The organism is Stenotrophomonas sp. K-6 (genome assembly GCF_056861555.1).
The window spans coordinates 516,935-574,605 of sequence record NZ_JBSPUC010000001.1; the positions used below are offsets into that span (position 1 = coordinate 516,935).

Sequence of the window (57,671 nt, forward strand, 5' to 3'; positions counted from 1 at the left end):
ACCAACCGCGGCCTGGTCGCGGGCCTGAATTACGTGCAGTGCAACGCCGAGGCGCTGCCGTTCCCCGATGCGAGCTTCGACCTGGTCACGATCGCCTTCGGCCTGCGCAACGTCACCGACAAGGAAGCCGGCCTGCGCGAGATGCACCGCGTCCTCAAGGTGGGCGGGCAGGCGCGTGTGCTGGAGTTCTCCGAAGTCACCGCCGACTGGTTCAAGCCGATCTACGATTTCCACTCGTTCAAGATCCTGCCCAAGCTGGGTCAGCTGTTCGCACGCGATGGCGACAGCTACCAGTACCTGGCCGAGAGCATCCGCAAGCATCCGCCGCAGGAGCAGCTCAAGACCATGATGGCCGAGGCCGGTTTCGAGCGTTGCCACTACAAGAACCTGACCGGCGGCATCGTCTCGATCCACTCCGGCTACAAGCTCTGAGTGAGCGGCCCGGGGTCTGCGGGGACGCGGGCCCCCGACCGGTCGGCGCGCCGCGCGGGCCAGCCTCGCGCGACCGACTGAATGCGCAAACCGCCACACACCGCCTGCGCGGGGTCCGGGACAGGGGTAAACTGGTCGTTTCACCCTGATCGGTCCCGTTCATGCGATCCCCGTTCCTGTTGATTCCCCTGGCCGTCGCCCTGGCGTCCGGCTGCTCCAAAGAACCGGCGGCTCCGACCGTCGATCCCACTGCCAACGCGCCGGCGAGCACTGCCATGAAAGCCGACAGCCGCAGCCACGATGAAAGCTCGTACGCCGAGCCGGACAAGGTGGTCGTCAAGGACCTCGCGCTGGATCTGAAGCTGGATTTCGACAGCAAGCAGATCGGTGGCACCGCGACCTACACCCTGGAGTGGAAGGACAAGGCCGCCAAGCAGCTGGTGCTGGACACCCGCGAGCTGACCGTGGAGAAGGTCGAGGCGATCGCTGCCGACGGCAAGACCGCGCCGCTGCCCTTCGTGCTGGCGCCGGCCGACAAGGTGTTCGGCAGCAAGCTGAGCATCGAGACCCCGGACCAGCCGGCCAAGGTCGTGATCACGTATCACACTGCACCGACCGCCTCGGGCCTGCAGTGGCTGGAGCCGTCGATGACGGAGGGCAAGAAGCTGCCCTTCATGTTCAGCCAGTCGCAGGCGATCCATGCCCGTTCCTGGGTGCCGCTGCAGGACACCCCGAGCGTGCGTTTCACCTACAGCGCGCACGTGGTCTCGCGCCCGGACGTGATGGTGCTGATGAGCGCCGACAACGACCCCAAGGCCGCGCGTGATGGTGACTACACCTTCAAGATGCCGCAGCCGATCCCGTCCTACCTGCTGGCCATCGCCGCTGGCGACCTGGTGTTCGAGCCGATCTCCGGCCGCTCCGGCGTGTGGGCCGAACCGACCATGGTTGGCAAGGCCGCCAAGGAATTCGAAGACACCGAGAAGATGATCGGCACCGCCGAGAAGCTCTTCGGCGAATACCGCTGGGGCCGCTACGACATGCTGGTGCTGCCGCCGTCGTTCCCGTTCGGTGGCATGGAAAACCCGCGTCTGACCTTCGCCACCCCGACCGTGATCGTTGGCGACAAGTCGCTGGTCTCGCTGGTCGCCCACGAACTGGCGCACAGCTGGTCGGGCAACCTGGTGACCAACGCCAGCTGGAAGGACATCTGGCTCAACGAAGGCTTCACCACCTACGTGCAGGGCCGCATCACCGAGGCGCTGTACGGCCAGGAGATGGCCGAGATGGAGCGTGAGATCGACCAGAACGATCTGCTCGCCGAAGTGAAGGACATGAGCCCGGCCGACCAGGCCCTCGCCCTGCCACCACTGAGCGAGCGTGATCCGGACGAGGCGTTGAGCCAGGTCGCCTACGTCAAGGGCGCGTGGTTCCTGCAGTTCCTGGAACAGCGCTTCGGCCGCGAGACCTTCGATCCGTTCCTGCGTGGCTGGTTCGATGACCACGCCTTCCAGAGCGCGAACACCGACCAGTTCGTCGAGTACCTGAAGAAGAATCTGCTGTCCAAGAAGCCCGGTGCCGTCAGCGACGCCGAGCTGAAGGCGTGGCTGGATGAGCCGGGCATTCCGTCGTTCGCGACCAAGGCCCGCTCGCGCAACTTCTCCATCGTCGATACCGCCCGCATCGCCTGGCAGGGCAGCAACACGCTGCCGACGGCGCAGATCACCGGCGAGTGGGGCACCCAGGAGTGGGTGCACTTCATCGACGGTCTGGGCAAGACCCTGCCGGTTGAGAAGCTGGCTGCGCTGGACAAGGCTTACCACTTCACCGGTACGGCCAACGGCGAGATCGCGATGCGCTGGTACCCGCTGACGATCCGCAGTGGCTACAGCGAAGCGAACGACGCCGCCGGTGCGTTCATCGAGCGTGTCGGCCGCCGAAAGCTGATCATGCCGATCTACGCCGAACTGGTGAAGACGCCTGAAGGCCTGGCCTTCGCCAAGGCGGCCTTCGCCAAGGCCAAGCCGGGGTATCACCCGATCACCACGGGCTCCGTCCAGGACATGCTGGACAAGGCCGAGGCGGGCGCGGCCAAGCCGTAATCGCCAGACGTATCGGTTGAACGAAAAACGGCGGGGAAACCCGCCGTTTTTTTATGCGCGCCTGCGTACCGCGAGCCGAGCCCCCTAGGGGCCGGCAGGCCCCTCGGCAAATGTCCCCCGGCCGCCGCTTGGCGGCGACGGCCTGCTCCTTGATTTTGCCCAGGAGCCTACCAGCCCCTAGGGGGCTCGGCTCGCGGTACACGTGCAGACAACCGCGCCTTTCTGTGAGAGCCGCGGTTCTCGATCCGTGGGTCGCGATGCCCTTGTGGGCGAAATAAAGGAGGAGGGGGCGGCCGCAGGCCGACGCCGGGGGACATTCGCCGGCAAGGGCATCGCGGCCCAGCGCCCGACCAACTAGGCGCCGCGACTGGATAAGGCATGTTTCTTTGCGTGGAAGCCTATGTCACACCGCGCGCACCGCCAGGAACATGTCCACGCAGTCGTGCATCACCTGCTGCTGCTGTGCCGGCGTGAGCGGAGGCTGGCCGAAGGTGATCTGCGGCCAGAACGCAAAGGCCTTGAGCATCGCCTGCAACTGATGCGCCGCCTCGGCCGGCGGCATGTCCAGCCGCAGCCGCCCATCGGCCTGGGCGGCGCGGATCCAGCCGGTCAGGCCTTCTTCCTTCTCGGCCAGCTTGTCCATCATCGCCCGTGCCCGTTCGGGCGTGTGCACCAGCTCGGCCATCGCCACCCGCGAAAGATCGATGAAGCCGGGGTCGTCGAGCAGGCGCATCTTGCGCGCCGCGAATACCAGCAACTGATCGCGCAGCGGCTGCGCCGGGTCGTAGGGCACGACAGCCAGCGCCTGGCTGGCCTCGAACAACTGCCACAGGATGGCGGTGAACAGTTCGTCCTTGCTGGCGAAGTGGTTGTAGACCGTGCGCTTGGATACCTCGGCCGTCGCCGCGATCCGGTCCATGCTGGTGCCGGCAAAGCCGAACGCGCGGAACTCGGCCACCGCCGCGTCCAGGATGGCCGCGCGCTTGCGGTCGGTCAGACGGGTGGGGCGGTCGGAAGTGCTCATGGGCTTATTTTACACCGTTCAGTTTACTTTTCGAAAAAGGCAAGTACACTCGCCGGTGTACTTTCCAGGGCAAGCCCCGATGATGCGTCGCCTGCCTCGATTCCTCCTCCTTCTGACGGTGTTGATCGCCATGTCCATTGGCCTGTTGACCTGCGGTGCCCGCCCGGCTGCCGCCTATGACCAGTCGCCGCAGTTCGGCGACGGGCGCTTCCACAATCCCGCAGGCAAGAGCTCGCTGGGCTTCGTTGGCACGCTGGGCGTAATGTGGAAGATGCTGTTCGAAAAGCCCGCCGACGCCACTCCGCTGGCCCCGATTCCGGTGCAGCCGCTGAGCCGGCAGGCCCTGCTCGACGCACCCGACGACAGCCTGTGGCGTCTGGGGCATTCGACGATGCTGATGAAGCTGGACGGCCATTTCTGGCTGACCGACCCGGTCTTCGCCGAGCGCGCCTCGCCGATGTCGTTCATGGGGCCCAAGCGGTTCCACGCACCGCCGCTGAGCATCGACGAACTGCCGCCGATCACCGGCGTGATCATCTCCCATGACCACTACGATCACCTCGACCACGATGCCGTCCTCGCGCTCGCGCCCAAGGTGCAGCACTTCGTCACCGCGCTCGGCGTAGGCGACCGCTTGATCGGGTGGGGCGTGCCCGCCGCGAAGGTCGTGCAGCTGGACTGGTGGCAGGACACCCGCGTGGAGGGCCTGAAGATCGTCGCGACCCCGGCCCAGCATTTCTCCGGCCGGACCCTCGCCGACGGCAACCGCACGCTGTGGGCTTCGTGGGTGATCGACACCGGGCGTACCCGGATCTTCTTCAGCGGCGACACCGGCTACTTCGACGGCTTTGCCCGCATCGGCGAGCGCTACGGCCCGTTCGATCTGACCATGATCGAGACCGGTGCCTACGATGCGCAGTGGCCGGACGTGCACATGCAGCCCGAACAAAGCCTGCAGGCGCACCTGGACGTGCGCGGCAAGGTGCTGATGCCGATCCACAACGGCACCTTCGACCTCGCGTTGCATCCGTGGACCGAACCGTTCGATCGCATCACCGCGCTGGCGCAGGAACACGGCGTGGCACTGACTGCCCCGCACATGGGCGAACGCCTGGATATCCGCGCGCCGGCGCCGTCCACGCAGTGGTGGCGTGAGGTGCGCTGAGCCAAGGCGCAGCGATGGCGCAGTCGATCACGCCCGGCCCTGGCCGGGCGTTTTCGTTGCAGGGCAGGCTGTCTGCCTGGGGGCTGAATCAACTGCCGTGGAAAGGCCGTTTTCGTATTAGTTGCATGGCAATCGCGTGGGCGGTCATGACAATGGCGAGGACGCAGGACACCGCCTGCTGGCGCTCCGTCCACAAAGGCGGGCACCGTGGTTCCTGCCGTGCCGCGTGAACGATCCAGCGGCCTCCCTGCCATGTCGCGGCGTTGGCGACACCTACAAAGGACTCCCATGGATTCTCTCCGTGTACGTCGTCACGTGCTTGGCGCGGCGATCCACCTTGCTCTCGGTGCCAGCGTGCTGTCTGTGCCTGTTTCGGCCAAGACCATCGTCATCCGCAATGAAGTGCTTGAAACCGTCCCGACCTACACCGGCGACAGTCTGGAGGTGTACAGCTCGCGCATCGTCAGTACGAGCGATACGCTGTTCAACGACACCGTCATCGCGGTGGACGGCGGGGCGTTGCACATCGAACGCTCCACACTGGGGTCGTATGCCGAGGGCATCTCGGCACTGAAGTTTCGAGGCGGTGCGAACAGCGGGCTCATCGTCGGCTCGGAGATCTTCACCCACGGCGCTGCGGCCGTGGGGGTGGATGTGGCCGGAACCCGCTTCCTGCCTTCCGGCGATGTGGCACCGACCGGCGCGCTGCGCCTGGTCGACACGCGGATCCGCACCGCAGGCATTGACGCGCACGGCGCGGCGATTGGACCGAAGATGCAGCTGGGGCTCGATGCGTCCTCCATCATGACCGGCGGCGCAGGTGCGGCGGGGGTCTGGATGTTCGGCGGCACGCTGCTGCTGGAGCGCGGCAGCACCATTGTCACCACCGGCGACAATGCCACCGGCATCCATGCGCAGGCGCAGAAATGGCGCGTCCCCCCGGGCGGGTTCTTTCCGCACGTGGCGCGTGTTGCGTTGTCCGGATCGGACGTGCGGGTCACCGGCGAAGGCAGTGTCGGCATCCGCGCCGGGTACACGGGCCTGTACCCGGATGGCATCGGCAGCACGATCACCTTGACCGACAGCCGCATCCTGGCCGAGCGCGGGCATGGCGTGCAGTTTCTGGGCGGCGACAGCAACCTGCTGGACGTAACCGCGGGCAGCCAGGTGCAGGGCAGGGAGAGTGCCGTGCATGCGGCGACGGCGGGCAGCATCAACCGCGTGGTCGTTGATGACGGCACGCTGGTCGGTGAGCAGTCCGCCGTGTGGGTGCAGAACGGTGCCACGATGGCGGTGGAGGCGCATGATGCGGTGATCGAGGGGCGCGCGTTCGCCGATGATCGTTCCCGGCTGGACATGCGCCTGAGCGGCACCGACTGGAACGCGCGCGGCGCATCGCAGGTGGATGATCTCACGCTGCACCGGGGCAGCCGTCTGTGGCTGGGCCGCGGCGCGGTCGGCGATCAGCTGGTGGTGCGGGGCGATCTGGACATCGATGCCAGCACGCTCTTCTTCGACGCCGTGCTCGGTGATGACGGCACCCGTGCGGATCATCTGCGGGTAGAGGGCGACACGCGCGGCAGCGGTGGCATCGTGGTCAACAATCTCGGGGGCCGCGGCGCTGCTACGGTTGAAGGCATCGAGCTGATCCACGTAGGCGGTCGGTCGGACGCCACGTTCCAGCTCCAGGGGCGTGCCGTGGCGGGCGCGTACGACTACTTCCTGTTCAAGGGCAGTGTGAGCGATCCCGGCGATGGCCACTGGTACCTGCGGTCGGAGCTTGCGCCGGTGGTCGTCGATCCCTGTGAGGCGACCCCCGACCTGCCCGGCTGCGTCGAACTGGAGCTGCCCGGGGTGCCTGAACGCCCGGAGTTGCCTGAACTTCCCCGGCCGGTACCGGAGGGCGGAACAGGGGAGGTACTGGTACCGCCTCCGCCTCCGCTTCCGCCTCCACCCCCCGTGCTGCGCCCGGAGCCCGGCGCCTACCTTGGCAACCAGCGGGCGGCGATCGACATGTTCGCGCTGCGCCGGGATGACCGCGCTACTGCGCGGGCCGAGGGCGGTGCATGGATCCGCGTCTCCGGCCGCCGCGCTGCGTTCGGCACCGCGGGCCTGCGCATCGATACAGCAGGGCACTCGCTGCTGCAGCTGCAGGCTCACGGCAACAGTTCCGTACTGCAGCTGGGTACGCAGGTATTGGCGTGGGACGGCGTAGGCCATGCATCGCTGGGAGTGATGCTCGGCCAAGGGCGTGCCGACACCACGGTGGTGTCCACGAGGACCGGCTACAGCGCGCGCGGCGAGGTGACAGGCACGTCGATCGGGGTGTACGGCGGCTGGCAGCAGCAGGCCGACGACGCCGCCGGCGCCTATCTGGCCGGCGCCGTGCAGGCCGGGCGCTACCGCAACACCGTGCAGGGCGCGGGCCTTGAGAAGGAGCGCCATGACGCGGCCACGCGCACGGCGGCGCTGGAGGTCGGCTACGCCTGGCGGCTGCGGATCGGCTCGACTGCGCTGTACGTTCAGCCGCAGGCGGAGGTGGTCTGGACTGGCTACCGCAGTGATGCGCTGGTCGAGCACAACGGGACCGTGATCGAGAAGGTCGACCAGGGGCAGGTGGAGCACCGGGTCGGGCTGCGTGTGTTCGGGCACGCGATCGGCACCGCGCAGATCGTGCAGCCGTTCATCGAGGCCAACTGGCGGCGTGGCGGTACCCGTACGGCGCGGGTCTTCGACGGCCAGGTGCTGCGCAGCGATCTGCCACGCGACCGGCATGAGCTGCGCGCGGGCGCCCAGGTCGGTTTTTCTGGAGGCTGGTCGGGCAGTGCGGCGTTGGGGGTTGAGCAGGGGCAGGGCGCGTATCGTACGGTCCAGGGGCAGCTCACCCTTCGTCGCGGCTGGTGAACGGTGGCGGACAGGCGCTGGGACCTTCCCGGCGCTATCGGCAGGGCGAGTGTGGGGCGTCGTCGCGTGCTTGGCGATACAGTATCAGGCGCGCCTTCGGGCGCACCTGATCCCACTGGAGCACGCAATGAAACGACTGATCCTGGTAGCGGCCTGCGCCTTCGCGCTGTCCGCCTGCAGCAACCCCGAAGCCGAGCGCCAGGCGCAGGAAGCCGCCGCGGCCGCCGCCAAGGCGCAGCAGGAAGAGAAGGCCGAAGGCGTGGCAAAGCAGTACGACATGGCTGTCGCCTCGCAGGATTGGGAGCGCGCGCGCATCCACGGTGGCTCGCTGCTGGATCAATACAAGGACACCGATGTGGCCGCCCGGATCGAACCGGGCTATGCCGAGGTCAAGGCCAAGGCCGAGGCCGCGCGCGAGAAGCGCCGTCTGCAGGCGCTGTGGCAGTACAACAAGATCCCGATCGGCACCAAAGGCATCCAGGCCTCCGCCCAGATCTACAGCAAGGAGCGTGTGGATGTGGACGGCAGTGGCGCCAAGCCGGTACAGCTGGTGTTCCGCGATCATCCCGAGTGGAAGCGCCACGCCTATCTGGTGTTGCAGGCCGGTGATTTCCGCTGCCCGAAGTGCCAGGTCAAGGTGACCGTCGACGATGGCAAGCCGGTCTCGATGGCTGCCTGGCGTCCGGATACCGATGAAGCGATCGCGATGTTCATCACCGATCAGAAAGCGCTGTGGAACCTGGCGCGCAAGGCGAAGGTGATCAGCATCGAATTCCCGGTCAAGGCCGGTGGTACGCGTACCGCCGTGTTCGAAACCGGCGGCGTGGACGCCAGCCAGATGCCGCAGTGGTGGCAGTGACCGGCTTGCCGGCGATCCGTCACTGGGTGTTCGACATGGACGGCACGCTGACCATCGCGGTGCACGATTTCCAGCGCATCAAACGCGAACTTGCGATACCGCCGGATGAGGACATCCTCAGCCACCTCGCCGCGCTCCCGGCCGAGGTGGCGGCGGCCAAGCACGACTGGCTGCTCGCGCACGAACGCGCGCTCGCCGAGCAGGCGCAGGCCGCCCCTGGCGCAGTGGCCCTCGTACGCGCGCTGCACGGCGCGGGCTGCCGGCTGGGCATCCTCACCCGCAATGCGCGCGAACTCGCCCAGGTGACGCTGCAGGCGATCGGTGTGGGGGACATCTTCGCCCCCGATGACATCATCGGCCGCGATGAAGCCAAGCCCAAGCCCTCACCGGCCGGGCTGCAGTACTTCGTTGAGCGCTGGCAGGCTGCGCCTGCCCAGCTGGTGATGGTCGGCGACCATCGCTTCGACCTGGAATGCGGCCGCGCCGCCGGCACCCGCACCGTGCTGGTCAATACCCCCGACAACCCGTGGCCGGGCATGGCCTGCTGGCACCTGGCCGATTGCGGCGAGGTGCTGGCAGCGTGGAAAGGGAAGCGGATGTCGGCCTGACCGCGCCGAAAGGGCCCGCGCGATCCACCGCCAGGACCCTGAAAAGCAGCCAGGCATGGCCTGGCTCTACCCTCATCCCCCGATCCCTCTCTGGTGGAGAGCCCCCTTGATGTTCAAGGGGGCGCGCCAACGGCGCGGGGATTAGGTGGAATGCGCGGGACGGTTGCGCCGCAGGCGCAGTCGTCTCAAGGGGGCGCGCCGATAGGCGGGGGGATGAGGTGGCATGCAATTGGGACCCGCGATTCGCTACGGCGAATCGTGGGCCGCGTTTGATCGCACTGCGATCAAACGGTCAGCGCGTAGCCGAATTGCTGCTTGAACTGCTCATTGAACTCATCGAACGTGAAGCGCTGGTTCTGGGTGCCCGGGTGCTCGACCTTCAGCGCGCCCATCAGGTTGCCCATGCGGCCGATGGTCAGCCAGTCGTAGCCCTTCTCGATGCCGTAGATCAGGCCGGCGCGGAACGCATCGCCACAGCCGGTCGGGTCCACCACGCGGCGCTCGTGCGCCGGCGGGATGTCATAGGTCTTTTCCGGGGTGTGGATGACCGCGCCCTTCGGGCCGCGCGTGGTGATGTAGGCCTTGACCCGGCTCACGATCGCCTTTTCATCCCAGCCGGTGCGCTCCTGCAGCAGGTTGGACTCGTAGTCGTTGACCACGACGTAGTCGGCCTGCTCGATGAAGGTGCGCAGCTCCGGGCCGTTGAACAGCGGCATGGCCTGGCCCGGGTCGAAGATGAACGGCACACCGGCGTCGAAGAATTCCTGCGAATTCTGGATCATGCCTTCGCGCCCGTCCGGGCCGACCAGACCCAGGGTCACGCCCGGCACGTCCTTCACGTGGTTCTCGTAGGACCGCATCATCGCGCCCGGGTGGAAGGCGGTGATCTGGTTGTTGTCGTGGTCGGTGGTGATGAACGCCTGCGGGGTGAACAGCTCATCGATCACCTTGACCCGGCTCAGGTCGATGCCCAGGCCCTGGAAGTACTCGCGGTACGGGCCGAAATCCGAACCCACCGTGCCCATCGGGATCGGCTCGCCACCCAGCAGGTACAGGTTGTAGGCGATGTTGCCGGCGCAACCGCCGAATTCACGACGCATCCGCGGCACCAGGAACGACACATTCAGGATGTGCACCTTGTCCGGCAGGATGTGATTCTTGAACTGGTCCGGGAACACCATGATGGTGTCGAAGGCAAGAGAACCACAGATCAAAGCGGACATCGAGTAAGGCCTATGCGGTAGGGGGTTTGAGGCCCGTCGGGCGGGCAACGAAACGGCGCCCTGCGGCGCCCTGCGGCGCAAAGGTTAACGGGTAGGGCGGCTTTGGGCCAGAACCCGGGCTGCCCGGATTGGCCTGAATGGCCGTGAAGGCTGGCGTTCGGCCAGATTTGTCCTTGCTCGCGCACAGGGGGATTGCTAGGCTTGTCGACCTCGAATTCTGCCCATTTTTTCGCCATCCCGCGTTGGGCGCGACACCCCTCAGGATCAACTCCCAGATGTTCAAGAAACTGCGTGGCATGTTCTCCAATGACCTGTCCATCGACCTGGGCACGGCCAACACCCTCATCTACGTGCGTGGGCAGGGGATCGTGCTGAACGAGCCGTCGGTCGTGGCCGTTCGCCAGGACCGTGCCATCGGTGGTACCCGTTCCGTGGCTGCCGTGGGCGCCGAGGCCAAGCAGATGCTCGGCCGTACCCCGGGCCACATCACCACCATCCGCCCGATGAAGGACGGCGTCATCGCCGACTTCACCTACACCGAGGCGATGCTCAAGCACTTCATCAAGAAGGTCCACAAGTCGCGCTTCCTGCGCCCGAGCCCGCGCGTGCTGGTCTGCGTGCCGGCCGGTTCGACCCAGGTCGAGCGCCGCGCGATCAAGGAGTCGGCCGAGGAGGCCGGTGCGCGGGATGTGTTCCTGATCGAAGAGCCCATGGCCGCTGCGATCGGTGCCGGCATGCCGGTGACCGAGGCGCGCGGCTCGATGGTCATCGACATTGGCGGCGGCACCACCGAAGTGGCGGTGATCTCGCTCAACGGCATCGTCTACTCGGCCTCCGTGCGTATCGGCGGCGACCGTTTCGACGAATCAATCACCAACTACGTGCGCCGCAACCACGGCATGCTGATCGGTGAAGCGACCGCCGAGCGGATCAAGGTCGAGCTGGGCTGCGCCTACCCGCAGGCGGAAGTGATCGAGATGGAAATCTCCGGCCGCAACCTCGCCGAGGGCGTGCCGAAGATGATCAAGATCAACTCCAATGAAGTGCTGGAAGCCCTGCACGAGCCGCTGTCGGGCATCGTCAGCGCGGTCAAGCTGGCGCTGGAGCAGACCCCGCCGGAACTGTGTGCCGACGTCGCCGAGCGCGGCATCGTGCTCACCGGTGGTGGTGCCCTGCTGCGCGACATGGACCGCCTGATCTCCGAGGAAACCGGCCTGCACGTGCAGGTGGCCGATGACCCGCTGACCTGCGTGGCCCGCGGTGGTGGTCGTGCGCTGGAGCTGGTGGACATGCACGGCAACGAGTTCTTTGCGCCGGAGTGAGCCGTACCGGCCGTGTATCGTAGACGCGCCTCTGCGGCGTGATGCTTCGGGTAAGCCTCGCTTGCCGGGCGTCACTTCGCCGGGGCGTTGTCGCATGCTGTTTCCGCTGCGCTCTTGTTCGGCGCGCTCCACCCACACTCTTCCCAGTCGACGCCTGTGCCGCCTTACGCCGGTCCTCCCGTAGCCTCCCGTCAGGGCGATGCCGCCAGTCCGCTGCGCCTGCTCGCTTACCTGGCGTTGGCCATCACCCTGATCGTGCTGGATGACCAGGCTGGCTGGCTGTCGCGCCTGCGCGCGCAGGCCAACGTGCTGGTGCAGCCGGTATGGGCGCTCGCCGGCCTGCCCGGGCGCCTGGGCACCCAGGTCAAGGACAACGCGGCCAGCCATGGCCAGCTGGTCACCGAGAACCGCGAACTGCGCAACCAGCTGCTGATCGCCAATGCGCGCCTGACCCGCCTGCAGACCGCCGCGCTGGACAACGCTCAGCTGCGCGAGCTGCTCAATGTGGCCGAGCGTAGTGGCCTGGATGTGCAGCTTGCCCCGATCCTGGATATCGATCTGGACCCGGTGCGCCAGCGCCTGGTGCTGGCCGCCGGCACCCGCGACGGCGTGCATGTCGGCCAGGCCGTGATCGACGCCGGTGGCCTGATGGGCCAGGTGATCGCCACCACCGGCAACAGCGCTACCGTGCTGCTGCTGACCGACCCTGATCATGCGGTGCCCGTCACCGTAGCGCGCAACGGCGTGCGCCTGATCGTCTATGGCCGCGGCGACACGCTGGAGCTGCGCGACATTCCACTCAGCGCCGGGGTGGAAGTAGGCGATGAGATCGTCACCTCCGGCTTGGGCGGGCGCTTCCCGGCCGGGTTTCCGGTGGGCAGCATCACCGCGCTGCGCCCGGATGACACCCATGCCTTCCTGGTCGGCGAGCTGAAGCCGGCCGCCCAGCTCGATCGCGGCCGCGACGTATTGCTGCTGCGCCCGGGCGAGGCCATCCGCATTCCGCCGAATCTGCGCCGGGATCCGAGCGAGGCCGGTGGACCGGCCGCAGCGCCGCTGCAGGAGGGCGCGCCGGGAGGCACCGCAACGCCGACCAGTGCCCCCCCGGCGAGCCCATCCCCGGCCACGACGGCAGCTGCGACGGCGCCCGCCAATGCACCGCAGGCCAACCGGCCCGGGCCGTCCGCGCCGGTACCGGTGACTCCGCGTCGTGCCGCACCTGCGCCTGCTCCTGAAACCGGCGCCACGCCGCCGGAGGAACAACGATGAGCCGCCTGCGCGACAAGCCCTGGGTGCTGCCGGTGAGCCTGGTGGTCGCCCTGCTGCTCGGCCTGCTGCCACTGCCGGCCCTGCTGCAGCCACTGCGCCCCTATTGGCTGGCGCTGGTGCTGGCCTACTGGGTGATCGAAACACCGGACCGGGTCGGGCTGGGCATCGCCTTCGCCAGCGGCATGATCGCCGATCTGCTCTATGGCGGCGTGCTCGGTGAGCAGGCGCTGCGGCTGGTGATCCTCACCTTCATCCTGCAGCGCTTCCGCGCGCGGATCCGCTTCTTCCCGATGTCCCAGCAGATCCTGGCGATCGGCGGGCTGCTGTTCAACGACCGCATCGTCAGCGCGGTGGTGCACATCGTGGTCGGCGAGCCGACCCTGCCGTGGTCGTACTGGTGGGCGCCGCTGCTGGGCATGGCGCTGTGGCCGCTGGTTTTCGTGCTGCTGGACGCCCTGCGCTTCGGGCGACGCGGGCGCTGACATGTACATGCGCCGCCAGGCCAAGAATCCGCATGCCGAGGCAGAACAGTTCCGGCGCCGTGCCGCGCTGGGCTTCGTCGGCGTGCTGGTGTGCCTGCTGGGCCTGGGCGGCTGGTACTTCAAGCTGCAGGTGATGGACCACGACATCTACGCCACGCGCTCGGAGGCCAACCGGATCAAGCCGCGGCCGGTGGTACCGGGGCGCGGAATGATCTACGACCGCAACGGCCGGCTGCTGGCCGAAAACGTGCCCGCGTTCCGCCTGGACATCACCCCGGACAAGGTCAAGGACATGGACGCCACCCTGGCGGGCCTGTCGAAGATCCTCGCGCTCAGCCCGGAAGACATCGAGACCTTCAACAAGTCGCGCAAGGCACGCCGCAGCTTCCTGCCGGTCACGCTCAAGCTGCGCGTCACCGATGAGGAAATGGCGCGTTTCGCGGTGGACCGCTGGCGCTTCCCCGGCGTGGAGCTGGAGCCCTACCTGACCCGGCGCTATCCCTATGGCGATCTGTTCGCGCACATCATCGGCTACGTCGGCCGGGTCGATGACAAGGATCTGGAGATGCTGGGCGAGGGCAATGCCGCGCTGACCCACATCGGCAAGTCCGGGCTGGAGCGGTATTACGAGCAGCAGTTGCGCGGCAAGGTCGGCTACGAGCAGGTCGAGACCAATGTGCAGGGCCGCGCGATCCGTACCATCGGCCGGGTCGCGGCGCAGTCGGGCAGCGATCTGCGGCTGTCGATCGACGCCGATCTGCAGCGCGCGATGGTCGCCGCCTTCGGTGAGTTCGAAGGTGCGGCCGTGGCGATGGACCCGCGCACCGGTGAAGTACTGGCGATGGTCAGCCTGCCGTCCTACGACCCGAACCTGTTCGTGAACGGCATTTCGCATGCCGATTTCAAGGCGCTCAACGACAATCCCTCGCGCCCGCAGTTCAACCGCCTGGTGCTGGGCGGCGTCGCGCCGGGTTCGACGATCAAGCCGCTGATCGGCCTGGCCGGTCTGGACAGCGGCGTGCGCAAGCCCGAAGACAAGATCCTGTCCACCGGCATGTTCTATCTGCCGGGCACCTCGCGCGGCTGGGGCGATGCCAACCGGGGTGGCCATGGCTGGACCGATCTGCGCAAGTCGATCACCCAGTCGGTGAACACGTATTACTACAAGCTCGCACTGGATCTGGGCATCGATCGCTTCGACCACTACATGGGCTATTACGGGTTCGGTGTGCCGACCGGGATCGACCTGACCGGCGAGATCGGCGGCATCCTGCCCTCGCCGGCCGCCAAGTACAAATCGCGCAAGGAACGCTGGTACCCCGGCGATACGGTCAACGTCAGCATCGGCCAGGGCGACTGGAAGGTCACCCCACTGCAGCTGGTGCATGGGGTGGCCGGCATCGCCGATGGTCAGTTGCGCCAGCCGCACCTGGTGATGCAGCAGCGCGCCGGGTTCGATGCGGACTGGACCGCGATGCCCGCGGGCGAAAGCAAGCCGATCAGCCCGACGCCGAGCAATCTGCAGGCGGTGCGCGAGGGCATGATGGGCACCATGCAGCCCGGTGGCAGTGGTGCCCGCGCGGCCGCAGGCGCGCCCTATGTGATGGCCGGCAAAACTGGTACCGCGCAGGTGATCAGCCGCCGCGGTACCGCCGCGGTGAACCCGCGCAGCCTGCCGATGCACCTGCGCCACCGCGCGTTGTTCGTCGGCTTCGCGCCGGCCGACAATCCGGTCATCGCCGTGGCGATCGCGGTGGAAGGCGGCGGTTACGGTGGCTCGGCCGCCGCGCCGATCGCACGCAAGATTTTTGATGCCTGGCTGCTGGGCAAGATGCCCGACGGCCTGGAACCGCTGGACAGCGAGCGCGGCACCACCGCGATCGGCATCACCGCGTTCGACGGCGGCGGTGCGACCGCGCGCGACGCGGGCGATGCGGCCTTGGCTGCGCTGGAGCTCATGCCGGTAGTGGTGGGCGTGCCTGCCGCGCCCGCGCCCGCCCCTGCGCCGACACCCGGTGCACCCGTGCCCCGTGCCACCACGCCCCCGACTGCACCGGAGCGACCACGATGAAGGTCTTTCTGCGTTGGGCGGTCGACATGGCCGTCCGCTTCAGCAGCTCGCTGGACTGGATGCTGTGCCTGGCGCTGGGCGCGCTGATGCTGATCGGGCTGGCGGTGCTCAAGAGTGCCGGCGGTGATGGCCTGGTGTTCGCTCAGGGCGCGCGTTTCGCGGTCGGTCTGGCCGCGATGTGGGCGATCTCGCGGGTGTCGATCCTGCGCATCCGCTCGGCCACGCCGCTGATCTACGCGGTCTCGATGATTCCGCTGCTGGCCGTGTTCGTGCTGGGTACCGGCAAGTACGGCCGGCAGTGGCTGGATCTGAAGCTGTTCTACCTGCAGCCGGCCGAGCTGCTCAAGGTCAGCCTGCCGATGATGGTGGCCTGGTATCTGCATCGCATGCCGTTGCCGCCACGCTTCTCCACGGTGCTGACCAGTGCGGTGATCATCGGTGTGCCGACCGGGCTGGTGATGCTGCAGCCGGACTTCGGCACCGGCGTGCTGATCGCCGCCAGTGGCGCGTTCGTGCTGCTGCTGGCCGGGTTGCCGTGGTGGTGGGTCGGCGTGGCGGTCGGTGGTGTCGCCGCGGCCGCGCCGGTGGCCTGGTTCTGGCTGCTGCGGCCGTACCAGAAGGACCGCATCATGATGTTCATGGACCCGGAGAGCGACGCGCTCGGCGCGGGCTGGAACATCATCCAGTCCAAGATCGCGATCGGCTCGGGTGGCCTGGATGGCAAGGGCTGGGGGCAGGGCTCGCAGTCGCACCTGAATTTCATTCCCGAGCAGACCACCGATTTCGCGTTCTCCGTGCTCAGCGAAGAGTTCGGCTGGATGGGCGTGGCGCTCGTGCTGGCCCTGTACCTGGTGGTGATCGGGCGCTGCCTGTGGATCGCCTCGCAGTCGCGCGACTCTTATTCGCGCCTGCTCGCTGGCGCGACCGGGCTGGCGTTTTTCGTCTATGTGCTGGTCAACGGCGGCATGATCTCCGGCCTGCTGCCGGTGGTCGGCGTGCCGATGCCGCTGATCAGTTACGGCGGCACGTCTGCGGTATCGCTGTTGGCCGGTTTCGGTCTGGTGATGGCAGTGCGTCGCCACAATCCGGTGCACGGCGGCTACGGCTGAGCCCACGCGACGCGTAAGGCGTGAGGGGGCGGTACGTCTCGGCTAAGGATTGCCACGCCCCTGCGTGTTACGGTCCTGCGCTCGCGCCGGCTCGTTGTTCGGGCCCGCTTTCTGTTCGCCGTGTCGCCTCCTGCTGTGCGTCGCGTCATCCACAGGAGTCGCCCGCATGGTCGAACTACTGCAGCGCGCACGCGCCGTATTCCATTTCTTTTTCCGCACCCTCGATCTGCCCTTGCTGGGCGCGCTGTGCCTGCTGATGGTGGCCGGGCTGGCCGTGCTGCACAGCGTGGACGGGCCGGTGCATGCGCAGGCGATGCGCTATGGCGCCGGCCTTGCCGCGTTGTGGGCGCTGTCGCGCGTGCCGGTGGTGACGCTGCGCGCGTGGTCACCGTGGATCTACACGTTGTCCTTGTTGCCGCTGCTGGCGGTCTATGTGGTCGGCACCGGCAAATACGGCCAGCGGTGGTTGAACCTGGGCGTGTTCTATCTGCAGCCCTCCGAGCTGCTCAAGCTCAGCCTGCCGATGATGATGGCCTGGTACCTGCACAAGCAGCCGTTGCCGCCGCGGCCGCGCGCGGTGCTGACCGCCGCCGTGCTGATTGGTGGGCCGGCAGTGCTGATCCTGCTGCAGCCCAACCTGGGTACGGCAACGCTGGTCACCGCCAGCGGGGTGTTTGCGCTGCTGCTGGCCGGCCTGCGCTGGTGGTGGATGGCCATCGCGCTGGGTGGGGTGTCGGTGGCCGCGCCGCTGGCCTGGTTCGGGCTGCTGAGGCAGTACCAGAAGGATCGCGTGCTGACCTTCCTGTATCCGGAAAACGATCCACTGGGCACCGGCTGGAACATCATCCAGTCCAAGATTGCGATCGGCTCGGGCGGCATGCACGGCAAAGGCTGGGGGCAGGGCACCCAGGCTGCGCTGGACTTCCTGCCCGAATACACCACGGACTTCGCGTTCTCCGTGTTGGCCGAAGAGTTCGGCTGGGTCGGCGTGGCGGTGGTGCTCAGCCTGTTCCTGTTCGTCACCGCGCGCTGCCTGTGGATCGCCAGCCATTCGCGCTGCGGCTACTCGCGTCTGCTGGTGGGCACCACCGGCCTGGTGTTCTTCGTCTACGTGCTGGTCAATGGCGGCATGATTTCCGGCGTGCTGCCGGTGGTGGGTGTCCCGATGCCGCTGATTAGTTATGGCGGTACCTCGGCGGTATCCCTGCTGGCCAGTTTCGGGCTGGTAATGGCAGCGCGGCAGCATCAGCCGGTGCATCCCACGTAGGCCACGGCAAGGGCGGTTTGCGCGGACCCGCGATGCGAAAACGCTTCCAGGTGCAGGGGCGGTCAAGGCGTTGCGCTAAAAGTGAGAAGTGGCGCACAGATATGAAGTGACTTGATCTCGATCAATGGACATGTCGCAAACGGCCTGCACAATGGCGGCCCGCCAACAACGACGCGCTGAGCCAAGCATCGCGACGGGGACGTCTGGCGGGGAGTAGTTGACCTCACAGGTAGAAAGGGCGAGGCGCGCGCTGGGGAGATGCGCGCCGCGCTGCTGCCGATCGGGTCCGGTTTGGCCGGTTGCGTCCACGGGGATGGGGGCGCAGCCGGCGGACCTCTTCGCACGTCGGCGGCGCCCGAAAAAGTGAGACCTGCGTCGTCCCCTGGGCATCGCGCAGGGATTGCGGCGGGACGCGCATTCGCGCAGGGATCAGGCGCTGCGATCATCCGGCCCGCCCTGTCCGTTGAGCAAACATGAATGGGGAACGGTGCGGCGCCTGTCTACACCTCGCCTTAACGACCCCTCGAAAACTCGGGCAATCCGTTGAGATTCATGGCCTTAGGGGTTTTAATTCATCCATGACCTGCTAACCTGCCGCGATGATCCGACGCTCCCTGGCCTGCATGCTCACGCTCGGTTTGGTCGCTTGTGCGACCCAGCCGCAGACTCCTTCACCGTCGCCGCAGGCCTCGGGTGTTCCCGTTTCCCCGCCTCCCGGCAGCAAGGGCCCGGCTGAAGCTGCCCCCGAGGCAGCGGGTGCCAACGCAGCCCCGGTGGACCTGACCCCGGTCCCGTTCGAGGTGGCCCGCGCCAACTTCGTACGCGATACCGCCGCCCGTTACGGTATTCCCGCTGCCCAGATCGAAGCGACCCTGGCCCAGGCGCAGATCCGCGACCCGATCATCGCGGCGATGTCGCGCCCGGCCGAGCGGGTCAAGCCGTGGAACGAGTACCGGCCGATGTTCATCAGCCAGGCACGGATCGAGGGTGGCAGGAAGTTCCTCGCCCAGCATCGCGATGAGCTGATGCGGGTGCAGCAGCGCACCGGGGTACCGGCCGAAGTGATCGTGGCCATCATCGGCGTGGAAACCAGCTACGGCGGCAATACCGGCAGCTACCGCGTGCTCGATGCGCTGTACACGCTGGCGTTCAAATACCCGCGCAGTGGCGATCCGGCCAAGCTCGAACGCGAGGTGCGCCGCGAGCTGTTCTTCCGCGATGAACTGGCGCGCCTGTTCGCGCTGACCCGCGACGAGAAGCTGGACATCACCGCGATCAAGGGCAGCTACGCCGGCGCGATGGGCATGGGCCAGTTCATGCCCTCCAGCTATCTGGACTATGCGGTGGATGGCAACGGCGATGGCCGTCGCGACCTGTTCAACAGCTATGACGATGTCTTCTCCTCGATCGCCAATTACTTCGTCAAGAAGGGCGGTTGGGTCCGCGGCGGCCCGGTCGCCGTGCCGGCCACGCTGCAGGCCGGTCGTGAGGAATTCAATCCGACCGAATGGGCGCCGACCTGGAGCCTGTCCGAGCTGGCCCAGCGCGGCTACCAGCCCAGCGTGCCAGTCGCGGCCGGCCTGACCGCCACGCCGATCACGCTGGAAGGCAGCACCGGCAAGCAGTACTGGCTGGGCTTCCAGAACTACTACGCCATTACCCGCTACAACCTCTCGAAAATGTACGCGATGGCCGTGTACCAGTTGTCCCAGGCCATCGCCGGACAGGAGTTGCCGCCGGCATGAATGCACTCGCACGCTCCAGATGGCTGATTCCGGGGTCGCTGATACTGGCACTGGCCGCCTGCAGCAGTGCGCCGAAGAAGCCCGCCGGCAGCACCGCCGGCAGCAGCAAGCCGTCCGGTGCAGTAGTGCAGGGCAAGGGCGGGCGTCCGGCGCATTGTCCTGAGGGCTCGCCTTACAAGGCCGCGTCTGAGGACCCGAGCACGCGCGGCGACTATCGCGCTGGCGGGCTGTACAAGCCGGGCGTGAATGACAGTACCCCGACCTACATTCCCAACGTGGCCTGCATCCCGGAGCCGGAGGTCGTGGACCTGCCGCGCTCGCCGATCGGCAACAAATCGCCGTACGTGGTATTGGGCAAGCAGTACCAGGTGATGGACAAGACCCGCGGCTATGCCGAGAAGGGCACCGCCTCGTACTACGGCGCCAAGTTCCATGGCCGCCTGACCTCCAACCGCGAGGTGTACGACATGTACGCCTTTACTGCCGCGCACAAGACTCTGCCGTTGCCGAGCTTCGCCCGGGTGACCAACCTGGACAACGGCGAATCGGTGATCGTGCGGGTCAATGATCGTGGCCCCTTCCACGATGGCCGCGTGGTCGATCTCAGCTACGCTGCCGCCGTGCGCCTGGGGATCACCCAGCGCGGCACCGGCAACGTGGAAGTCCGCGCGCTGGCCCCGGGCGATGACAACCTGCTGGCCGACAAGCCCAGCCGCCGCGAGCGCCGCGAGGTCGCTGCCGCTGCGGTGGCGGCGAGCACCACGGCCGCGGGCGCACGCCGCGCCAGCGAAATGGACGCCCTGGTCGGCAAGCTGCCGGCTGCCACGGCGACCGCTGCCGCCAAGCCGGCCGGCGAGCAGTACCGTTACCGCGTCGCCGACTCGGCCAAGCCGGGCAACGCCGACAACTTCGATCACTGGATGCGCGACAACGGCGTGCGCGTGGCCACCGGCAAGCCGGCCACCACCCAGGCCGCCAGCGTCAACACCGCCCCGGTGGCGGTGGCCGCCTTGCCCGCCGCCGCACCGGCCGCGCGGCCCGCACCGGCCCCCGCCGCGACGCTCTCCCAGCAGGTGCTCGGCAGCGTGTTGCTGCAGGTGGCCAGCTTCGCCAGCCGCGACAATGCCACGCGCGCGCTGGGGCAGTTGTCCTCGGCCGGCATCGCCGGGGCCAGCATCAGCGATATCGTCAGTGGCGGGCGTACCCTGTGGCGCCTGCGCGTCCCGGCGCCCGACCATGCCAGTGCCTCGGAACTTGCCGGCCGGATCGCCGGTCTGGGCTTCGGGGCGCCGCAGATCGTGAAGGACTGAGCCTTCCGCTGCACGCGGCACGCCAACACGTGCCGCCGCTCCTTGGGCCTACAATGCCCGTTATCCCTCATTTCCCCTTGGCGCCCTCCAGGAGCTTGCTGTCCGATGAAATTCCGCTTTGCCGCCGCTGCCATGGCCACGACCCTGTTCGTGGGCATGGTCTCCGCCCAGGCCCCCCTGCCGACCCCGGCACCGGCGCCTGCTCCCGCCGCCGCCGCCCCAGCCACCGTCGCGACCCCGCCGGCGCCCAAGCCCAGCATCTCCAAGGCCTGGATCCTGATGGATTACGCCACCGGGCAGGTCCTGGCCGGTGAGAACGTGCACGAGCAACTGGCCCCGGCCAGCATCACCAAGGTGATGACCTCGTATGTCGTGGCCGCCGAGGTCAAGAACGGCAAGGTCCGTACCGACGACCAGGTGATGATGAGCGAGCGCGCCTGGCGTGAGGGCGGCGCCGGCACCGACGGCAGCTACAGCGGCTTCCCGGTCAACCAGACCGCGCGTCTGGAAGACATGGAAAAGGGCATGGCGATCCAGTCCGGCAACGATGCCGCGATCGCCCTGGCCGAGCACGTCGCCGGCAGCGAAGAAGCCTTCGCCTCGCTGATGAACAGCTACGCCGCCAAGATCGGCATGAAGGACTCCCACTTCGTCAACGCCCATGGCCTGAGCGCGCCGGGCCACCACACCACCGCCTACGACCTGGCCCTGCTGGGCCGCGCGATGGTGCGTGACTATCCGGAAACCTACGCCTACAACAAGGTGAAGGAATTCACCGTCGGCAACATCACCCAGCCCAACCGCAACCTGCTGCTGTGGCGCGACCAGAGCGTGGACGGCATCAAGACCGGCCACACCTCTGAAGCCGGCTACTGCCTGATGAGCTCGGCCCAGCGTGGTGACCAGCGCCTGGTCGCGGTGATTCTCGGTGGCGGTTCGGAAAAGCAGCGCGCCGATGACAGCCTGGCCCTGCTCAACTGGGGCTTCCGCTTCTTCGAAACCCACCGCATGTACGAGCCGGGCAAGGTCGTGGCCGAGCACAAGGTGTGGAAGGGCAAGACCGCCACGCTGCAGCTTGGCGTGGCCCAGCCGATGCTGGTCAGCGTGCCGCGCGGCCGTTACAACGATCTCAAGCCGAGCATCGACGTGCCCAAGACCCTGGAAGCCCCGTTCACCGCCGGCCAGCAGGTCGGCACCCTGAAGGTGATGCTGGACAACCAGGTCGTCGCCCAGGCGCCGCTGGTGGCCGTGGCCGCCGTGGAAGAAGCCGGCTTCTTCAAGCGTCTGTGGGACAGCTTCTGGATGTGGTGGGAATCGGAGTAATCCGGTCCGACTGAAGTAAAAAAGACCGGCGAAAGCCGGTCTTTTTTTGCGCGTCCCTTCTGGCTACCCGGTAGTGCCGGCCGCTGGCCGGATTCTGGTACGGGCGCCGTTACAGCGACCGGCTGATCGTAAAGCTGCCGAACACCGGCGCCTCACGCTGCCCATCGAACTCGCGCGTGCTGTGGTAACGGGCCAACGCGAACTTCCAGCGCCCGCGCATCACCGCCAGCCCGTAACCGGCCTGGGCCACCACATGGCGCTTGTCCACACTGTGGCTGTTGCGGAATGTATTGCCGTCCAGCGTGATATCCCGGATCACCCATGCCGCGTCCGTGGTGCCGAACAGATGCCACGACCACCCGCTCGGCTTGCCGCCGCGCGTCGGCGCGGTGTTCTCACCGGCCGGCCGCAGCGGCGTACTGCCGAAATCGTCCGGCAGCTTCCAACCAAAGCGCACCTCGCCGCCGGCGTTGACATGGGTGGCCAGATTGCCCACCGCACCGCCGTAATGACTGATCGCATCCCAGCCCCAGCCGCCCAGGTTCTCGCTGGCATCGGCTGGCCAACGGCGCATCCGCTCATGCGTCAGCATGAACACCGGTTCGTTGTGCAGCTGGTTGTCCCAGCCCTGGAACTTCTCATCGCCCAGCAGCTCGTGCACCGCGTTCTGCACCTCCTCGCCGAGCGCCCACGGCCCCACCACGCCCACCGCCAGCTGGGTCGTCTGCAGGCGGTCGCCGCGGCGCGCGTTGTAGCCGAAGCTGGCAATCAGCACGCCCGCATACGGCCGGTCGTCCTCGATCAGGTCCTTCCGGGTGAAATCGGTCGGGGTGAAAATGCCCTGGGCCACGCTGAAGATCATGTTCTGCTGCTCGAACTCGCCTGGGTGCAGCCGCTCCAGATGGCTGTTGACCCAGCGCGCCAGGCGCGGCAGACAGGGATCGTCGGTGTAATCGACCAGGTTCGGTGAGACCAGCGTGATCTGGGCGCCATTGGTATAGCCCTGATCCTGGTCCTTGCCGCCGAACAGATCGTTGTCGACGCGGAAGTTGACCTGGGGCGGATGCTCGCGCATCGCATCGGGCCCGCATTGGGAGGCGGCCTGGGCAGCGGGTGCCGCCAGGGCCAGGACGCCGGCGAGTGCGGCCGGCAACGCGAAGGGCTTCAGAGACATGGGATACCAGACGGGGATTTATGCTTTCTTAAGCCGATACAGCGTAGTCAGAGCGTGATGCCGTGAACAGCGCTGCGCACGCATTGCTGCGTATCAGTGGCGATACAGGCGTTTTCACGTGCCGTTCGGCGCTGCTGTGCGCACGATCGAGCAGCGCTTGGGTTCGGGCGCGGGCATCCCCATAATCCCGGTCATGGAGATCAAGTCAGACAACCCCGACCACGGCTTCCAGTTCCCCGGCCAGTTCGAACTCAGCGCCATGGGCGCGGCCGGCAAGGACCTGGAACGCGAACTGCCGCGCCTGCTTGAGCTGGCCGGCGTCGACGTGCTGAGCGAACGCATCAGCTGGAAACACTCGTCCAACGGCAAGTATGTGTCGGTGCGGCTGGTGTTCAAGGCCGACAACCGCGACCAGTACGACGCCGCGCACACCGCGCTGCGTGACCACCCGGAAGTGAAGTGGACGCTGTAGCCAACTGCGCCACCGCTGCGGCCCCGGGTGACCGGGCGCCGCAACCGGCCCTCGTGCGTGACCTCGGGCGCCAGCCGTATGCCCCGGTCTGGCACGCCATGCAGCGCTTCACCGATGCCCGCACCGACGCCACCCCGGACGAACTGTGGGTGGTCGAGCACGATCCGGTGTTCACCCTGGGCCAGGCCGGCAAGGAAGAGCATGTGCTCGCGCCCGGCGATATTCCCGTTCTGCATGTGGACCGCGGCGGTCAGGTGACCTACCACGGGCCCGGCCAGATCGTGATCTACCCACTGCTGCAGCTGCGGCGGCTGGGGATCGGCGTACGCGACTACGTGTGCCGGATCGAGCAGGCCATCATCGACACCCTGGGCGACTGGAACATCGGTGCCGAGCGGCTGGAGGGCGCGCCCGGCGTCTACGTCGGTGGTGCCAAGGTCGCCGCGCTCGGCATCCGCGTCCGCCGCGGCTGCACCTTCCACGGCCTGGCCTTCAATGTCGCCATGGACCTGGAACCGTTCCGCCGGATCAACCCCTGTGGCTATCAAGGGCTGCAGGTGACCTCGGTGGTAGACTTGGGGGGACCGTCCGGCATGGCGGCCGTCACGCCGGTGCTGCTGGGCCATCTGGCCCGCCAGTTCGGCCTGGCCCTCGAGCCGGCCGCTGAATTACCCGATTTGACTGACGCGGCGTGAACGCCGCCGACCAAGGCCATGACTGAAACCACCGCTCGCCTCATTCCCCTGCAGGTTGTGCAGGGCGACACGCCGTCCGCCGCCCCGTTGCAGACGGGTGTCAAACAGATCGGCGGTGACAAGATCGGCCGCTCGCCGGTGCAGTTCGCCGATGCGCCGGTGCTGCGCAAGCCGTCGTGGATCCGCGTGCGGATTCCCTCCGGCAACGCCGTGCAGAACCTCAAGGCCAAGCTGCGCGAGAACCGCCTGGTCACGGTCTGCGAGGAAGCCAGCTGCCCCAACATCCACGAGTGCTTCAGCCACGGCACCGCGACCTTCATGATCCTCGGCGAGGTCTGCACCCGCCGCTGCTCGTTCTGCGACGTGGCCCACGGCCGGCCCAAGCCGCCGGACGCCAATGAACCGGCCAGCCTGTCCCAGACCGTGGCCGACATGGGCCTGAAGTATGTGGTGGTGACCAGCGTGGACCGCGACGACCTGCGCGACGGCGGTGCCCAGCACTTCGCCGACTGCATCGGCGCCATCCGTGCCAAGTCGCCCAACACCAAGATCGAAGTGCTGACCCCGGATTTCCGTGGCAAGGGCCGCATGGAGCGCGCGCTGGAGATCCTGGCGACCAACCCGCCGGATGTGTTCAACCACAACATCGAAACCGTGCCGGATCTGTACCGCAACGTGCGCCCCGGCGCGGATTACCAGTGGTCGTTGACCCTGCTCAAGAAGTTCAAGGCCCAGCACCCGGAGATCGCCACCAAGTCCGGCATCATGCTCGGCCTGGGCGAGACCCTGGAGCAGGTCCAGGCCACGCTGCGCGACCTGCGCGAGCATGACGTGGACATGATCACGATCGGCCAGTACCTTCAGCCGACCGCGCATCACCACCCGGTGCTGCGTTACTGGACGCCCGAGGAATACAAGGCGCTGGAGGAATACGGCAACGCGCTGGGCTTCAGCCACGTCGCCTCCGGTCCGATGGTGCGCTCGTCCTACCATGCCGACCGCCAGGCGGCCGACGCCGGCGTCGCCGGTTGATCCAGCGGGCCCTTCGGGGCCCGTTCTGTCATTCCCACCTGTCTCGCCCCGGCCGCGGCCCTGAACCGCGGATGGCCGCAGGCCTGTGCCTGCCTGCTGATCCCGCCGGTATTCACAAATTTCTCCAGCGGCCTCGGTAGGCTGAAAGCCCCGGTGACAAACGCGGCAACTTTCGGCACTGTCGTGGTGTCTGTAATGCACGCAGTCTCTCCCTTGGCAAGGTGCCACGAGCTAGTCCATGAAATTCAAAGCCCCCGCATTCCTGATGGCCCTGGCGCTCACCGCGCCGATGGCACTGGCCGCCTACGCCGATTCGCCCGCGCTGCCTTCGGCTGCCACGGCCGACCAGGTGACCACCTCCAAGCTGGTCTACGGACTGCTCTCGGACAGCCGATACGCCTACCGGCCGCGCGCACTGGATGCGGCGACCTCCAAGGACGTCTTCAAGCGCTACCTGGAGTCGCTCGACAGCAGCAAGCAGTTCTTCACCCAGGCCGACATCACCCGTTTCGCCCCGTTCGAAGCCAACATCGCCACGGCCATCCGAGGCGGTGAGCTGGAGCCGGCGTTCCAGGTGTTCGCGGTCTACAAGCAGCGCGTGGGTGAGCGTGTCGGCTATGCGCGCAAGCTGCTCAAGACCGATTTCGATTTCACCACCGATGAAAAGTTCGAGTACGACCGCAAGGACGTGCCGTGGGCCGCGAGCAGCGCCGAACTGGACGATCTGTGGCGCAAGTCGGTCAAGAACGATTGGCTGCGCCTGAAGCTGGCCGGCAAGCAGCCGGCCGAGATCCGCAAGACGCTGGACAAGCGTTACGCCACGCTGGAAAAGTCGGTCAATGAGCTCAAGGGCGAGGACGTGTTCCAGTTCTTCCTCAACGCCTACACCAGCGCCGTGGATCCGCACACCGATTATTTCACCCCGCGCACCGCCGAGAACTTCAACCAGGCGATGTCGCTCTCGCTGGAAGGCATCGGCGCGCAGCTGCAGCGCCAGGACGACATGGTGGTGATCCGCGAGGTCATCGCCGGTGGCCCGGCCGCAGTCAATGGCACGCTGAAGCCGGGCGACCGCATCGTCGGCGTGGGCCAGGGCAAGTCCGGTCCGCTGGAAGACGTGATCGGCTGGCGCATCGATGATGTGGTGGCCAAGATCCGCGGCAAGAGCGATACCCAGGTCCGCCTGGAGTTCATTCCGGCCGAGGAGGGCGTCGACGGCAAGCATCACACGCTGGTGCTGACCCGCCAGAAGGTGCGCCTGGCCGAACAGGCCGCCAAGGGCGAGACCCTGACCATCCCGGCCAAGGACGGGGAGCCGGAGCGCAAGGTAGGCGTGATCAAGCTGCCAACCTTCTATCAGGATTTCGAAGGCCGCCGTCGCAACGCCGCCGACTATGCCTCGGCGACCCGCGACGTGGCCAAGCTGCTGGCCGGCTTCAAGGCCGACAAGCTCGATGGCGTGGTGCTGGATCTGCGCAACAACGGCGGTGGTTCGCTGGATGAAGCCATTGAGCTGACCGGTCTGTTCATCGAACAGGGTCCGGTGGTCCAGGTGCGCGAATCCGGTGGCCGTGTCACCGTCAACAGCGACCGCAGCGACGTAGTGGCGTGGGACGGCCCGCTGGCTGTTCTGATCAACCGTGGCTCGGCCTCGGCGTCGGAGATTTTCGCCGGTGCCATCCAGGATTACGGCCGTGGCCTGGTGATCGGTGAAACCACCTTCGGCAAGGGCACCGTGCAGAACATCGTCGATCTGGACCGTTGGCCGAGTGGTGAGACCCAGCGCTTCGGCCAGGTCAAGCTGACCATCGCCCAGTTCTTCCGCGTCAGCGGCAGCAGCACCCAGCACAAGGGCGTGGTGCCCGATCTGGCCTTCCCGGCCAGTGTGGACGCCAGCGAGTACGGTGAAAGCACCTACGACAACGCGCTGCCGTGGACCCGCATCGCCGCCGTGCCGCACACCCAGTACGGTAACTTCGGCCCGCTGCTGCCCAAGCTGGAAAGTCGTCACGACACGCGCATTGCCGCCGACAAGGAGTTCCAGTGGTGGAACGAGGACGTCGAACAGTTCCGCGCCGAGAAGGCCAAGAAGTACATCTCGCTCAACGAGGCCGAGCGCCGCGCCGAGCGTGAGAAGCAGGACAAGCAGCGCACCGACCGCCAGGCCATCCGCAAGGAACTGGGCCTGGATCTGGATCCGCTGGCCGATGACAGCAATGACGACGGCCTGACCGGCAACGAGCGCGACATCGTCAAGGATGCCGCGCGCGAGAAGGCTGCCGAAAAGCGTCCGGATCCGCTGCTGCGTGAATCGGCCGCGATCCTTGCCGATGCGGTGAATCTGCTGGAAACCGACCGCCCGCTGTCGGCCCAGGTGCTGCCGCAGTCGACCGCCGTCGGCCGCTGGGCGGACTGAGCCCGGGCTGCCTGCAGCTGAACCGGTGACAACTCCACAGGCCGCCCTTCGGGGCGGCCTGTGTGTATCCACCTCCTGCCAACGCCCACGGGTCTATCCTTGGAGGCTGGATTTCCGCAGGAGCGGCCATGCGCTTTCCTCGTGTACGTTCGATCCCGATGCTGGCGGTGTTCGCCGCCCTGACCGCCTGTGGCGGTCGTGCCGCTGACAGCACCCTGATCCGCGAGTCGTTCGATTCCGGAGACACCTACTCGCGTACCGTGCCCGGCGCCCCGGGCCAGGCCTGCGAAGCCGCGCGCCGCACCCTGCTCAGCCAGGGCTACGCCATCGCCCGTGCCGGTGATGATGCGGTGGAAGGCAACAAGAATTTCCAACCCAAGGATGATGAGCACGAGCAGCTGGTGCTGCGCATTTCCTGCGCACCGCGCGGGGACCAGGCACTGGTGTTCGTCAGCGCGGTGCAGGACCGTTACGCCCTGAAGAAGAGCCCGACCTCCGCCAGTGTCGGCGTGGGGGCGCTCGGCTCGGTGTCGTTGCCGTTTGGCAGCAATGACGACTCGCTGGTGAAGGTGGCCAGCAGCACGGTGCAGGATGCGGGCTTCTACCGTCGCTTCTTCGAGCGCCTGCAACAGTACCTGCCTGCGGCTGCCGTGACCGAGCCTGCACCGGCCGCAGCCCCCGCCACTGCTCCTGCGGCGGCAGTGGAGGCCACGCCGACCACGGTGGTGAGCGATACCCCGGCCTCCCTGCACTGAGCGGGCGGCGGTGCGGCAGGTCATGGCAGCAGGATCGCGGCACTGGCGCCGCTGTGCGCTCGCGGCGCTGCTGGGACTGATCCCGGCGGGCAGCGCGTGGAGCGCCGCGTCCTGCGCGCAGGGCGTGTTGGAGGATCTCGGCTGGCGGATCGACGCGGCCGACATCAATGCCCCCACGGTGCACGGTGGCCCGGTCTGCGAGCGTGCCGATCTGCGCCAGGCCCAGGCCGCCGGCGACCTGCGCGTGCAGCTGCCGCGGCAGTGGTCGGCGGACCAGCGGCAGGCATGGCTGCCGACGCTGTTCGATGACCCGGCCACGGTCTGTGCGTATGCCTTCAAGCTGGGCGCCGCGACCCGCCGCGCCACCACCGCGCTGCAGGACAACGACGGCTTCCGCTTCTCCGCGCTGCAGCTGGGCTGGATCGGCTTCGGTGCCGGCGGCGCGCAGGCCAAGGGCTGGGAGCGCTTCCGCAGTTTCGGTCGCGGCTATCAGCCGGCCGAGGCCAACAGTGCCGCGCTGCAGACGTTCTATGAGGGCCGCGTGCGCGCCGAATGCGGAGTTGGCCGCCAGGTCGCGCAATTGGCGACCCAGCGCGAGCTCTACGGCGATGCCGCGTTCGATCGCGAATTCTCGGCTGATGAGCTTTCCATCGGTACCTTCCTGACCCTGCACGACACCGACAGCATCCTGCTCGGCCGGCACGCCGGTGAGTTCCTGGCCGATGGCAAGGCTAAAAAAACCGCCCTTCGCGGCCGACATGCGTTCGTGGGCACACCCGGTTTCATCGAGCATGTGTTCGAGCGCAAGTACCTGGATGACATCAACAACCAGGCCGAAAATTTCGTGGTGGTCGATGTCAGCGATGCGGCGGCACGCGCGTTGCGCAGGCACGAGGGCTTTGCCTATTACGATCAGATCAACCGGCGCATCTGGTCACTGGCCCAGCGCATGCCGGGCCCGGGTCCGCGTCGTTTCGAGCGCCTGCTGATCGAACGCGACCCGATCTGGCGCCGCGAGGTGCCGGCCGAACAGCAACCGCTGCTGAAGGAGCTGGACACGTTGCTGGACGATCCGTTCTACCAGGGGTTCCTGATTTACGTGCATCCTCGCGGTATACGTCCTATCGGGTATCACATCGCGCGTCTGCTCGATCGCAATCCGCGTACGCCGTTCGCGATCGAGCTGGGGCTGCACAACCTGCACACCACGTTGTACCGGCGCTGGATCGACGCACAGCTGCGCCAGTGCGGGGCGGCGCCGGTGCTTCACGTTACACAACCGTATTCGCAAGCTGAGAAAAGGTGAGTCATGGATATTGCAATGATCGGGCTGGGCCGCATGGGCGCCAACATGGCCGAGCGCCTGCATCGCGGCGGGCACCACGTGATCGGTGTCGATCCCGGTGAGGCGGCACGTACCGCGGCGGCCGAGCGTGGTTTCGAGGTCAGCGCCTCGATCGCCGACACGCTCGCCGCGCTGCCGGTCCCGCGCGTGGTGTGGCTGATGGTGCCGGCCGGTGTGGTCGACCAGACCCTGGCCTCCCTCTCGCCGCATCTGTCCGAGGGCGATGTGGTGATCGACGGCGGCAATTCGTACTACAAGGACTCCATGCGCCGCAGCGAACAGCTGCAGGGCGAGGACGTGACCTACATCGACTGTGGCACCAGCGGTGGCGTGTGGGGCCTGCAGGAGGGCTACAGCCTGATGATCGGGGGTGACCAGGCGGCGGTCGAACGGATCGGGGCGATCTTCCGCACGCTGGCGCCGGCGGAGGACCGTGGCTGGGCGCATGTGGGGCCGAGCGGGGCAGGGCACTTCTGCAAGATGGTCCACAACGGCATCGAGTACGGGATGATGCAGGCCTACGCGGAAGGCTTCGCGTTGATGCAGCACAAGACCGGGTTCAATCTCGATCTGGCGCAGGTGGCCAAGGCCTGGCAGCACGGCAGCGTGGTGCGTTCGTGGCTGCTCGATCTCAGTGCCGATGCACTGGCCCGCAACCCGCAGCTGGATGGCATCGCGCCGTACGTCGAAGACTCCGGCGAGGGCCGTTGGACCGTCGCCGAGGCGATCGATCTGGACGTGCCGGCCCCGGTGATCACGCTGTCCCTGCTCGAGCGCCTGCGCTCACGCGAGAAAAACTCCTTCAGCGACCGTCTGCTGGCGGCGATGCGCAACGAGTTCGGCGGTCACGCGATCAAGACGACCTGACCGCGTCAGAGCGCCACGCGCCGCCCGCTCCGCGCGCTTTCCGCGCCGGCCTCGAGCAGGCGCATCAGCTGCAGCGCCTGCGCGGTGCTGACCGGGGCCGCGCCCACGCCGAGCATCGCATCGCGGAAGGCCGCATAGAACGCCCGGTAATCGCCGGGCACGTTGTCCACGGTGGTGCGTTGGGTGTGTCCGTCGGCATCGATCCGCACCAGATGACCGTGTTGCGGGTCCAGTCCCCAGCCCGGCGCGCCTGGGGCAATGCCACGGCGCAGCTGATCTTCCTGCACGTCCAGCCCGTCCTTGAGGTAGCTGCCGGCGTCGCCATGCACGATGAATCGCGGGCCGGAGGCGGCGACCAGCGAGCCGGCATGCAGGATCGCGCGATGGCGCGGGTAGTGCAGCACCGCATGGAAATAGTCATTGCCGAGCGCATGCTCGCGCTGCGCCATCAGATCTGCGCTGATGGCATCGGGCCAACCAAACAGCTGCAGCATCTGGTCGAGCAGGTGCGGGCCCAGGTCCATCCACAGGCCGCTGCCCGGCGCATCGCTTTCGCGCCAACGGTCACGTACCTGCGGGCGGAACCGGTCGAAATGGGAATGGCATTCGGCCACGCGGCCGATGCTGCCCTCATCGATCACCTGTTTCAGGGTGAGAAAGTCGGCGTCATGGCGACGGTTCTGGAAGACGGTGACGACACGTTCGGCCTCCTGCGCGGCCCGCACCACGGATTCGGCTTCGGCCACCGTCAGCGCAAACGGCTTGTCGACCAGCACATGTTTGCCTGCGGCAAGGGCAGCAAGCGCCAGCGGCGCATGCGCTTCGTTGGGTGTCGCGATCACCACCGCGTCGACGGCAGGGTCGTTGAACAACGCCTCGGGTGTCTCGCAGATGGCCACGTCGGTGAAGCTGCGCAGCAGCCGGTCACGCTGCGAGCTGACGATGCTGTGCAGCGCAAGACCCGGCGTATGCACGATCAGCGGTGCGTGGAAGACGCTGCCGGCCAAGCCGTAGCCGATCAATCCCACCTGCAGTGCGGCGGCCATGGTGCGCTCCAACATATCGAGATGGGACAGCCTAACCGCTGTGCGCGAACGGTGTCGGGCGGAGGCCCAAATCTGAACGATTCCGCATCAACCTGAGCGGTTCACGGCAGCGTTATGCGGCGCCCACGTCCTGTCCACGGCTCTGCACCGACACTGGCCCCACTCTCCGCAAAGGAATTCGAACATGACCAACACGACCCGTAATCTGCTTGCTGCTTCGCTGGCCCTGGGCATGGTGCTGGGCACCTCGACTGCCATGGCCAAGGATCCGCCGAAGACCACCGATCATGCCGCGATGACCCATGCCGACAAGCACGATTCGGCCGAGCCGGTCACCGACAGCTGGATCACCACCAAGGTCAAGACCGACCTGCTCACCAGCAAGAACGTCCCGGGCACCGAAGTGAAGGTGGAGACCGTCAATGGCGTGGTCACCCTCACCGGCACCGTGGCCAGCCAGGCCGAGCATGACAAGGCCGTCCGCGTGACCCAGCAGATCAAGGGTGTGAAGCGCGTCGACGCTGCCAACCTGAAGGTGGCTGCGACCGCCGCCCGCTGAGCCCCACGCTGCACCGCTGAACAGAGCGCGCCTTCGGGCGCGCTTTTTTGTTCTGCCCCGTATTCACAAACGGGTGGAGTATATTCACCGCTTCGCCATCGCCGGTGGGCAGCGTAGTGCCGGACCTCCCGGCTGCGTCGGTCGTCGATGGCACCGAGCTGAAGAGGGACTATGGCGCTGGTGTTCAGTGATCAAATCTGGGACCGCTGGCGACTGCCGGCGCTGGCCCTGGCGGCCGTGGCCATCATCGTGGTGCCGTGGCTGACCCTGCGCAAGCTCGCCGACGACAACGTCGACGCCATGAACTGGGTCACCCATACCCAGGAAGTCGGCGTGGCGGTGTACCAGCTCCAGGCCGATGTGCTGGATGTCGAATCGGCCGCGCTGACGATGTCCAAGGGCATCGACTCCCCCGGCCTGCGTGAGCGCGTCGCCCGTGGCGACCAGCTCCCCGCCCGGCTCGAACGGCTTGCCGAACTGACCCGTGACAACCCTGAGCAGCTGCTCCGGATCGGCCGTATCCAGTCCATGCTGGAGCGCCGGATCGAGCTGGCCAAACAATTGGCGCGTTCCTCGCCGACGGAAGATCAGCGCCAGTTGGTGGCCGATCTGACCTCCCGCTACCCGATCCGCAACCTGGTCGAAGACCTGCAGGCCAGCGAAGAGCGGCTGCTCAAGAAGCGTTCGGCCCTGTTCGCCGCACAGCAGCGTCAGGGCGAGCTGGTGTCCTGGTCGGCGCTGGTGGTGCAGTTGCTGCTGCTGGGCCTGGTGCTGTGGCTGCTGCACCGTCAGATCGGCCATCGCGAGACCGCCGAACGTGCCTCCCTGCGCTCGGCCGGGCGCGCCGCCTCGGTGCTGCATACCGTGCGCGAGCCGATCGTACTGCTGGATCGCAGCCTGCGCGTGCAGATGCACAACCCCGCGTTCGCCGAGCTGTACGGGCTGGATGAGGATGCGTCGGCCGAAGGCCTGGCGCTGGACAGCGTCGGCGACGGTGCCTGGGCCGATCCGGTGGTCCGCCAGCGCCTGACCGATGTGCTGCTGCGCGGTCGCGAACTGTGGGATTACGAACACGAACAGCGCACCGCCGATGATGTCGTGCGGATCATGCTGATCAATGCCCGGCGCATGCCGCTGCCGGACAAGGATGACGAGGTGGTGCTGATGACGGTCAGCGACGTCACCGTGCAGCGCGCCGTGCAGCTGCGGGTGGAAGAGCTGAACCGCCAGCTGGAAGGCAAGGTGGAGCAGGTCTCGGAGGTCAACCGCGAGCTGGAGGCGTTCAGTTACTCGGTCTCCCACGATCTGCGCGCCCCGCTGCGCCACGTGGCCGGCTTCTCGGACAAGCTGACCCGTCACCTGGGTGAGGATGCGGACGAGAAGTCCCTGCACTACCTGGGGGTCATCTCCAATTCGGCCCGGCGCATGGCCGCCTTGATCGACGACCTGCTGGTCTACTCGCGGCTTGGCCGGGCCGCCATGCGGCTGCAGGCGGTGGACATGCAGTCGCTGGTCGCCGATACCCGCGCCATGCTCGACGCCAACCAGCAGAGCGAGGCCGAGAGCAGCGGCGTACCGCACCACGTGGAGTGGAAGATCGCGCCGCTGCCGATCATCGTGTCCGATGAAAACATGATGCGCCAGGTCTGGCTGAATTTGCTCGGCAACGCGATCAAGTATTCTTCCAACCGCGAGCCGGCCCGGATTGAGGTGGACTACACACTGCAGGCTGATGGCAGCCACCTGTTCACCGTCCGCGACAATGGCGCAGGCTTCGACATGGCCTATGCCGGCAAGTTGTTCGGGGTGTTCCAGCGACTGCACAAGGCCAGCGATTACCCGGGAACGGGCATCGGTCTGGCCAGTGTCCGGCGCGTGCTGACCCGCCACGGCGGCCGGATCTGGGCCGAATCGACGGTCGATCAGGGCGCCACGTTCCGCTTCTCACTTCCCCCCGCGCTCGACGCGATCAACAAGGGCTCCGCCGCATGACCGCTCTCCGTACCATCCTCCTCGCCGAGGACAGCCCTGCCGACGCCGAGATGGCCATCGACGCATTGAAGGAAGCCCGCCTGGCCAATCCGATCGTGCACGTCGAGGACGGCGTGGAAACGATGGATTACCTGCTGCGCCGTGGCGCGTTCGCCAACCGTGACGAAGGCCTGCCGGCGGTGCTGCTGCTGGACATCAAGATGCCGCGCATGGATGGCCTTGAAGTCCTCAAGGAGATCCGCAACACCGAAGAGCTCAAGCGGCTGCCGGTGGTGATCCTGTCTTCCTCGCGCGAGGAAAGCGACCTGGCCCGCAGCTGGGACATGGGCGTGAACGCCTACGTCGTCAAGCCGGTGGACGTGGACCAGTTCTTCGGCGCGGTGCAGACCCTGGGCAAGTTCTGGGGTCTGATCAACCAGGCACCGGAGGTCGAGTAAGCCCATGCCGCTCACCGGCCCTGCGTTGGGTGCCCTGCGGATCCTGCTGATCGAGGATTCGCCGGAAGACGCCGAACTGATGTGCGAGCAGATGCTCGACGCCGGCCTGGAGGCCGGCTTCGAGCGGGTCGAGAGCGCGCAGGAACTGCGTGAGGCGCTGGCGCGCGCCGCGCCGGACATCGTGCTGTCGGACCTGAGCATGCCCGGCTTCTCCGGCAATGAAGCGCTGCAGATCGTGCGCGCCGCGTTGCCGGAGGTGCCCTTCATCTTCGTGTCCGGCACGATGGGCGAGGAAAACGCCGTGGCCGCTCTGCACCAGGGCGCCAACGATTACATCATCAAGCACCAGCCGGCGCGCCTGCCTTCGGCGGTGGCCCGGGCCGTGCGCGAAGCACGCAGCGCGATGGACCGCCAGCGGGTGGAAGCCGAGCTGATGCGCGCCCAGCGCCTGGAAAGCCTGTCGCTGCTGGCCGCTGGGCTGAGCCACGATCTGCGCAACATCCTGCAGCCGCTGCTGATCATGCCGGACCTGCTCAAGGCACGGACCGACGATCCGCAGCTGCACCATCTGGCCGACATCATCGCCGAGTGCGGCCGACGCGGTCATGAGATGGCCGAATCGATGCTCTCCTTCGTGCGCGGCTCGCGCAATACGAGCGAACACATCTGCCTGGCCCATCTGTTCGAAGGCGTGGAGCTGCTCCTGCGCAGCAACCTGCCGGCCAAGGTCACCCTGCACCTGGAGGTGGCCGATGGCCTGGCCGTGGATGCCAACTACACCGAGCTGCAGCAGGTCCTGCTCAATCTGTCCTTGAACGGCATCCAGGCCATGCCCGATGGCGGTCGGCTGACGTTGCGTGCTGCGGCCGCCGCCGATACCCATGGCGAGGACTGGCTGCGGATCACGGTGTCTGATGAAGGCATCGGCATGGATGCGCAGACGCTGTCCAATCTCTTCAATCCGTTCTTCACCACCAAGGCGACCGGTACCGGGCTTGGCCTGATTTCCTGCAAGCGCATCGTCGAAGGTGCGCACGGCACCATCCAGGTCGACAGCACGCCCGGAATCGGCACGCGGTTCGAGGTGCTGCTGCCGATGCAGGTGCTGACCGACACCGCCGACACCGTGGACGGGCCGATCATCGCCGGCGCGGGGCAGTCAATCCTGGTGGTGGATGGCGAGGCCACGCGGCTGTCACTGCTGGGCAACGCGTTGTCCAGCCAGGGCTATCACCTGCAGTTGGCCTCCGACGGCGCCGCCGCGCTGCGCTGGATGCAGCAGGAGAGCATGCCGGCCCTGGTGATCGCTGATGCCGGCTCCAAGCTGCTCTCGGCCAGCCATCTGCTCGGCGAGATGGCCGCGCTGGGCTACCGTGGCCCGGCGCTGGTGCTGGAGGAGGCCGACGTCGCCGTGCCGCTGGCGGTGTTTCCGCCCAGTATCAACGTGCACGTGTTGCGCAAGCCGCTGGAAATGCAGCAGGTGTTCCGTTCGGTCGCCGAAGCGCTGCAGACCGCCTGATCAGGCTTCCCACGGGAACGAGGGCAGGCTGGCGACGGCCTGTTCGAGCTTGTGCGACCAGCTGCCATGGATCTCCGCGTACAACGGGCTGTCACCGGCCAGGCGCATGCGCTGGGTGATCCGCAGGTCATCCCTGCGGATCAGCACCAGATCCACTGGCAGGCCGACGGACAGGTTGGATCGAATGGTCGAGTCCAGCGATACGATGGCCGTGCGCGCCGCGTCTTCCAGGCGGGTCTGCGGGCGCAGGATGCGATCCAGGATCGGCTTGCCGTACTTGGACTCGCCGATCTGCAGGAAGGGGGTCTCCGGCGACGCCGCAATGGCGTTGCCAAGCGGATAGATCATGTACAGGCCGGGATGTTCGCCGCCGATCTGACCGCCCAGGATCAACGTCGCCTGGGTCACGATGCCGTCCTGCCCGGCCTCATGCGTGCTGGATTTGACCTGGCTGTCCAGCAGCACGCGACCCACGTACTCGGCCACTTCGAACAGGTGGCGGTAGGCGCGCAGGTTCTCGGGCCGTTGTTCCTCCACATCGCGGCGCAGGCGCGAGATCAGCAGCTGGGTCGTCGCCAGGTTGCCGGCGGCCATGATGACGAAGGCCGCTTCACCGGGAAACTCGAACTCGTGCAGCTTGCGGTGCACGCGCACGTCGTCCAGCGAGGCGTTGGTACGGGTGTCGGCGGCGAAGACCAAGCCTTCGTCCACCTCGATGCCGACGCAATAGGTCATGTCGGTGTCCTATGATGTGCACCCCGATTCTATGCGTTGGCCCTGTTGCCCCCGTGTGGATTCGCCCCACGTACGCTGAATACCATGACCACTGCGCTCCTGAGCCTGGGCAGCAACCTGCAGCCGCAACAGCACCTTCACGCCGCGGTGGAGGCGCTGCGCGCGCGCTTCGGCGCGATCGCGGTCTCGCCGGCCTACCGTACCGCGGCGGTCGGCTTCGACGGCCCGGATTTCCTCAACAACGCCGTGGCGATCCAGACCGATCTGCCGCTGCAGACGCTGGATGACTGGCTGCACGCGCTGGAGGATGCCCACGGGCGTGACCGCAGCGGCCCGCGCTTCAGTGACCGCACTTTGGACATCGATGTGGTGTTCTACGGCGATCTGATCGTGGAAGGCCCCGGCCATCTGCGCATTCCGCGGCCGGAGCTCAAGCACGCCTTCGTGCTCAAGCCGCTGGCCGACATCGCCCCGGACTTCCGCGACCCGGTCAGCGGGCTGACCCTGGAGGCGCTGTGGCGCGCCCATCGGCAGTTCGGCGAGCCGTTCGAGACGATGGAGCTGGTGTCCGGGTAATCAGGCACTACCGGGTGGCGGTCCAAGCGACGGTCATGACAACGTGCGCCCACCGTCCACGCGCAGCGTGTGACCGGTGACGAACGCGGCCTCGGTAGCCAGCCAGTACACGGCCTCGGCGATCTCCTCCACCGTGCCGGTGCGGGCCAGCGGGGTGCGTGCCAGCAGCGCCTGCTGGGCGAAATCGTCCTTGCCCTGTTCCGGCCACAGGATCGCCCCGGGCGCGACCGCATTGACCCGCACCTTGGGCGCCAGCTCCAGCGCCAGCGAGCGGGTGACCATCTCCAGCGCGGCTTTGGCGGCTGCGTACACCGGGTGGTCGCGCATCGGCTGGGTACCGTGCAGATCGGTCAGGTTGACGATGCTGCCCTGCTGGCGGCGCAGGTGCGGCGCGGCGGCCTGGGCCAGCAGCAACGGCGCGCGCGCATTGACCGCGAACAGGTCGTCCCACTGCGCGGCGGTGATCTGGCCGAGCAGGGTGGGGTAGAAGTTGGAGGCGTTGTTGACCAGCGTGTCCAGCCGGCCGAACTGGGCCACGGTCTGGTCGATCAGATCGGGCAGGGCATCGGCATCGCGCAGATCCGCCTGCAGGGCCAGCACGCTGCCCGGGCGCAGCATGTCCATGTCGAAGGCCATCTGCTGCAGCTCGGTAGTGGAGGTGTGGGCATGCAGCACCACCGACCAGCCACAGGCGTGGAACTGGCGGGCGATGGCCGCGCCGATCCGGCGCGCGCTGCCGGTGATCAGCGCCACGGGGGCGGTATCGGTCATCGGGGGTACTCCCTGCTCAGGCTATGCTGTGCATTGTCACCGCAATCGCCCGCGCCATGCATTCCCCACTGCCCACCCCCGAATCCGACGCCCTGGCCCACAGCGACGAGCTGGCTGCGGCGCTGCGCGCTGAAATCCTCGCCAACGGCGGCGCGATGCCGTTCTCCCGCTTCATGGAGCTGAGCCTGTATGCGCCCGGTTGGGGGTACTACAGCGCCGGTGCCAGCAAGTTCGGTGCCGCCGGCGATTTCACCACCTCGCCGGAAATCGGCGCGCTGTTCGCCGCGACCCTGGCCAATGCGGTCGCCCCGGTGATGCAGCAGCTCGGCCCGGAAGCGCGTTTCATGGAGGTCGGTGGCGGCAGCGGCGCCTTCGCCGAGGTGATGCTCAAGCGCATGCTGGAGCTGGATGCGCTTCCCGAACGTTACGCCATCCTGGAGCCCAGCGCGGACCTGCGCGAGCGTCAGCGCGAGCGCCTGGAGAAGGCGCTGATCCCGCCTGTGTTCGCCCTGGTGGAGTGGCTGGACCGCCCGTTCGACGACGACTGGGACGGCATGGTGTTCGCCAACGAGGTGATCGATGCGTTGCCGACGCCGCGCTTCCTCGCCCGTGACGGCATGATCTATGAAGAAACCGTTGAGCTGGATGAGCAGGGCGCGTTCGTGCGTGGCGCGCAGCCGGCCGATGCGATGCTCACCGCGGCAGTCCGGCACGTAGAGCGCTACCGTGAAAAACCCTTCGCCGATGGTTACCGGTCCGAACTGCTGCCGCAGCTGCCGTACTGGATCCAGGCGATCGCCGGCGGCCTGAAGCGCGGCGCGATGCTGTTCGTCGATTACGGCTATCCGCGCAACGAGTATTACCAGGACGACCGCGACGACGGCACGGTGCGCGCGTTCTACCGCCACCACGTGCACAACGATCTGTACCGCTGGCCAGGCCTGCAGGATCTCACCGCTTCGGTGGATTTCACCGCGCTGGCCGAATCCGGCACCGGCGCCGGATTCGAACTGGCCGGTTACTGCACGCAGGCCAGTTTCCTGCTTGGTAACGGGCTGGACGCGCTGCTGGAAAAGGCCGATGCGCGTACCGATGAAATCGGCCGCGTGCGTCTGCGCGATCAGGTCAAGAAGCTGACGCTGCCCACCGAGATGGGCGAGCGCTTCCAGGTGATGGGCTTCCAGCGTGATGTCGACTTCGAAGCGGCGTTCGAACTCGGCGATCTGACCTGGCGTCTGTAAGGTGGCGGCGACACCCGTGTTGAAGCCGCTGCGCTGGCCGCGGTTCTGGCTGGCGTTGTGGTGGCTGGCGGTGCTCGGCACCATCGTGGTCTGCCTGATCCCGCCGCCGCCGATCCCGTTGCCGGAAAACAGCGACAAGGTGGAGCACTTCCTCGCCTATTTCCTGCTGGCCGCATCCGCGGTGCAGATCTATCAGCGCCGCGCGGCGCTGATCTGGGCGGCAGTCGGCCTGGTCGCGCTGGGCATCGGCATCGAAGTCGCGCAGGGTGCCTTGACCGTCAACCGCATGGCCGACCCCATGGATGCGCTGGCCAACAGCGTTGGCGTGCTGGCCGGCATGGCGATCGTGTTCACCCCGCTGCGCGATCTGCTGCTGCGCCTGCGCGGTTGATGCGTGTGACGCAGGCGACCCATGACGGGTAGTGCCGGCCGCTGGCCGGCACCCCGGTGCCCGAGTTACCGCGGCAACAGCGTCATCTCATCCAGCACCCACATCGTCGGCCGGGTGTCGCCGGTGAAGCGCACGCACAGGTTCTGCGTACCCTTGAGCGAACGCGGCAGTGCTGCCTCCAGTGTGATGAACCCATCGGCGCCGGGTGCGGCCGGCAGCTTCACGCTGGCCAGCGGCTTGCCAGTGCACTGCCCGCCGAGGATGTCCATCTCACCGTGTGCGCTGCGCTTGGGCGCGAAGCGGCGGTTCGGCTCGTCGTGGGCCAGCTGGAAGTAGTACGGGATCTGCCCGGCCCGCACGCGCAGTTTGGCGATGCCATCCACATCCGCGTCCTTCCACAACCAGCACGGGTTGAAGATGTCCACGTTGAAGATCGCACGCTCGCCATCGGTCGGGCCGTCATCTTCCAGGCGCAGCAGCAGCTGGCCCTTGCCCGGGCACTGCGCGAGATGTTCGTCGGTCCGCGACAGCAGCGACGTGGCCGTGACATCGAAGCGGCTGGCGGCCTTGGCCAACGCCTGGCCGTTGAAGAACGTGGCGGCCTGCAGCGCCACCGGCAACGGCTGCTGCAGCGGGACGGTGTAGCGGGGGGACTGCGCGGTGACCGCGCTGCCGTCCACGCTGTAGTGGATGTCATAGCCGAGCGGCGTACTCAACGCCAGCGTTGCGGTGCCGGCGCTGCGATCGTCACGGCTGTCCAGTTCCACCTGGAAGGGCGTCTGCGCATACGCGATGCCCATCGCCTGGTAACGCTGCAGCTGTGCCGACAGGCGCGTCAGGAAGTCCGCATAGTCGCGGCGCTCGCGCGGCGACCAGCCGGTCTCGGCCACGGCCGCCAGGCGCGGGAACAGGTTGTGCTGCAGGCGCGCGTAGCTGCGCGTGTGTTCGGTGAACATGTTGGCCTGCAGGCCGAGGATGTGATGCTGCTTGTCCTTGGCCAGTGCGTCCGGCACCGGCTCGAAGCCGTACACGCGCCCCAGCGGAATCGTCGCCGGGCGGCCCGGCGGTTCGTTCGGCGAGTTGGTCTGCAGGTAGTCCATGTACATGTCGGTCACCGGCGACATGACCACGTCGTGACCCTCGCTGGCGGCCTTCAGGCCGCCTTCGGTGCCGCGCCAGGACATCACCGTGGCTTCCGGCGGAAGCCCGCCCTCGAGGATTTCATCCCAGCCGATCAGGCGCCGGTCGTGCTTTTCCAGGAAGGTTTCCAGGCGCTTGATGATGTGGCTCTGCATCTCCATTTCATCGCCGGCACCCAGCTCGCGCATGCGTGCCTGCACCCGCGCGGAGGCTTCCCACTGGTCCTTGACCGCTTCATCGCCGCCCACGTGCACGTACTTGGCCGGGAACAACGCGATGACTTCCTCCAGCACGTTCTCCAGGAACGTGAAGGTGCTGTCTTCCGTGTTGAACAGATTGGGGAACACCCCCCATTCGCTCAGCGGCTTGAGCGGTGTCTCGGTGGTGCCGAGTTCCGGGTAGGCCGCGATCGCGGCGGTAGCGTGGCCGGGCACGTCGATCTCGGGAATCACCTGGATATGGCGCGCGGCGGCATACGCGATCACCTCGCGGATCTGGTCCTGCGTATAGAAGCCGCAGTACGGGCGCTCGGCGCCGGTGACCGGATCGCGGCCACCATCACCGGCCGGAATGCGGCAACTGCCGACGCCGGTCAGCTTCGGGTAGCGCTTGATCTCCATGCGCCAGCCCTGGTCATCGGTGAGATGCCAATGGAAGGTGTTGAGCTTCTGCTCGGCCATCGCATCGAGGACCTGCTTGATCTCATCCAGGCTCTGGAAGTGGCGGGCCGAATCGAGCATCAGGCCACGCCAGCTGAAACGGGGCGCATCGTCGATGCGCAGCGCCGGGAGCTTGCCATCGCTGCCGCCGGTGAGCAGCTGCGAGAGCGTGGCCGCCCCGTAGAACAGGCCGGCTTCGGTGGCGGCCTGCACGGTCACGCCACGCGCGTCGGAACGCAGCTGGTAGCCCTCGGCACCGGTCTTGAGCGCGGCGTCGAGCACGAAGCGGATGCCGTTCTGTTCGCGTCCTGCGTTGACCGTCACCGCCGGACCACCGCTGTCACGCAGCAGGGTGGCGAACTGCGTGGCGACGCGCTGGGCGGCCTGGCCTTGTGCATGAACCTGCGTGGCGGCCGTCACTGTGTAGCCGGCGCCCTCGAGGCGGTCGACCTTGGCGGGCGCGGGGATCAGCATCAGCGAGCCGGCTCGGGCACGCGGGCCGTCCGGTGCCTGCGCATCGGTGGCCTGGGCCCGCGGTGCGATGGAGAGGGCCAGTGCGAAGGAAAGCAGCGACAGCGAGGTACGACGGGTGCGGGTGTGCATCGGGTCATTCCTTTGTAGCGATTCGGGTTCCACCTGTGAAAACGGGCCCGGAGATCCGGGCCCGTTTCAGGTGTGCAGCGTACTACCGGGGCAATCAGAACTTGAAGTGCAGGGTGGCCATGTAGCGGCGGCCGCTCTTGTAACGCGAGGCCAGGTGATCCTTGTCGCCCAGGTACTGGAAGTACTCTTCATCGAGCAGGTTCTGGGCGTCAACAGTGACCGACCAGTTTTCGTTGAAGGTGTAGCCGAAGCTGGCGCCCAGCTCGGCGTAGTCGTCCACGCTGGCCGGTGCCGAGCCTGCGACGTAGCCGCCGGCCAGGTAGCTGTCACGCCAGTTGTAGGTCAGGCGGGCGTTGATCGGACCCTTTTCGTAGTACGGGCTGAACGCGACCGAGTTGCGCGACTGGTAAGGCAGCGCATCACCGGAGTTGTTCTCACCGTTGGCGTAGGTGTAGTTGGCGGTCAGGCCGAAGCCGCTTTCGCCGAAGGGCTGCTGGTAGCTGAGGTTGAAGCCCTTGACGTGACCGCTGCCGGCATTGCGCGGACGCTGGATGCTGTAGTCGCAGTAGCCGTCGGCCGTACAGCCGTTGGTGCCCACGATGTTGGCCCAGGTGGCCGGCGAGGTATCGCGGATCGAGTTGTACTGGCGCTCGGTGACGGCGCTGGTATCAATGTAGTTGTCGATCTTCTTGTAGAACAGCGACCAGGCCACCACCGACTGCGGCGCGAAGTAGTACTCGGCCGACAGGTTGTAGTTCCAGGACTCATACGGCGACAGGGCTGCGTTGCCGCCGCTGCCGGTGAGCGTGGTGTCGTTGAGGAAGGTGTTGTTCACCATCTGGTTGTACGGCGCCCACGCGATGACCTTGCTGGCGCCGAAGCGGAAGACCCAGTCGCTGTCGGTGTCATAGACCAGGTTGACCGAGGGCAGCAGGAAGTCTTCCTTCTTGGTCTGGGTCTGCCACTTGCTGTCCAAGTCGGTCAGGGTGGGGGTGCCGCCGTAGACGAAGCCGCTGCCGGCGGTCTTGGAATCCACGTAGCGCACACCGACGTTGCCGCGCACCGGGCCGTTGGAGAAGTTCAACTGCGCGTAGGCGGCGTTGTTGGTCTGCTCCAGCGCCCAGCTGTTGTTGAGGTAGCTGGCCGGATCCGGGTTGGCGAAGTCCAGCGGGCTGCCCTTGACCCAGTTCAGCACGTTGTCACGGCCGACCTGGACATGACGGCCCTGGCCATCGGCGAAGCCCTGGATGTCGGTCAGCCCGATGGTGCCGACGTCGGCCAGGGTGCCCGGACGCACGCCGCCATACACGTTCAGATCGAAGCTCTCTTCATGCTTGCCGTGGCGCACGCCGAACTGCAGCTGGTTGAAGATGCTGTCGAACTGCACATTGAAGTCCAGCTGCGCGTAGGTGTCCTTGCTGTCGGTGGAGAAGATGCCGTTGTTGCCGAACCAGCCACCGGCCGAGCCCCAGTTGGCCGGGTTGCGGGCCGCCTCGGGGTTGTCGAAGGTGATGCCCTTGTCCAGGTTCCAGCTGAAACCACCGTTGTAGAACGGTTCGATGAAGTACTGGGCCAGGTCCTTGTTCTCGGACTTGCTCTGGCCGACCTGGCCGCTGATGCCCCAGCCCTCGCCCTTCCAGGCGCCACGCAGGTCCAGACCCTTGGTGGTCACTTCGGATTCGCGCACGTTGTTGTCGTAGATCACCGTGCCGCTGTTGGCGGTGGCACTGGCGTTGGAGTGGCCGCTGTTGACCACGCCGTTGCGCACATCGCCGAGCTGGTTCACCGCACCGATGGTGCCGGGATTCCAGGTCAGGAAGGAGTACATCGACTGGTTGTAGTTGTCGAAGTTCTCCTTGATGTACAGGCCGCTCAGGTTGAACTCGAGCTCATCGGTCGGCTTGAACTGCAGGTTGACCACGGCGCTGTCGCGCTTGCGGTCCTGCTGGAACCACGCCGCGTTGACCGAGTTGGGCACATCCGCGTTCGGGTCCACGCCCGGTGCATTGGTGAAGGTGGATGCCTTGGCGTACCCGAACACTTCCATGCCCTGGCGGTCCACGCGCTCTTCATAGTGCTGCGCGGCCACGTTGATGCCGAAGGTTTCCTCGTCGTTCTTCCAGCTGTAGATCGCCGAGGCGTTCGGCTTGCCCTTGCTGGCCTGGTCGCTGTAGCTGTAGCCGATCGAGGCGGCCACTTCATTGGCGCGCATGTCCAGCGGCTGACGGGTGTGCATCAGGATGGTGCCGCCCAGGCTGCCTTCGGTCAGGCGCGCTTCGGAGGACTTGATGACTTCCATGCGGCCCAGGATCAACGGCGACAGCAGGGTGTAGTCGAAACCGCGGTTGGGCTGTTCGCCGTACAGCCAGATCGCCTGCGCGACCGGGTGGCCATCCAGGAAGGACAGGTTGAGGCTGGGGTCGGTGCCGTCGATGCTGACTCGCTCACCCTGGCCGAAGCGACGGTCCAGTGAGATGCCGGGCAGCTGCGACAGCGCCTCGGCCACGTTGGTGCTGGGGAACTTGCCGATGTCCTCGGCGGTGATCGCCTCGGAAATGGTCACGTTGTTGCGCTTGGTATCCAGCGACTTTTCCAGGCTGGCGCGGATACCCACCACGCTGACTGTATCCAGGTCGGTGGGGGTGGTCGAGGTTTCCTGCGCCTGCGCGCCGAACACCAGACAGCTGAAAATGGCTGCCGAAAGCAGACTCTTGCGGTGGTTCATGATGTCTCTCCTCATCAATCCGATGGTTCGCCGGCGACGGCGTGTCTTCTTGCGTCTGGTACGACTTTGCCGCGCGCCCTGGAAGGGCGCGCCATGGGTGCCACGTACTGCGTATTGCCTTTCCCTGCGCGCCGTCAGGCGTTCGGGTGGTCCCTATGTCCCAGGTACCAGCTGGCGGCGCCGATGACGCCCAGCTGCCCGTGCTCGACCACCTTCACGGGAATGCGTTCCAGCGCCTCGCGCATCGGCCCCTTGTTGAGGTACCGCTCGACGAAGGTGCTGTTCAACAGGAAATCGCGGATCTGCGGCAGGATGCCGCCGGCCAGATAGACCCCGCCGGTGACGCCGTACTGCAGCGCCATGTCACCGATCGTGCTGCCGAGCAGGCCGCAGAACACGTCCAGGCTCTGCCGTGCGAGCGGGTCCTGATCGGCCACGGCGGCGGCGGTGATCGCATCGGGGGTGGTCAACGTCGGTGCGTGGCCGTTCAACGCGCACAGGGCGCGATACAGATTCATCAGGCCGGGTCCGGACAGCGCCTGCTCCACCGAGACACGCGAGCGCTCGCGCAGCATCTGCCGCACGATCGCCATCTCCAGTTCGGTGGTGGTGGCCAGGGTCGGCTGGCCGGCTTCGGTGGCCAGGACCACGGCACCGTGCGCGGTAGGAATCCATACCGCCGCGCCGAGGCCGGTGCCGGGGCCGACCACCAGGGTCGGGCCGCGCGGGGCGGTGGCCGGGCCGGTCAGCTGCAGCACGCCGCTGGCGTCGACCTGGGCGGCGGCGTAGGCCACGGCCTCGAAGTCATTGACGATGTAGACCTGATCCAGGCCGACGTCGCGCTCGATCTGCCGCGCCGACAGCGGCCAGGGCAGGTTGGCAGTGATCACGGTGCCGTCTTCACGCGCATAGCCGGCAGTGGCGACGACGCAGTGTGCCGGGCGCGGGCCATCGGCCAGGAACTCGGACAGGATCGCGCTGAGGCCGGCGTAGTCGGCATTGCGGAATTTGCGGTAGTCCAGCAGCTGCACGGGATGGTCCGGATCCGCGCTGGCCTGGACCCGGCCCACCCGGACATGCGTGCCACCCACGTCGGCGGCCAGGAACGGCGGCATCGCAGCGGACGGGGCCTGGGCCGGTACAGCGTGGGCGGCGTTGGTCACACGGACTCCATCGGTTGGGCACGGCCAGGGCTGGCCCGGCGATTGAGGCGGAGTCTGTAATCGTTCTGACAACGATGTCAACGATAACCTCACACTTTCGATGCTGCGCCGCAACGGGGCCTGCCGCAGGAAAACGTTTTCACCCAACGGGCGTCATGTTTTTGCAAACTGCTTGGAAACAGGGGCTCATCTCCCTTCCGATGAGTCATACCGGGTTTTTGCGCAGATGCAGCACGCGGTTTTCATCGGTCGTCCGGAAAACCAGTTGTTGACAAACCCGGCAGGGGCGACGAATAAATGTGACAACGTTGTTCCCAGCCACTCTTCCGACGCCGCATCGCGCGCCGTCGATGCAGGAGCCTTCTTGATGTCTGCCGTGCCTGCTGCCTCCGCGCGTTCGAGCGTGCTTACCTCGATCCTGATCATCGGCGTGCTGTTCTTCCTGATCGGCTTCTTCACCTGGCTCAACGGCCCGCTGATCACCTTCGTCAAACTGGCCTTCGAGCTGGACGAGGTCGGCGCCTTCCTGGTGCTGATGGTCTTCTACCTGTCGTATTTCTTCCTCGCCCTGCCGGCCTCATGGATTCTCAAGCGCACCGGCATGAAGAAAGGCCTGAGCCTGAGCCTGCTGGTGATGGCGGCCGGTGCGGTGGTGTTCGCCCACTTCGCCCAGCAGCGCTGGTACCCGGGCGCGCTAAGTGGCCTGTTCGTGATCGGCAGCGGTTTGGCCCTGCTGCAGACGGCGGTCAACCCGTACATCAGCATCCTCGGGCCGATCGAAACCGCCGCCCGGCGCATCGCGCTGATGGGTATCTGCAACAAGGTCGCCGGCATGCTCGCCCCGGTGCTGATCGGCACGCTGGTGTTGCATGGCATCGGCGATCTGGATGCCCAGGTGAAGGTCGCAGACGCCGTGACCAAGACGCTGCTGCTGAACGAGTTCGCCGCCAAAATCCAGCTGCCGTACATGGCCATGGCCGGGCTGCTGGTGGTGCTGGCGGTCGGCGTGCTGTTCTCGCCGCTGCCCGAATTGAAGACCGCTGAAGCCAATGCCACGCCGGCCCGCGCGCCAGGCGTTGCCGAGCGCACCAGCATCTTCCAGTTCCCGCACCTGTGGCTGGGCGTGCTGTGCCTGTTCGTTTACGTCGGCGTGGAAGTGATGGCCGGTGATGCGATCGGTACCTACGGGCATAGCTTCAACCTGCCGCTGGACCAGACCAAGATGTTCACCTCGATCACGCTGGCATTCATGCTGTCCGGTTACGTGGTGGGCCTGGCGCTGATTCCGCACCTTGTGACGCAATCGCGCTACCTGAGCATTTCGGCCGTGCTGGGCGTGCTGTTCAGCACCGGCGCGCTGCTGACCCACGGCTATGTCTCGGTCGGCTTCGTGGCCGCGCTGGGCTTTGCCAACGCGATGATGTGGCCGGCGATCTTCCCGCTGGCGATCCGCGGCCTGGGCCGCTTCACCGAAACCGGCTCGGCGCTGCTGGTGATGGCCATTGCCGGTGGCGCGATCATTCCGCAGCTGTTCGCGGTGCTCAAGCAGCACTTTGATTTCCAGTGGGTCTTCGCCGGCCTGATGGTGCCCTGCTACCTGTACATCCTGTTCTACTCGATGCGCGGCCACCGGGTCGGGCTGTCCCGCGACGGGCAGTGATCGGCGATCATGGACGCTCAACCGGTCAGCCAGGGAAAAACGATGCGTAGAGCGACCATCAAGGATGTCGCCGAACGGGCCAAGGTATCGCTGAAGACGGTCTCGCGGGTGATCAACAACGAACCGTCGGTGATGCAGGCCACCCGCGCGCGCGTGCTGCGTGCGATCGCCGAGCTGGACTACGAGCCTGATCCGGCCGCGCGCAACCTGCGCACCGGCACCACGCTGGTGGTCGGGCTGGTGTACGACAACCCCAACCCGTACCACATCATCGGCGTGCAGAACGGCGTGCTTGCGGCGTGCCGCGAAACCGGCTTCGGGCTGCAGATCCATCCCTGCGATTCCAGTTCGCCGATGTTGGCTGAGGAGCTGGCCGACTGGGTGCAGCGTTCGCGCCTCGCCGGCCTGGTGCTGACCGCGCCCATGTCCGAGCGCAAGGATCTGGTGGCCGCACTCACCGCACGCGGGATCAAGCTGGTGCGCATCATCGCCGCCACCGCCGATCCCGAAGATGGCGCCTGCGTGTTCGTCGACGACCGCGAGGCCGCCTATGAAATCACCGAGCACCTGATCCAGCTTGGGCACCAGCGCATCGGGTTCCTGTGGGGCGGTAGCTCGCACCGTTCCAGTGGCGAACGCTACGCCGGCTATGAAGCGGCACTGCGCGACTACGGCATGTCCATCGACAAGCACCTGGTGGTGCAGGGCGACTACACCTTCGATGACGGCTTCCGCGGCGCGCGCCGCCTGCTGGCGCTGCGCGAACCGCCCACGGCCATCTTCGGCTCCAACGATGAAATCGCTGCCGGCGTGCTGGCGGCGGCCAAATCCACCGGCATGAACGTGCCCTACGACCTGTCCATCGCCGGCTTCGAGGACAGCCCGTTCTCGCGCCAGTCCTGGCCGCCGTTGACCACGGCCAAGCAGGCCACCGAAGACATCGCCCGGCATGCCGCGCGCCTGCTGATCGCGCAGCTGCGCAGCGATGCGTACGACGACGCGCCGCTGCAGCTGCAGAACCAGGGCTTCGTGCCGCAGCTGGTGGTGCGTGGCTCCACCGCGCCGATGCGCCCGCAGGGTGCACGGCTTCCTTCTCCTGAAACGACCTGAGTTCCCATGTCCCTGCCTGCTGCCCACGACACCCTGATGTACCGCGAAGCCGCGGAAGCCGCCGATGTGATCGCTGCGCAGTTCGCGCGCAACCAGGTGGCCGTGGAGACGCTGGCGGCCAGCCTGCGCGCGGCGCCGCCGCCGTTCGTGGTGACCTGCGCACGGGGCAGTTCCGATCATGCCGCCACCTACGCCAAGTACCTGCTGGAAACCCGGCTCGGGCTGGTGACCGCCTCGGCCTCGCCGTCGGTGGGGTCGGTATATGAAGCGCCGTTGAAACTGCGTGGCGCGCTGTACATCGTGATCTCGCAGTCGGGCAAGAGCCCGGACCTGCTGCGCAACGCCGAGGCCGCACGTGCCGCTGGCGCGCGCGTGGTGGCGCTGGTCAACGTCGAGGATTCGCCCCTGGCGCAGCTGGCCGAGACGGTCATCCCGCTGGGCGCAGGTGCCGAGCGCAGCGTGGCGGCGACCAAGAGCTATCTCGCCTCGCTGTCGGCTATCCTGCAGCTGGTGGCGTACTGGACCCAGGACGTGGGGCTGATCGCCTCGCTGCGCGCGCTGCCCGATGCACTGCGCGAGGCCTGGAAGAGCGACTGGTCGTCGCTGACCGATGGCCTGGTGCCGGCCCACAATCTGTTTGTACTTGGCCGCGGTCTTGGCCTGGCCGCAGCGCAGGAAGCGGCGCTGAAGTTCAAGGAAACCTGTGGCCTGCACGCCGAGGCCTACAGCTCGGCCGAGGTCAAGCACGGCCCGATGGCGCTGGTCGGCCCGGGCTTCCCGGTGCTGGCCTTTGCCCAGCCAGATGAAACCGGCGCCGGCACCCGTGCGGTGCTGGGCGAGTTCGCTGCGCGCGATGCGCAGGTGTGGCTGGCCGATGTCGGTGGGGACCTGCCGCTGCCGGTCGCGCCGCACCCGGCCTGCGCCCCGCTGCTGACCATCCAGAGCTTCTACCGCGCGATCAATGCGCTGGCACTGCGGCGTGGCCACAACCCGGATCTGCCGCCGCATCTGAACAAAGTGACGGAAACCGTTTGATGAAAACTGTCCTGCGCAATGCCCGCATCCTGGCCGGTGACGACTTCCGCGACGACCTGGCGATCGTGATCGAAAGCGGCCGGATCACCGCGCTCATCTCCGATGCCGCGCCGATGCTGGGTCAGGCAGATGAGCAGGTGGACCTGGGGGGGGGGTGGCTGCTGCCCGGCTTCATCGATGCGCAGGTCAATGGCGGTGGCGGCGTGCTGTTCAACAACCGCCCGGATGTGGCCACGCTGCGCACACTGGCGAAGGCGCACCGCCGCTTCGGCACCACCGGTCTGCTGCCCACCCTGATCAGCGACGACGTGCAGGTGATGCGCGCGGCCATCGCCGCGACCCGCCAAGCCATCAGCGAGGGCGTGCCGGGCGTGCTCGGCATCCATCTGGAAGGCCCTTACATCGCCCCTGCGCGCAAGGGCACGCACGATCCGAACAAGTTCCGTGTGCCGGACGCCGCCGAGATCGCCTTGGCCGCCTCGCTGGACAACGGCGTCACCCTGCTCACGCTGGCGCCCGAGCGGGTACCGCTGGAAAGCATCCGCGCGCTGGTGGAACGTGGCGTGGTGGTGGCGGCAGGTCATACCGCCGCCAGTTACGAAGAGGCGCGTGCAGGCCTGGAGGCCGGTATCCGCGGCTTCACCCATCTGTACAACGCGATGTCGCCGCTGACCGGGCGCGAACCGGGTGCAGTGGGCGCTGCCCTGGAAGACCGCGACAGCTGGGTGGGTATCATCGCCGACGGCGTGCATGTGCACCCGGCCAGCCTGCGTGTGGCACTGGCCGCCAAGCCACGTGGCAAAGTCATGCTGGTCACCGATGCGATGCCGCCGGTAGGGGCGGATGACCCCAGTTATGAGCTCTATGGCGAGGTGATCACCGCGGTCGACGGGGTGGTGCGCAATGCCGCCGGCTCACTGGCCGGCTCGGCACTGGACATGGCCACCGCGGTACGCAACAGCGTGCAGCTGCTGGGCGTCTCGCTGGCCGAGGCGGCGCGCATGGCCTCCACCTATCCCGCGCAGTTCCTGAATCTGGATGACCGCTACGGGCATATCGCTGAAGGCCATCATGCCGATCTGGTCCTGCTCGATGATGCGCTGCAGGTACGCAGCACCTGGATTGCCGGGCAGCGCGAAGACGTATGAGTGACGCGCCGTCGGGGCGGATGGGGTCGATCGACGCGCTGCGTGGCCTGACCGTCGCGGCGATGCTGCTGGTCAACAATCCCGGCGATTGGAGCCATGTCTACGCGCCGCTGCTGCACGCGGACTGGCATGGCTTCACCCCGACCGACCTGATCTTCCCGCTGTTCCTGTTCATCGCAGGCGTCTCGATGGCGTTCAGCCTGGCCCCGCGCGCCACCGACCCGGCCATGCGTCCGGCGCTGGTGCGTGGGGTACTGCAACGCGCGCTGCGCATCCTGATCGCCGGTGCGCTGCTGCACCTGATGGCGTGGTGGCTGTTTGAATTACCCGCGTATCGCCTGTGGGGCGTGCTGCAGCGGATCGCCCTGTGCGTGGCGGCGGTTGGCGTGCTGGCGGTCTACACGCAGGCGCGGACGCAATGGGCGGTCATTGTCGGCTTGCTGGCCGCCTATGCGGCGATCCTGCTGTCGGCCGCTTCCTTGGAGCCGTGGGTCAATCCGGCCAGCCGCCTGGACACCGCGCTGTTTGCCCCCTTCCTCTACACGTACTCTGCGCGCACCGGACTGGGTCATGACCCGGAAGGCCTGCTCAGCAGCCTCGGTGCGATTGCCACCACGGTGCTCGGCCTGCGTGCCGGTGCGTGGTTGCGTGCCGGTGAGACGGCTCGGCTGGCGGTCCTGGCGGCCGCCTGCCTGGCCCTCGGCGGGCTGACCACGGTGTGGCTGCCGTTGAACAAGCAACTCTGGACGCCCAGCTTCGTGGTCTGGGCCGGCGGCCTTTCCATGGCCGCGCTGCTGCTGGCGCACGCGGTGATCGACCGTGGGGGGCTGCCTGCGCTGGGTCGCCGCTTCGGGATGAATGCAATCGCTGCCTATCTCGGGTCCTCCGTGATGGCGCTGGTGCTAGGCGCGACCGGTGCATGGGCCTGGGCATTCCGTACGTTGGAGCATGCGCTGCCGCAGGCGCCGAAGCTGGCCTCCGTGGCCTGCGCAGTAGGCTTCGTGGCGCTCTGGTGGCTGGTGATGTGGGCGCTGGACCGTCGGCGGATCTACCTGAAGATCTAGCGGCACCGGCCCGCGCACCTGCATTTACGTTCACATCACAGTCGAACAGTAAAAGTACCTATCACCACTACGTAATTGACGAACCCGCGTTCTGGCCGTTACCCACTCGGGTGCGCCGCCTCTCTTTTCCTGATGTTGCACCGCTGGTAATGCAGTCCCAGGCAGCACGTGCTGCCGACGTGAACTCCATGGTGATGCGTGCAGTCAGGAGCAGGGGGCTTCGATGACCTGTCATGTCGCCGCCGCCCTCCGTGATGTCCAGAGGAAGCCGCATGCCCAGTTCCACCCGTCACCCCCTCGCGCGCAGCATCACCGCGTTGCTGCGTTCCCGTTGTCTGCTGAGCAGTGCAGTCGTGCTGGCGTCGTTCGGTGCGCAGGCAGACTGCGTTACCGTTGGCACCACCACGACTTGCGACACCGCCGCCCCCAACCCCTACACGACCCGCATCGGCGACGGCAATCTACCGGCCGAAGATGGGCGTACCGTGGATGTCCAATCCGGCGCGAAGCTGGTGGTAGGCGATTCCAGCGCGATCTCGCTGCGTGACAACGCCAACATCCGCGTAGGAACCGGCGCGACGGTGAGCGCGACCGCCGTCAGCGCCGCTGGCCTGTACAACGCCGGTGGAAACACCCTCGAGATGCGCACCGGTGGCACGGTCACCGTCGATGCCGGGGGCGAAGTGCTTGCACTGGGCAGCCAGGGCAGTGCAGAGGTGATCAACTTCCTGGGCGCGGGCAACACCATCGTCAACAACGGGACGATCCGCGCCAACAACGCGGTGGCAATCTGGTTGCAGAACACCACGGGCCTGAACACCGTGGTCAACGCCGAGACCGGCGTCATCCAGGCACCTGGCACGGTGATCGGCGCTGCCGGTAACGGCGCACTGGACCTCACCAACCGCGGCCGCATCATCGGCAATATCTCACTGGCGGGCGGCAACGACATCCTGCGCCTGCTTACCGGCTCGTCGATCACCGGCTCGGCGCTGCTCGGCGACGGCGATGACCTGCTGGACGTCGCCGGCGCCATTGTCGGCAACGTCGATCAAGGCGCCGGCAACGACACCGCCATCGTGCGCCCCGGCGGCAGCATCGGCGGCACGCTGACACAGGGGGTCGGCAATGATCGGTTGCAGATGCTGGGTGGCAACATTGCCGGCGCGGTGACGCAGGGCGCGGGGACTGACGTGCTGGTGATGAGTGGCGGTACGCTGGCTTCGGTCGATCAGGGCGACGACGTCGACCAGATCGAGATCAGTGGCGGCACCATCACCGGCACCGTGCAGCAAGGCGGCGGGCAGGACGTCTTCATCATGACCGGGGGCACCGTCGGCGCCCTGCTGCAGGGCGATGGAACCGATCGCTTCCGCATGACGGGCGGGCAGATCGTCGGCGGTTTCGACGACGGCGACTATGCCGAGATGACCGGCGGCCGCATCGGCCGGGTCAACATGAAGCTGGAGAACAACACCTTCGACATGTCCGGCGGCACCATCGACGGCAACCTGGTCACCGGCTTTGGCAACGACACGATCATCCTTTCCGAGGGCTACATCGGCGGCAACATCAGCGTCAGCGGTGGCGACGATGCGATCACCATCACCGGTGGCACGGTGCGCGGCGAGATCCGCGCCAGCACCGGCAACGATCGGCTGGACTGGTCCGGTGGCGGCGTGGTGTACGGCACAGTGGACATGGGCGAGGGCAACGACCTCACCACGCTGTCCAACCTCAACAACAGCCACCTCGGCGCGATTCCGCTGTTCACCGGTGGGCTTGGCACCGATCTGCTCACGATGAACAACGTCAAGACCAGCGGTGTCTCGCGCTTCACCGGCTGGGAGCAGATCAACCTGCGCCAGGACAGCCAGCTGACGTTCGATGGCGACCTGGTGCTGTCCGATTTCACCACCACCGGCGGTACGCTGGACATCGACAGCACCAGCACGGTGTTCGCCGGTGGCCTCAATGCCAGCGTGCGCACGTTCACCGCCGGGCAGCAGGCCAGTGTGATCAATGCCGGGCGCATTGACTTGAGCAACGGCAGCAACGGTCCAGGCGATGCGTTTACCATTGCAGGCAACTATGTCGGCAACAACGGCGGCGTGTATCTGCAGTCGGTGTTGGCCGGTGACGGTGCGCCTTCCGACCGCCTGGTGATCTCCAACGGCGTGGCCAGTGGCAGCACTGGGCTCGGAATTCTCAACGCCGGAGGGACCGGCGCGGCGACGCTGGCCGACGGCATCCTGGTGGTGCAGTCGATCAACGGGGCGAGCACCGCGCCGAATGCCTTTGCGTTGTACAACCCGATCGCGGCGGGAGCGTTCGAGTATTTCCTGTTCAAGGGCGGCGTCAGTGACGGCAGCAGCGAGAACTGGTATCTCCGTTCGACGCTGGTGGCGGGCGTCTCGCCGGCCCCTTCACCCGCCCCACCGGGCGTGCCGACAGTGACGCCGCCCCCGCCACCGCCGGAGGATGCCGGCACGCCACCCCCACCGTTGGCGGCACCGCCGTCTCCGGATCTGCCGGAGAATCCCGACCCGTTGGCACCGGAGCCCGCACCGCCGCCGCCACCGCCCGAGCCGGCACCTGTCGCGCCGCCCCAGGCCGATACCCCACCGCCGGTACCGACCACGCCGGCCGCCGTGCCCGGACCGCTGGCCGTTCCGCCGACGCCCGGTGCAATGCCGGCGGAAGGCGACATCGTTCCGTTGTACCGCGTGGAGGCGGCCACCTACGCGGTGGTGCCGCCGCTGCTGCGTGAGACCAGTCTGCTCAGCCTCGGTACCTTCCACGAACGCCAGGGCGAACAGCGCCTGTTGGCCGGACAGGGCGGTTTTCGTTCGGCATGGGCGCGGATGATCGGGCAGAGCCATGAGCAGCATTGGGAAGGCGATGCCAAGCCCAGCTTCGACGGTGACATCCAGGGCATCCAGGCCGGTGTGGATCTGTACGCAACGGCCGATGATCAGGCGCGTAATCAGTTCGGCGTGTTCGTCGGGCGTACCCGCGCGCAGGGCAACGTCAACGGCTTCGCGATCGGCTGGGACAACGTGGCAGTGGGCCGCACGCGCCTGGACGACAAGCATGTCGGTCTGTACTGGACCCGCGTGGGCAGTGCGGGCGGTTACCTCGACGCGGTGGTCATGCAGAGCCGTTACGACGGCAATGCATGGTCGGCGCGCGGCCTTGGGATCGATCTGCGCGGGGATGGCACCACGGCGTCACTGGAGGTCGGCAAGCCGTTGCTGCAGCTCGGGCAATCGGCCTGGTGGCTGGAGCCGCAGGCGCAGGTGATCTGGCAGCGCAGTGCGCTGGATGACAGCGCGGACCGCATCTCCACGATCAGCTACGACAACGACAACGCGTGGACCGGCCGTGTCGGCCTGCGCCTTGCAGCCGACTACAATCTCGCCGGCAATGGCTGGCAGCCATACCTCAAAGTGAACTACTGGCAGACCTTGGACGGCGAGGATCGCATCAGCTTCGGCACCAATGAGCTGATCAATCAGCAGGCCGCCCGCGCACTGGAAGTTGGGGTCGGTGTAGTCGCGCGCTTCAATGCCAATGTCAGTGCGTTTGCGGTGGCCGATTACACGCGCGATCTGGAAAGCAGTGCGCAGAAGGAGCGCAGGAGCATCGAAGGGAATATCGGGCTGCGCTTCGATTGGTGATATCGCGACGCGCTGGCATCGTTCAGCGCGCCGCCGCAATCGCCCGCGTACGCGCCTTGGCCAGCGCTTCACCCACCGCCGGGCCCTTCAAGCCGCTCAGATCCAGATCGCGCGCCTGCACCGCCAGCGCCGCCTGGTGCAGGCGTTTGAGCGTCTCACCCTGTGGGTAATCGCTGTCCTCGAAGCCCAGCCGGCCGCGCTTGTCGGCTTCACAACACAGCGCGATCTGCGCGATGCGCTCGGGGCGGCGGAACCCATCGCAGCGGCCGAGCAGTTCCAGCACGGTGGCATCGCGCAGTTCGTCGATGCGGTGCACGTTGAGATGATCGCGGCAGACCGCTTCGGCCAGTTGGCGGTGATCGACCGGCACCTTCAGGCGTTCGGCCAACCCACGCAGCGGGGCGACGCCGCGCTGCTCATGCATGATGTGGCGCGGCCATTCGGCGGGCGGGGTCAGGCCCTTGCCGAGGTCGTGGGTCAGCGCGGCGAAACCGATCAGATCATCGCCCGGTGCCAGCTGCGCGGCCATGTCGCTGACCATTTCCTGGTGTACCCCGGTATCGACTTCCGGATGGAACTCCGCACGCTGGGGCACACCGTACAGGGCCTCCAGCTCGGGCAGGATCGCACCCAGTGCATGGGCGTCATGCAGCGTGCGCAGGAACGCGGACGGTTGTGCGGAGGCGAGCGCACGGCGCAGCTCCTGCCACACGCGCTCGGGCACCAGCGCATCTAGCTCGCCACTGGCGGCGACCTCCCGCATCAGCGCCATCGTCTCGTCGGCGACGATGAAGCCCAGCGGTGCGAAGCGCGCCATGAAGCGGGCCGCACGCAGCACGCGCAGCGGATCCTCGACGAACGCCGGGCCGACGTGGCGCAGCACACGCTGCTCGATGTCGCGCACGCCGCCATACGGATCCACCCGTTCACCGGTGGCTTCATCGCAGGCGATCGCGTTGATGGTGAAATCGCGGCGTTGCAGGTCTTCTTCCAGCGTCACGGCGGGATCGGCATCGACCACGAAGCCCCGGTAGCCGCGGCCGGATTTGCGCTCGGTGCGGGCCAGCGCGTATTCCTCACCGGTGTCGGGATGCAGGAACACCGGGAAATCGCGGCCCACGGCCTTATAGCCCTGCGCTTCCATCTGCGCCTGGGTGGCCCCGACAACGACCCAGTCGCGGTCGCCCGGGGCGCGCTGCAAGAGGCGGTCGCGCACGGCGCCGCCAACCAGATAGATTTTCATATGCCCATGATGCCGCAGGGGACCAAGGCCACGCCAATCGGGAGTGCCGGATTCGCGAAGCCGGCCGGCATGGCGGGGCCGGTCAGTCGCCACCCTTGTCGGCGTTGGCCGCGCAGGCGAAGGTCTTGCGCTTGACCTGCAGGCGGCCGTTCATGCGGTCGGTCACCGGCAGCGCGTCACCGTTCAAGCGCCAGTCGTAGATC

General features: G+C 67.0%; 46 protein-coding genes (2 of these 46 running past the window's edge). 35 read left to right on the plus strand and 11 right to left on the minus strand.

Going from position 1 to position 57,671, the window contains the following annotated elements:
• Both ubiE and AC13F7_RS02295 read left to right on the plus strand, forming a co-directional pair.
• On the plus strand, nt 1-432 hold the 3' portion of the coding sequence (gene ubiE / locus AC13F7_RS02290; RefSeq protein WP_070471930.1) for a bifunctional demethylmenaquinone methyltransferase/2-methoxy-6-polyprenyl-1,4-benzoquinol methylase UbiE. Its footprint begins 330 nt before the window's first position; 432 of the gene's 762 nt are visible here — the last part of the coding sequence; its start codon lies beyond the left edge, outside the window; the stop codon is at nt 430-432.
• 161 nt (nt 433-593) lie between these two features.
• Complete coding sequence (locus AC13F7_RS02295; protein WP_481469574.1) at nt 594-2,534, plus strand: M1 family metallopeptidase; 1,941 nt, start codon at nt 594-596, stop codon at nt 2,532-2,534.
• A 403-nt stretch (nt 2,535-2,937) separates the two neighbouring features.
• Here AC13F7_RS02295 and AC13F7_RS02300 read toward each other — a convergent pair whose 3' ends face one another.
• A complete protein-coding gene (locus tag AC13F7_RS02300; RefSeq protein WP_482999112.1) occupies nt 2,938-3,558 on the minus strand; it encodes a TetR/AcrR family transcriptional regulator in 621 nt (206 codons plus the stop codon).
• 130 nt (nt 3,559-3,688) lie between these two features.
• Between AC13F7_RS02300 and AC13F7_RS02305 the strand changes: the two genes are divergently transcribed.
• The 4 genes from AC13F7_RS02305 (at nt 3,689) to AC13F7_RS02320 (ending at nt 9,094) form a co-directional block, all read left to right on the plus strand.
• The gene (locus AC13F7_RS02305) at nt 3,689-4,723 is read left to right on the plus strand and encodes an MBL fold metallo-hydrolase (protein WP_482999113.1); all 1,035 of its coding nucleotides are present in this window, start codon (nt 3,689-3,691) and stop codon (nt 4,721-4,723) included.
• Between the two features lie 288 nt (nt 4,724-5,011).
• Nucleotides 5,012-7,627 (plus strand): autotransporter family protein, encoded by a 2,616-nt coding sequence (locus tag AC13F7_RS02310; RefSeq protein ID WP_482999114.1) that lies wholly within the window; start codon nt 5,012-5,014, stop codon nt 7,625-7,627.
• Nucleotides 7,628-7,754: 127 nt separating this feature from the next.
• Nucleotides 7,755-8,486 (plus strand): hypothetical protein, encoded by a 732-nt coding sequence (locus AC13F7_RS02315; RefSeq protein ID WP_481469579.1) that lies wholly within the window; start codon nt 7,755-7,757, stop codon nt 8,484-8,486.
• Nucleotides 8,487-8,491: 5 nt separating this feature from the next.
• A complete protein-coding gene (locus AC13F7_RS02320; RefSeq protein ID WP_482999481.1) occupies nt 8,492-9,094 on the plus strand; it encodes an HAD family hydrolase in 603 nt (200 codons plus the stop codon).
• Nucleotides 9,095-9,378: 284 nt separating this feature from the next.
• Here the strand turns inward: AC13F7_RS02320 and AC13F7_RS02325 are convergent, their stop codons facing one another.
• The gene (locus AC13F7_RS02325; protein ID WP_123730158.1) at nt 9,379-10,317 is read right to left on the minus strand and encodes a carbohydrate kinase family protein; all 939 of its coding nucleotides are present in this window, start codon (nt 10,315-10,317) and stop codon (nt 9,379-9,381) included.
• A gap of 275 nt (nt 10,318-10,592) precedes the next feature.
• On the opposite strand from AC13F7_RS02325, the gene AC13F7_RS02330 reads away from it, so the two are divergent.
• The 9 genes from AC13F7_RS02330 (at nt 10,593) to AC13F7_RS02370 (ending at nt 22,215) form a co-directional block, all read left to right on the plus strand.
• Nucleotides 10,593-11,639 carry a rod shape-determining protein gene (locus AC13F7_RS02330; protein ID WP_019186044.1) on the plus strand — a complete coding sequence of 349 codons (1,047 nt, stop codon included), beginning with the start codon at nt 10,593-10,595 and terminating at the stop codon, nt 11,637-11,639.
• Between the two features lie 156 nt (nt 11,640-11,795).
• Nucleotides 11,796-12,908 carry a rod shape-determining protein MreC gene (mreC, locus tag AC13F7_RS02335; RefSeq protein ID WP_482999115.1) on the plus strand — a complete coding sequence of 371 codons (1,113 nt, stop codon included), beginning with the start codon at nt 11,796-11,798 and terminating at the stop codon, nt 12,906-12,908.
• Complete coding sequence (gene mreD, locus AC13F7_RS02340) at nt 12,905-13,390, plus strand: rod shape-determining protein MreD (protein ID WP_482999116.1); 486 nt, start codon at nt 12,905-12,907, stop codon at nt 13,388-13,390. The genes mreC and mreD overlap by 4 nt, the downstream gene beginning before the upstream one ends.
• 1 nt (nt 13,391) lies before the next feature.
• Nucleotides 13,392-15,461 carry a penicillin-binding protein 2 gene (mrdA, locus tag AC13F7_RS02345; protein WP_482999117.1) on the plus strand — a complete coding sequence of 690 codons (2,070 nt, stop codon included), beginning with the start codon at nt 13,392-13,394 and terminating at the stop codon, nt 15,459-15,461.
• Nucleotides 15,458-16,570 (plus strand): rod shape-determining protein RodA, encoded by a 1,113-nt coding sequence (rodA, locus tag AC13F7_RS02350; RefSeq protein ID WP_482999118.1) that lies wholly within the window; start codon nt 15,458-15,460, stop codon nt 16,568-16,570. Before mrdA ends, rodA (AC13F7_RS02350) begins: the two co-directional genes overlap by 4 nt.
• Nucleotides 16,571-16,736: 166 nt before the next feature.
• Entirely contained in the window at nt 16,737-17,837 is a 1,101-nt protein-coding gene (rodA, locus tag AC13F7_RS02355) for a rod shape-determining protein RodA (protein WP_481469584.1), read from the plus strand.
• 599 nt (nt 17,838-18,436) lie between these two features.
• Nucleotides 18,437-19,582, plus strand: a complete 1,146-nt coding sequence (gene mltB / locus AC13F7_RS02360) for a lytic murein transglycosylase B (RefSeq protein WP_481469586.1) — start codon at nt 18,437-18,439, stop codon at nt 19,580-19,582.
• Entirely contained in the window at nt 19,579-20,892 is a 1,314-nt protein-coding gene (locus AC13F7_RS02365) for a septal ring lytic transglycosylase RlpA family protein (RefSeq protein WP_482999119.1), read from the plus strand. The genes mltB and AC13F7_RS02365 overlap by 4 nt, the downstream gene beginning before the upstream one ends.
• A 105-nt stretch (nt 20,893-20,997) precedes the next feature.
• Entirely contained in the window at nt 20,998-22,215 is a 1,218-nt protein-coding gene (locus tag AC13F7_RS02370) for a D-alanyl-D-alanine carboxypeptidase family protein (RefSeq protein ID WP_482999120.1), read from the plus strand.
• Between the two features lie 109 nt (nt 22,216-22,324).
• Here the strand turns inward: AC13F7_RS02370 and AC13F7_RS02375 are convergent, their stop codons facing one another.
• Nucleotides 22,325-23,389, minus strand: coding sequence for a lipid A deacylase LpxR family protein (locus tag AC13F7_RS02375; protein WP_346471342.1), 1,065 nt, complete (start codon nt 23,387-23,389; stop codon nt 22,325-22,327).
• Nucleotides 23,390-23,582: 193 nt separating this feature from the next.
• Between AC13F7_RS02375 and AC13F7_RS02380 the strand changes: the two genes are divergently transcribed.
• From AC13F7_RS02380 to gnd, 7 genes are all read left to right on the plus strand, one after another.
• On the plus strand, nt 23,583-23,861 hold the full coding sequence (locus AC13F7_RS02380; protein ID WP_123730167.1) for a DUF493 family protein: 279 nt from the start codon (nt 23,583-23,585) through the stop codon (nt 23,859-23,861).
• Nucleotides 23,849-24,556, plus strand: coding sequence for a lipoyl(octanoyl) transferase LipB (gene lipB / locus AC13F7_RS02385; protein WP_481469593.1), 708 nt, complete (start codon nt 23,849-23,851; stop codon nt 24,554-24,556). The genes AC13F7_RS02380 and lipB overlap by 13 nt, the downstream gene beginning before the upstream one ends.
• Before the next feature lie 18 nt (nt 24,557-24,574).
• Entirely contained in the window at nt 24,575-25,588 is a 1,014-nt protein-coding gene (gene lipA / locus AC13F7_RS02390) for a lipoyl synthase (protein ID WP_176988175.1), read from the plus strand.
• A gap of 238 nt (nt 25,589-25,826) precedes the next feature.
• Nucleotides 25,827-28,004 (plus strand): carboxy terminal-processing peptidase, encoded by a 2,178-nt coding sequence (locus AC13F7_RS02395; protein ID WP_482999121.1) that lies wholly within the window; start codon nt 25,827-25,829, stop codon nt 28,002-28,004.
• Nucleotides 28,005-28,132: 128 nt separating this feature from the next.
• Entirely contained in the window at nt 28,133-28,759 is a 627-nt protein-coding gene (locus AC13F7_RS02400) for a DUF2242 domain-containing protein (RefSeq protein WP_482999122.1), read from the plus strand.
• Between the two features lie 22 nt (nt 28,760-28,781).
• On the plus strand, nt 28,782-30,065 hold the full coding sequence (locus AC13F7_RS02405; RefSeq protein ID WP_482999123.1) for a hypothetical protein: 1,284 nt from the start codon (nt 28,782-28,784) through the stop codon (nt 30,063-30,065).
• A gap of 3 nt (nt 30,066-30,068) precedes the next feature.
• Nucleotides 30,069-30,971, plus strand: a complete 903-nt coding sequence (gene gnd, locus AC13F7_RS02410; RefSeq protein WP_481469601.1) for a phosphogluconate dehydrogenase (NAD(+)-dependent, decarboxylating) — start codon at nt 30,069-30,071, stop codon at nt 30,969-30,971.
• A gap of 5 nt (nt 30,972-30,976) precedes the next feature.
• Here gnd and AC13F7_RS02415 read toward each other — a convergent pair whose 3' ends face one another.
• Nucleotides 30,977-32,017 (minus strand): oxidoreductase, encoded by a 1,041-nt coding sequence (locus AC13F7_RS02415; protein WP_482999124.1) that lies wholly within the window; start codon nt 32,015-32,017, stop codon nt 30,977-30,979.
• A 184-nt stretch (nt 32,018-32,201) separates the two neighbouring features.
• On the opposite strand from AC13F7_RS02415, the gene AC13F7_RS02420 reads away from it, so the two are divergent.
• From AC13F7_RS02420 to AC13F7_RS02435, 4 genes are all read left to right on the plus strand, one after another.
• Complete coding sequence (locus AC13F7_RS02420) at nt 32,202-32,576, plus strand: BON domain-containing protein (RefSeq protein ID WP_121039870.1); 375 nt, start codon at nt 32,202-32,204, stop codon at nt 32,574-32,576.
• Between the two features lie 171 nt (nt 32,577-32,747).
• A complete protein-coding gene (locus AC13F7_RS02425) occupies nt 32,748-34,568 on the plus strand; it encodes a sensor histidine kinase (RefSeq protein WP_481469603.1) in 1,821 nt (606 codons plus the stop codon).
• Nucleotides 34,565-35,005, plus strand: a complete 441-nt coding sequence (locus AC13F7_RS02430) for a response regulator (protein ID WP_346471350.1) — start codon at nt 34,565-34,567, stop codon at nt 35,003-35,005. The genes AC13F7_RS02425 and AC13F7_RS02430 overlap by 4 nt, the downstream gene beginning before the upstream one ends.
• Nucleotides 35,006-35,009: 4 nt before the next feature.
• Complete coding sequence (locus tag AC13F7_RS02435; RefSeq protein ID WP_482999125.1) at nt 35,010-36,524, plus strand: ATP-binding response regulator; 1,515 nt, start codon at nt 35,010-35,012, stop codon at nt 36,522-36,524.
• On the opposite strand, the gene AC13F7_RS02440 is transcribed toward AC13F7_RS02435, so the two are convergent.
• Nucleotides 36,525-37,259 carry a proteasome-type protease gene (locus tag AC13F7_RS02440; RefSeq protein ID WP_482999126.1) on the minus strand — a complete coding sequence of 245 codons (735 nt, stop codon included), beginning with the start codon at nt 37,257-37,259 and terminating at the stop codon, nt 36,525-36,527.
• Nucleotides 37,260-37,343: 84 nt separating this feature from the next.
• Between AC13F7_RS02440 and folK the strand changes: the two genes are divergently transcribed.
• Nucleotides 37,344-37,835 (plus strand): 2-amino-4-hydroxy-6-hydroxymethyldihydropteridine diphosphokinase, encoded by a 492-nt coding sequence (gene folK / locus AC13F7_RS02445; protein ID WP_481469609.1) that lies wholly within the window; start codon nt 37,344-37,346, stop codon nt 37,833-37,835.
• A 33-nt stretch (nt 37,836-37,868) separates the two neighbouring features.
• On the opposite strand, the gene AC13F7_RS02450 is transcribed toward folK, so the two are convergent.
• Nucleotides 37,869-38,606, minus strand: coding sequence for a pteridine reductase (locus tag AC13F7_RS02450; protein ID WP_088434448.1), 738 nt, complete (start codon nt 38,604-38,606; stop codon nt 37,869-37,871).
• Nucleotides 38,607-38,662: 56 nt separating this feature from the next.
• On the opposite strand from AC13F7_RS02450, the gene AC13F7_RS02455 reads away from it, so the two are divergent.
• A complete protein-coding gene (locus AC13F7_RS02455) occupies nt 38,663-39,847 on the plus strand; it encodes a class I SAM-dependent methyltransferase (RefSeq protein WP_482999127.1) in 1,185 nt (394 codons plus the stop codon).
• Nucleotide 39,848: 1 nt separating this feature from the next.
• A complete protein-coding gene (locus tag AC13F7_RS02460) occupies nt 39,849-40,238 on the plus strand; it encodes a VanZ family protein (RefSeq protein WP_482999128.1) in 390 nt (129 codons plus the stop codon).
• Nucleotides 40,239-40,303: 65 nt separating this feature from the next.
• Here the strand turns inward: AC13F7_RS02460 and AC13F7_RS02465 are convergent, their stop codons facing one another.
• From AC13F7_RS02465 to AC13F7_RS02475, 3 genes are all read right to left on the minus strand, one after another.
• On the minus strand, nt 40,304-42,640 hold the full coding sequence (locus tag AC13F7_RS02465) for a family 20 glycosylhydrolase (protein ID WP_482999129.1): 2,337 nt from the start codon (nt 42,638-42,640) through the stop codon (nt 40,304-40,306).
• Between the two features lie 94 nt (nt 42,641-42,734).
• Nucleotides 42,735-45,365: a TonB-dependent receptor gene (locus AC13F7_RS02470; protein ID WP_481469616.1), complete on the minus strand. Its 2,631-nt coding sequence runs from the start codon at nt 45,363-45,365 to the stop codon at nt 42,735-42,737.
• A 134-nt stretch (nt 45,366-45,499) separates the two neighbouring features.
• Nucleotides 45,500-46,480 (minus strand): glucokinase family protein, encoded by a 981-nt coding sequence (locus tag AC13F7_RS02475; protein WP_482999482.1) that lies wholly within the window; start codon nt 46,478-46,480, stop codon nt 45,500-45,502.
• Nucleotides 46,481-46,895: 415 nt separating this feature from the next.
• On the opposite strand from AC13F7_RS02475, the gene AC13F7_RS02480 reads away from it, so the two are divergent.
• From AC13F7_RS02480 to AC13F7_RS02505, 6 genes are all read left to right on the plus strand, one after another.
• A complete protein-coding gene (locus AC13F7_RS02480; RefSeq protein ID WP_482999130.1) occupies nt 46,896-48,188 on the plus strand; it encodes a sugar MFS transporter in 1,293 nt (430 codons plus the stop codon).
• A gap of 42 nt (nt 48,189-48,230) precedes the next feature.
• The gene (locus tag AC13F7_RS02485) at nt 48,231-49,298 is read left to right on the plus strand and encodes a LacI family DNA-binding transcriptional regulator (protein ID WP_123730183.1); all 1,068 of its coding nucleotides are present in this window, start codon (nt 48,231-48,233) and stop codon (nt 49,296-49,298) included.
• A gap of 6 nt (nt 49,299-49,304) precedes the next feature.
• Nucleotides 49,305-50,333 (plus strand): SIS domain-containing protein, encoded by a 1,029-nt coding sequence (locus AC13F7_RS02490; protein ID WP_482999131.1) that lies wholly within the window; start codon nt 49,305-49,307, stop codon nt 50,331-50,333.
• Nucleotides 50,333-51,481 carry an N-acetylglucosamine-6-phosphate deacetylase gene (nagA, locus tag AC13F7_RS02495; RefSeq protein WP_482999132.1) on the plus strand — a complete coding sequence of 383 codons (1,149 nt, stop codon included), beginning with the start codon at nt 50,333-50,335 and terminating at the stop codon, nt 51,479-51,481. The genes AC13F7_RS02490 and nagA overlap by 1 nt, the downstream gene beginning before the upstream one ends.
• Complete coding sequence (locus AC13F7_RS02500) at nt 51,478-52,545, plus strand: acyltransferase family protein (RefSeq protein ID WP_482999133.1); 1,068 nt, start codon at nt 51,478-51,480, stop codon at nt 52,543-52,545. Before nagA ends, AC13F7_RS02500 begins: the two co-directional genes overlap by 4 nt.
• A 272-nt stretch (nt 52,546-52,817) precedes the next feature.
• Nucleotides 52,818-56,225 (plus strand): autotransporter family protein, encoded by a 3,408-nt coding sequence (locus AC13F7_RS02505; RefSeq protein ID WP_482999134.1) that lies wholly within the window; start codon nt 52,818-52,820, stop codon nt 56,223-56,225.
• Nucleotides 56,226-56,247: 22 nt separating this feature from the next.
• Here AC13F7_RS02505 and AC13F7_RS02510 read toward each other — a convergent pair whose 3' ends face one another.
• Nucleotides 56,248-57,468, minus strand: a complete 1,221-nt coding sequence (locus AC13F7_RS02510) for a multifunctional CCA addition/repair protein (RefSeq protein ID WP_482999135.1) — start codon at nt 57,466-57,468, stop codon at nt 56,248-56,250.
• Between the two features lie 82 nt (nt 57,469-57,550).
• Nucleotides 57,551-57,671: the final stretch of a transglycosylase SLT domain-containing protein gene (locus AC13F7_RS02515; RefSeq protein ID WP_482999136.1), read on the minus strand. It continues 1,868 nt past the right edge of the window; the window shows 121 of its 1,989 coding nt (coding positions 1,869-1,989); the start codon falls outside the window, past its right edge; the stop codon is at nt 57,551-57,553.

Bases quoted from the DNA above. Each gene is read 5' to 3' on its own strand.
- gnd (WP_481469601.1), top strand. From the start codon at position 30,069: ATGGATATTGCAATGATCGGGCTGGGCCGCATGGGCGCCAACATGGCC.
- lipA (WP_176988175.1), top strand. From the start codon at position 24,575: ATGACTGAAACCACCGCTCGCCTCATTCCCCTGCAGGTTGTGCAGGGC.
- AC13F7_RS02470 (WP_481469616.1), bottom strand. From the start codon at position 45,365: ATGAACCACCGCAAGAGTCTGCTTTCGGCAGCCATTTTCAGCTGTCTG.
- AC13F7_RS02455 (WP_482999127.1), top strand. From the start codon at position 38,663: ATGCATTCCCCACTGCCCACCCCCGAATCCGACGCCCTGGCCCACAGC.
- AC13F7_RS02485 (WP_123730183.1), top strand. From the start codon at position 48,231: ATGCGTAGAGCGACCATCAAGGATGTCGCCGAACGGGCCAAGGTATCG.
- AC13F7_RS02365 (WP_482999119.1), top strand. From the start codon at position 19,579: ATGAATGCACTCGCACGCTCCAGATGGCTGATTCCGGGGTCGCTGATA.
- AC13F7_RS02490 (WP_482999131.1), top strand. From the start codon at position 49,305: ATGTCCCTGCCTGCTGCCCACGACACCCTGATGTACCGCGAAGCCGCG.
- rodA (WP_482999118.1), top strand. From the start codon at position 15,458: ATGAAGGTCTTTCTGCGTTGGGCGGTCGACATGGCCGTCCGCTTCAGC.
- rodA (WP_481469584.1), top strand. From the start codon at position 16,737: ATGGTCGAACTACTGCAGCGCGCACGCGCCGTATTCCATTTCTTTTTC.
- AC13F7_RS02480 (WP_482999130.1), top strand. From the start codon at position 46,896: ATGTCTGCCGTGCCTGCTGCCTCCGCGCGTTCGAGCGTGCTTACCTCG.
- AC13F7_RS02400 (WP_482999122.1), top strand. From the start codon at position 28,133: ATGCGCTTTCCTCGTGTACGTTCGATCCCGATGCTGGCGGTGTTCGCC.
- AC13F7_RS02315 (WP_481469579.1), top strand. From the start codon at position 7,755: ATGAAACGACTGATCCTGGTAGCGGCCTGCGCCTTCGCGCTGTCCGCC.
- AC13F7_RS02305 (WP_482999113.1), top strand. From the start codon at position 3,689: ATGTCCATTGGCCTGTTGACCTGCGGTGCCCGCCCGGCTGCCGCCTAT.
- AC13F7_RS02325 (WP_123730158.1), bottom strand. From the start codon at position 10,317: ATGTCCGCTTTGATCTGTGGTTCTCTTGCCTTCGACACCATCATGGTG.
- mreD (WP_482999116.1), top strand. From the start codon at position 12,905: ATGAGCCGCCTGCGCGACAAGCCCTGGGTGCTGCCGGTGAGCCTGGTG.
- AC13F7_RS02475 (WP_482999482.1), bottom strand. From the start codon at position 46,480: ATGCCGCCGTTCCTGGCCGCCGACGTGGGTGGCACGCATGTCCGGGTG.
- AC13F7_RS02465 (WP_482999129.1), bottom strand. From the start codon at position 42,640: ATGCACACCCGCACCCGTCGTACCTCGCTGTCGCTGCTTTCCTTCGCA.
- folK (WP_481469609.1), top strand. From the start codon at position 37,344: ATGACCACTGCGCTCCTGAGCCTGGGCAGCAACCTGCAGCCGCAACAG.
- AC13F7_RS02300 (WP_482999112.1), bottom strand. From the start codon at position 3,558: ATGAGCACTTCCGACCGCCCCACCCGTCTGACCGACCGCAAGCGCGCG.
- AC13F7_RS02295 (WP_481469574.1), top strand. From the start codon at position 594: ATGCGATCCCCGTTCCTGTTGATTCCCCTGGCCGTCGCCCTGGCGTCC.
- AC13F7_RS02430 (WP_346471350.1), top strand. From the start codon at position 34,565: ATGACCGCTCTCCGTACCATCCTCCTCGCCGAGGACAGCCCTGCCGAC.
- AC13F7_RS02440 (WP_482999126.1), bottom strand. From the start codon at position 37,259: ATGACCTATTGCGTCGGCATCGAGGTGGACGAAGGCTTGGTCTTCGCC.
- AC13F7_RS02370 (WP_482999120.1), top strand. From the start codon at position 20,998: ATGAAATTCCGCTTTGCCGCCGCTGCCATGGCCACGACCCTGTTCGTG.
- AC13F7_RS02435 (WP_482999125.1), top strand. From the start codon at position 35,010: ATGCCGCTCACCGGCCCTGCGTTGGGTGCCCTGCGGATCCTGCTGATC.
- AC13F7_RS02510 (WP_482999135.1), bottom strand. From the start codon at position 57,468: ATGAAAATCTATCTGGTTGGCGGCGCCGTGCGCGACCGCCTCTTGCAG.
- AC13F7_RS02420 (WP_121039870.1), top strand. From the start codon at position 32,202: ATGACCAACACGACCCGTAATCTGCTTGCTGCTTCGCTGGCCCTGGGC.
- nagA (WP_482999132.1), top strand. From the start codon at position 50,333: ATGAAAACTGTCCTGCGCAATGCCCGCATCCTGGCCGGTGACGACTTC.
- AC13F7_RS02375 (WP_346471342.1), bottom strand. From the start codon at position 23,389: ATGTCTCTGAAGCCCTTCGCGTTGCCGGCCGCACTCGCCGGCGTCCTG.
- AC13F7_RS02395 (WP_482999121.1), top strand. From the start codon at position 25,827: ATGAAATTCAAAGCCCCCGCATTCCTGATGGCCCTGGCGCTCACCGCG.
- AC13F7_RS02500 (WP_482999133.1), top strand. From the start codon at position 51,478: ATGAGTGACGCGCCGTCGGGGCGGATGGGGTCGATCGACGCGCTGCGT.
- AC13F7_RS02330 (WP_019186044.1), top strand. From the start codon at position 10,593: ATGTTCAAGAAACTGCGTGGCATGTTCTCCAATGACCTGTCCATCGAC.
- mltB (WP_481469586.1), top strand. From the start codon at position 18,437: ATGATCCGACGCTCCCTGGCCTGCATGCTCACGCTCGGTTTGGTCGCT.
- mrdA (WP_482999117.1), top strand. From the start codon at position 13,392: ATGTACATGCGCCGCCAGGCCAAGAATCCGCATGCCGAGGCAGAACAG.
- AC13F7_RS02505 (WP_482999134.1), top strand. From the start codon at position 52,818: ATGCCCAGTTCCACCCGTCACCCCCTCGCGCGCAGCATCACCGCGTTG.
- AC13F7_RS02380 (WP_123730167.1), top strand. From the start codon at position 23,583: ATGGAGATCAAGTCAGACAACCCCGACCACGGCTTCCAGTTCCCCGGC.
- AC13F7_RS02415 (WP_482999124.1), bottom strand. From the start codon at position 32,017: ATGGCCGCCGCACTGCAGGTGGGATTGATCGGCTACGGCTTGGCCGGC.
- AC13F7_RS02450 (WP_088434448.1), bottom strand. From the start codon at position 38,606: ATGACCGATACCGCCCCCGTGGCGCTGATCACCGGCAGCGCGCGCCGG.
- AC13F7_RS02310 (WP_482999114.1), top strand. From the start codon at position 5,012: ATGGATTCTCTCCGTGTACGTCGTCACGTGCTTGGCGCGGCGATCCAC.
- AC13F7_RS02425 (WP_481469603.1), top strand. From the start codon at position 32,748: ATGGCGCTGGTGTTCAGTGATCAAATCTGGGACCGCTGGCGACTGCCG.
- AC13F7_RS02405 (WP_482999123.1), top strand. From the start codon at position 28,782: ATGGCAGCAGGATCGCGGCACTGGCGCCGCTGTGCGCTCGCGGCGCTG.